Origin of the sequence: Bacillus sp. I-2 (assembly GCF_001974945.1) — a bacterium.
GTDB classification, from domain to species: domain Bacteria; phylum Bacillota; class Bacilli; order Bacillales; family Bacillaceae; genus Bacillus; species Bacillus safensis.
In genome coordinates this window covers 1-56,700 of record NZ_LZRW01000045.1, presented here as the reverse complement: position 1 = coordinate 56,700, position 56,700 = coordinate 1, and the positions used below count along the sequence as shown (strand labels likewise).

64 protein-coding genes, 1 tRNA gene and 1 other annotated feature (1 of these 66 only partly in view) are annotated in these 56,700 nt (G+C 41.0%); of the genes, 12 read left to right on the top strand and 53 right to left on the bottom strand.

Annotation, left to right across the window (positions count from 1 at the left end; translation table 11 throughout):
* Window positions 1-462, bottom strand: the 5' portion of a protein-coding gene (locus BAE31_RS16655) for an STAS domain-containing protein (protein ID WP_056767330.1). Its footprint begins 414 nt before the window's first position; the window shows 462 of its 876 coding nt (coding positions 1-462); the start codon lies at window positions 460-462; its stop codon lies off the left edge, out of view.
* Between the two features lie 97 nt (window positions 463-559).
* Here BAE31_RS16655 and BAE31_RS16650 point away from each other — a divergent pair.
* Window positions 560-630, top strand: a tRNA-Gln gene (locus BAE31_RS16650).
* A gap of 55 nt (window positions 631-685) precedes the next feature.
* On the opposite strand, the gene BAE31_RS16645 is transcribed toward BAE31_RS16650, so the two are convergent.
* The gene (locus tag BAE31_RS16645; protein ID WP_007501232.1) at window positions 686-1,066 is read right to left on the bottom strand and encodes a Spx/MgsR family RNA polymerase-binding regulatory protein; all 381 of its coding nucleotides are present in this window, start codon (window positions 1,064-1,066) and stop codon (window positions 686-688) included.
* 212 nt (window positions 1,067-1,278) lie between these two features.
* On the opposite strand from BAE31_RS16645, the gene BAE31_RS16640 reads away from it, so the two are divergent.
* Window positions 1,279-1,521: a DUF2626 domain-containing protein gene (locus BAE31_RS16640; protein WP_003217440.1), complete on the top strand. Its 243-nt coding sequence runs from the start codon at window positions 1,279-1,281 to the stop codon at window positions 1,519-1,521.
* A 46-nt stretch (window positions 1,522-1,567) separates the two neighbouring features.
* Here the strand turns inward: BAE31_RS16640 and BAE31_RS16635 are convergent, their stop codons facing one another.
* Complete coding sequence (locus BAE31_RS16635; RefSeq protein WP_076840972.1) at window positions 1,568-2,206, bottom strand: MBL fold metallo-hydrolase; 639 nt, start codon at window positions 2,204-2,206, stop codon at window positions 1,568-1,570.
* 157 nt (window positions 2,207-2,363) lie between these two features.
* On the opposite strand from BAE31_RS16635, the gene BAE31_RS16630 reads away from it, so the two are divergent.
* Window positions 2,364-2,537, top strand: a complete 174-nt coding sequence (locus tag BAE31_RS16630; protein WP_003217333.1) for a DUF2759 domain-containing protein — start codon at window positions 2,364-2,366, stop codon at window positions 2,535-2,537.
* A gap of 24 nt (window positions 2,538-2,561) precedes the next feature.
* On the opposite strand, the gene BAE31_RS16625 is transcribed toward BAE31_RS16630, so the two are convergent.
* The 11 genes from BAE31_RS16625 to rpmG form a co-directional block, all read right to left on the bottom strand.
* The gene (locus BAE31_RS16625; RefSeq protein WP_076841038.1) at window positions 2,562-2,876 is read right to left on the bottom strand and encodes an MTH1187 family thiamine-binding protein; all 315 of its coding nucleotides are present in this window, start codon (window positions 2,874-2,876) and stop codon (window positions 2,562-2,564) included.
* A 76-nt stretch (window positions 2,877-2,952) separates the two neighbouring features.
* Window positions 2,953-4,206, bottom strand: coding sequence for an MFS transporter (locus BAE31_RS16620; RefSeq protein ID WP_076840971.1), 1,254 nt, complete (start codon window positions 4,204-4,206; stop codon window positions 2,953-2,955).
* 156 nt (window positions 4,207-4,362) lie between these two features.
* Window positions 4,363-5,487, bottom strand: coding sequence for a M14 family metallopeptidase (locus BAE31_RS16615; protein ID WP_076840970.1), 1,125 nt, complete (start codon window positions 5,485-5,487; stop codon window positions 4,363-4,365).
* 85 nt (window positions 5,488-5,572) lie between these two features.
* On the bottom strand, window positions 5,573-7,492 hold the full coding sequence (locus BAE31_RS16610; RefSeq protein WP_075623503.1) for an LTA synthase family protein: 1,920 nt from the start codon (window positions 7,490-7,492) through the stop codon (window positions 5,573-5,575).
* Window positions 7,493-7,706: 214 nt separating this feature from the next.
* Entirely contained in the window at window positions 7,707-8,660 is a 954-nt protein-coding gene (locus BAE31_RS16605; RefSeq protein WP_076840969.1) for an ROK family glucokinase, read from the bottom strand.
* Between the two features lie 13 nt (window positions 8,661-8,673).
* Complete coding sequence (locus BAE31_RS16600; RefSeq protein WP_008342322.1) at window positions 8,674-8,877, bottom strand: YqgQ family protein; 204 nt, start codon at window positions 8,875-8,877, stop codon at window positions 8,674-8,676.
* Window positions 8,878-8,947: 70 nt separating this feature from the next.
* On the bottom strand, window positions 8,948-10,486 hold the full coding sequence (locus tag BAE31_RS16595; RefSeq protein ID WP_076840968.1) for a rhomboid family intramembrane serine protease: 1,539 nt from the start codon (window positions 10,484-10,486) through the stop codon (window positions 8,948-8,950).
* Window positions 10,487-10,572: 86 nt separating this feature from the next.
* Window positions 10,573-10,746 carry a hypothetical protein gene (locus tag BAE31_RS19780; RefSeq protein ID WP_162176177.1) on the bottom strand — a complete coding sequence of 58 codons (174 nt, stop codon included), beginning with the start codon at window positions 10,744-10,746 and terminating at the stop codon, window positions 10,573-10,575.
* Window positions 10,747-11,127: 381 nt separating this feature from the next.
* The gene (locus BAE31_RS19965) at window positions 11,128-11,385 is read right to left on the bottom strand and encodes a hypothetical protein (RefSeq protein WP_241770461.1); all 258 of its coding nucleotides are present in this window, start codon (window positions 11,383-11,385) and stop codon (window positions 11,128-11,130) included.
* A gap of 57 nt (window positions 11,386-11,442) precedes the next feature.
* A complete protein-coding gene (locus BAE31_RS16585; protein WP_041106883.1) occupies window positions 11,443-12,003 on the bottom strand; it encodes a 5-formyltetrahydrofolate cyclo-ligase in 561 nt (186 codons plus the stop codon).
* A gap of 48 nt (window positions 12,004-12,051) precedes the next feature.
* The gene (gene rpmG, locus BAE31_RS16580) at window positions 12,052-12,201 is read right to left on the bottom strand and encodes a 50S ribosomal protein L33 (protein WP_008360061.1); all 150 of its coding nucleotides are present in this window, start codon (window positions 12,199-12,201) and stop codon (window positions 12,052-12,054) included.
* A gap of 413 nt (window positions 12,202-12,614) precedes the next feature.
* Here rpmG and BAE31_RS16575 point away from each other — a divergent pair, with 413 nt between their 5' ends.
* Both BAE31_RS16575 and BAE31_RS16570 read left to right on the top strand, forming a co-directional pair.
* Window positions 12,615-12,962 (top strand): hypothetical protein, encoded by a 348-nt coding sequence (locus tag BAE31_RS16575; protein WP_024422989.1) that lies wholly within the window; start codon window positions 12,615-12,617, stop codon window positions 12,960-12,962.
* Window positions 12,959-13,459 (top strand): endolytic transglycosylase MltG, encoded by a 501-nt coding sequence (locus BAE31_RS16570; RefSeq protein ID WP_024422990.1) that lies wholly within the window; start codon window positions 12,959-12,961, stop codon window positions 13,457-13,459. The genes BAE31_RS16575 and BAE31_RS16570 overlap by 4 nt, the downstream gene beginning before the upstream one ends.
* 43 nt (window positions 13,460-13,502) lie before the next feature.
* Here BAE31_RS16570 and pstB (BAE31_RS16565) read toward each other — a convergent pair whose 3' ends face one another.
* The 9 genes from pstB (BAE31_RS16565) to BAE31_RS16520 all read right to left on the bottom strand — a co-directional run bounded on the left by pstB (BAE31_RS16565) (window position 13,503) and on the right by BAE31_RS16520 (window position 23,101).
* Window positions 13,503-14,285, bottom strand: coding sequence for a phosphate ABC transporter ATP-binding protein PstB (gene pstB / locus BAE31_RS16565; RefSeq protein WP_041106885.1), 783 nt, complete (start codon window positions 14,283-14,285; stop codon window positions 13,503-13,505).
* A gap of 15 nt (window positions 14,286-14,300) precedes the next feature.
* Entirely contained in the window at window positions 14,301-15,113 is an 813-nt protein-coding gene (gene pstB, locus BAE31_RS16560; RefSeq protein ID WP_034280171.1) for a phosphate ABC transporter ATP-binding protein PstB, read from the bottom strand.
* Window positions 15,114-15,136: 23 nt separating this feature from the next.
* The gene (gene pstA, locus BAE31_RS16555) at window positions 15,137-16,021 is read right to left on the bottom strand and encodes a phosphate ABC transporter permease PstA (protein ID WP_025092964.1); all 885 of its coding nucleotides are present in this window, start codon (window positions 16,019-16,021) and stop codon (window positions 15,137-15,139) included.
* Window positions 16,021-16,947: a phosphate ABC transporter permease subunit PstC gene (gene pstC, locus BAE31_RS16550; protein WP_024422994.1), complete on the bottom strand. Its 927-nt coding sequence runs from the start codon at window positions 16,945-16,947 to the stop codon at window positions 16,021-16,023. The genes pstA and pstC overlap by 1 nt, the downstream gene beginning before the upstream one ends.
* Before the next feature lie 79 nt (window positions 16,948-17,026).
* Entirely contained in the window at window positions 17,027-17,944 is a 918-nt protein-coding gene (locus BAE31_RS16545) for a phosphate ABC transporter substrate-binding protein (RefSeq protein WP_075623509.1), read from the bottom strand.
* A gap of 214 nt (window positions 17,945-18,158) precedes the next feature.
* Complete coding sequence (locus BAE31_RS16540) at window positions 18,159-20,294, bottom strand: peptidoglycan D,D-transpeptidase FtsI family protein (protein WP_041106887.1); 2,136 nt, start codon at window positions 20,292-20,294, stop codon at window positions 18,159-18,161.
* 122 nt (window positions 20,295-20,416) lie between these two features.
* A complete protein-coding gene (locus BAE31_RS16535) occupies window positions 20,417-21,703 on the bottom strand; it encodes an MFS transporter (protein ID WP_041106889.1) in 1,287 nt (428 codons plus the stop codon).
* Between the two features lie 122 nt (window positions 21,704-21,825).
* Window positions 21,826-22,434: a superoxide dismutase SodA gene (gene sodA, locus BAE31_RS16530; protein WP_007501264.1), complete on the bottom strand. Its 609-nt coding sequence runs from the start codon at window positions 22,432-22,434 to the stop codon at window positions 21,826-21,828.
* 181 nt (window positions 22,435-22,615) lie between these two features.
* Complete coding sequence (locus BAE31_RS16520) at window positions 22,616-23,101, bottom strand: DUF456 domain-containing protein (RefSeq protein ID WP_024427974.1); 486 nt, start codon at window positions 23,099-23,101, stop codon at window positions 22,616-22,618.
* Window positions 23,102-23,246: 145 nt separating this feature from the next.
* Between BAE31_RS16520 and BAE31_RS16515 the strand changes: the two genes are divergently transcribed.
* On the top strand, window positions 23,247-24,005 hold the full coding sequence (locus BAE31_RS16515) for a DUF1189 domain-containing protein (RefSeq protein WP_025092961.1): 759 nt from the start codon (window positions 23,247-23,249) through the stop codon (window positions 24,003-24,005).
* A 56-nt stretch (window positions 24,006-24,061) separates the two neighbouring features.
* Here BAE31_RS16515 and BAE31_RS16510 read toward each other — a convergent pair whose 3' ends face one another.
* On the bottom strand, window positions 24,062-24,607 hold the full coding sequence (locus BAE31_RS16510; protein WP_056767353.1) for a GNAT family N-acetyltransferase: 546 nt from the start codon (window positions 24,605-24,607) through the stop codon (window positions 24,062-24,064).
* A 197-nt stretch (window positions 24,608-24,804) separates the two neighbouring features.
* Between BAE31_RS16510 and BAE31_RS16505 the strand changes: the two genes are divergently transcribed.
* Both BAE31_RS16505 and ispG read left to right on the top strand, forming a co-directional pair.
* On the top strand, window positions 24,805-25,107 hold the full coding sequence (locus BAE31_RS16505) for a hypothetical protein (RefSeq protein WP_056767356.1): 303 nt from the start codon (window positions 24,805-24,807) through the stop codon (window positions 25,105-25,107).
* 105 nt (window positions 25,108-25,212) lie between these two features.
* Window positions 25,213-26,328 carry a flavodoxin-dependent (E)-4-hydroxy-3-methylbut-2-enyl-diphosphate synthase gene (gene ispG / locus BAE31_RS16500; RefSeq protein WP_024423001.1) on the top strand — a complete coding sequence of 372 codons (1,116 nt, stop codon included), beginning with the start codon at window positions 25,213-25,215 and terminating at the stop codon, window positions 26,326-26,328.
* Window positions 26,329-26,371: 43 nt separating this feature from the next.
* On the opposite strand, the gene BAE31_RS16495 is transcribed toward ispG, so the two are convergent.
* Window positions 26,372-26,734 carry a DUF308 domain-containing protein gene (locus BAE31_RS16495; protein ID WP_025092959.1) on the bottom strand — a complete coding sequence of 121 codons (363 nt, stop codon included), beginning with the start codon at window positions 26,732-26,734 and terminating at the stop codon, window positions 26,372-26,374.
* Window positions 26,735-26,873: 139 nt separating this feature from the next.
* On the opposite strand from BAE31_RS16495, the gene BAE31_RS16490 reads away from it, so the two are divergent.
* Window positions 26,874-27,452, top strand: a complete 579-nt coding sequence (locus BAE31_RS16490) for a 5' nucleotidase, NT5C type (RefSeq protein WP_056767359.1) — start codon at window positions 26,874-26,876, stop codon at window positions 27,450-27,452.
* A 66-nt stretch (window positions 27,453-27,518) separates the two neighbouring features.
* Here the strand turns inward: BAE31_RS16490 and BAE31_RS16485 are convergent, their stop codons facing one another.
* From BAE31_RS16485 to BAE31_RS16465, 5 genes are all read right to left on the bottom strand, one after another.
* Window positions 27,519-28,436, bottom strand: coding sequence for an ROK family protein (locus BAE31_RS16485; protein ID WP_056767362.1), 918 nt, complete (start codon window positions 28,434-28,436; stop codon window positions 27,519-27,521).
* 119 nt (window positions 28,437-28,555) lie between these two features.
* Window positions 28,556-28,984 (bottom strand): zinc uptake transcriptional repressor Zur, encoded by a 429-nt coding sequence (zur, locus tag BAE31_RS16480; RefSeq protein ID WP_003217433.1) that lies wholly within the window; start codon window positions 28,982-28,984, stop codon window positions 28,556-28,558.
* Window positions 28,962-29,822, bottom strand: coding sequence for a metal ABC transporter permease (locus BAE31_RS16475; RefSeq protein ID WP_076840967.1), 861 nt, complete (start codon window positions 29,820-29,822; stop codon window positions 28,962-28,964). The genes zur and BAE31_RS16475 overlap by 23 nt, the downstream gene beginning before the upstream one ends.
* Window positions 29,822-30,598: a metal ABC transporter ATP-binding protein gene (locus tag BAE31_RS16470; RefSeq protein ID WP_076840966.1), complete on the bottom strand. Its 777-nt coding sequence runs from the start codon at window positions 30,596-30,598 to the stop codon at window positions 29,822-29,824. The genes BAE31_RS16475 and BAE31_RS16470 overlap by 1 nt, the downstream gene beginning before the upstream one ends.
* A 135-nt stretch (window positions 30,599-30,733) precedes the next feature.
* Complete coding sequence (locus tag BAE31_RS16465; protein ID WP_024423007.1) at window positions 30,734-31,615, bottom strand: YitT family protein; 882 nt, start codon at window positions 31,613-31,615, stop codon at window positions 30,734-30,736.
* Window positions 31,616-31,755: 140 nt separating this feature from the next.
* On the opposite strand from BAE31_RS16465, the gene BAE31_RS16460 reads away from it, so the two are divergent.
* Window positions 31,756-32,010 (top strand): DUF2624 domain-containing protein, encoded by a 255-nt coding sequence (locus BAE31_RS16460; protein WP_024423008.1) that lies wholly within the window; start codon window positions 31,756-31,758, stop codon window positions 32,008-32,010.
* A 48-nt stretch (window positions 32,011-32,058) separates the two neighbouring features.
* On the opposite strand, the gene BAE31_RS16455 is transcribed toward BAE31_RS16460, so the two are convergent.
* Window positions 32,059-32,952 carry a deoxyribonuclease IV gene (locus tag BAE31_RS16455; protein WP_024427965.1) on the bottom strand — a complete coding sequence of 298 codons (894 nt, stop codon included), beginning with the start codon at window positions 32,950-32,952 and terminating at the stop codon, window positions 32,059-32,061.
* Between the two features lie 9 nt (window positions 32,953-32,961).
* Window positions 32,962-34,281, bottom strand: a complete 1,320-nt coding sequence (locus BAE31_RS16450) for a DEAD/DEAH box helicase (protein WP_076840965.1) — start codon at window positions 34,279-34,281, stop codon at window positions 32,962-32,964.
* A 155-nt stretch (window positions 34,282-34,436) separates the two neighbouring features.
* On the opposite strand from BAE31_RS16450, the gene vrrA reads away from it, so the two are divergent.
* Window positions 34,437-35,141: a VrrA/YqfQ family protein gene (gene vrrA, locus BAE31_RS16445; protein ID WP_076840964.1), complete on the top strand. Its 705-nt coding sequence runs from the start codon at window positions 34,437-34,439 to the stop codon at window positions 35,139-35,141.
* A 157-nt stretch (window positions 35,142-35,298) separates the two neighbouring features.
* Entirely contained in the window at window positions 35,299-36,243 is a 945-nt protein-coding gene (locus BAE31_RS16440; RefSeq protein WP_024423011.1) for a 4-hydroxy-3-methylbut-2-enyl diphosphate reductase, read from the top strand.
* A gap of 37 nt (window positions 36,244-36,280) precedes the next feature.
* On the opposite strand, the gene BAE31_RS16435 is transcribed toward BAE31_RS16440, so the two are convergent.
* The 21 genes from BAE31_RS16435 to BAE31_RS16335 form a co-directional block, all read right to left on the bottom strand.
* Window positions 36,281-37,402 (bottom strand): Nif3-like dinuclear metal center hexameric protein, encoded by a 1,122-nt coding sequence (locus BAE31_RS16435; protein WP_076840963.1) that lies wholly within the window; start codon window positions 37,400-37,402, stop codon window positions 36,281-36,283.
* Window positions 37,395-38,111, bottom strand: a complete 717-nt coding sequence (locus BAE31_RS16430; protein ID WP_076840962.1) for a tRNA (adenine(22)-N(1))-methyltransferase — start codon at window positions 38,109-38,111, stop codon at window positions 37,395-37,397. Before BAE31_RS16430 ends, BAE31_RS16435 begins: the two co-directional genes overlap by 8 nt.
* Before the next feature lie 120 nt (window positions 38,112-38,231).
* Complete coding sequence (cccA, locus tag BAE31_RS16425) at window positions 38,232-38,591, bottom strand: cytochrome c550 (protein WP_024423014.1); 360 nt, start codon at window positions 38,589-38,591, stop codon at window positions 38,232-38,234.
* 301 nt (window positions 38,592-38,892) lie between these two features.
* Window positions 38,893-40,014 (bottom strand): RNA polymerase sigma factor RpoD, encoded by a 1,122-nt coding sequence (gene rpoD / locus BAE31_RS16420; RefSeq protein WP_008342392.1) that lies wholly within the window; start codon window positions 40,012-40,014, stop codon window positions 38,893-38,895.
* A 206-nt stretch (window positions 40,015-40,220) separates the two neighbouring features.
* Complete coding sequence (gene dnaG / locus BAE31_RS16415; protein WP_076840961.1) at window positions 40,221-42,050, bottom strand: DNA primase; 1,830 nt, start codon at window positions 42,048-42,050, stop codon at window positions 40,221-40,223.
* A gap of 33 nt (window positions 42,051-42,083) precedes the next feature.
* Window positions 42,084-42,584 carry a YaiI/YqxD family protein gene (locus BAE31_RS16410; RefSeq protein ID WP_076840960.1) on the bottom strand — a complete coding sequence of 167 codons (501 nt, stop codon included), beginning with the start codon at window positions 42,582-42,584 and terminating at the stop codon, window positions 42,084-42,086.
* Between the two features lie 261 nt (window positions 42,585-42,845).
* A complete protein-coding gene (locus BAE31_RS16405; protein WP_008342399.1) occupies window positions 42,846-43,667 on the bottom strand; it encodes a pyruvate, water dikinase regulatory protein in 822 nt (273 codons plus the stop codon).
* Window positions 43,668-43,692: 25 nt separating this feature from the next.
* On the bottom strand, window positions 43,693-44,331 hold the full coding sequence (gene ccpN, locus BAE31_RS16400; protein ID WP_024423017.1) for a transcriptional regulator CcpN: 639 nt from the start codon (window positions 44,329-44,331) through the stop codon (window positions 43,693-43,695).
* Between the two features lie 167 nt (window positions 44,332-44,498).
* On the bottom strand, window positions 44,499-46,544 hold the full coding sequence (gene glyS / locus BAE31_RS16395) for a glycine--tRNA ligase subunit beta (RefSeq protein WP_076840959.1): 2,046 nt from the start codon (window positions 46,542-46,544) through the stop codon (window positions 44,499-44,501).
* Window positions 46,537-47,424, bottom strand: coding sequence for a glycine--tRNA ligase subunit alpha (gene glyQ / locus BAE31_RS16390; RefSeq protein ID WP_012010611.1), 888 nt, complete (start codon window positions 47,422-47,424; stop codon window positions 46,537-46,539). The genes glyS and glyQ overlap by 8 nt, the downstream gene beginning before the upstream one ends.
* Window positions 47,425-47,535: 111 nt before the next feature.
* Window positions 47,536-47,713, bottom strand: a binding site (T-box leader).
* Window positions 47,714-47,752: 39 nt separating this feature from the next.
* On the bottom strand, window positions 47,753-48,523 hold the full coding sequence (recO, locus tag BAE31_RS16385) for a DNA repair protein RecO (protein WP_076840958.1): 771 nt from the start codon (window positions 48,521-48,523) through the stop codon (window positions 47,753-47,755).
* 35 nt (window positions 48,524-48,558) lie between these two features.
* Window positions 48,559-48,702 carry a YqzL family protein gene (locus BAE31_RS16380; protein ID WP_003217288.1) on the bottom strand — a complete coding sequence of 48 codons (144 nt, stop codon included), beginning with the start codon at window positions 48,700-48,702 and terminating at the stop codon, window positions 48,559-48,561.
* A gap of 147 nt (window positions 48,703-48,849) precedes the next feature.
* Window positions 48,850-49,755 (bottom strand): GTPase Era, encoded by a 906-nt coding sequence (gene era, locus BAE31_RS16375; protein ID WP_007501305.1) that lies wholly within the window; start codon window positions 49,753-49,755, stop codon window positions 48,850-48,852.
* On the bottom strand, window positions 49,748-50,146 hold the full coding sequence (locus tag BAE31_RS16370) for a cytidine deaminase (protein ID WP_008356263.1): 399 nt from the start codon (window positions 50,144-50,146) through the stop codon (window positions 49,748-49,750). Before BAE31_RS16370 ends, era begins: the two co-directional genes overlap by 8 nt.
* 113 nt (window positions 50,147-50,259) lie before the next feature.
* Window positions 50,260-50,646 (bottom strand): diacylglycerol kinase family protein, encoded by a 387-nt coding sequence (locus tag BAE31_RS16365; protein WP_075623736.1) that lies wholly within the window; start codon window positions 50,644-50,646, stop codon window positions 50,260-50,262.
* The gene (gene ybeY, locus BAE31_RS16360; RefSeq protein WP_041106915.1) at window positions 50,624-51,103 is read right to left on the bottom strand and encodes an rRNA maturation RNase YbeY; all 480 of its coding nucleotides are present in this window, start codon (window positions 51,101-51,103) and stop codon (window positions 50,624-50,626) included. Before ybeY ends, BAE31_RS16365 begins: the two co-directional genes overlap by 23 nt.
* The gene (locus tag BAE31_RS16355; RefSeq protein WP_369810472.1) at window positions 51,104-53,215 is read right to left on the bottom strand and encodes an HD family phosphohydrolase; all 2,112 of its coding nucleotides are present in this window, start codon (window positions 53,213-53,215) and stop codon (window positions 51,104-51,106) included.
* Window positions 53,216-53,329: 114 nt separating this feature from the next.
* Entirely contained in the window at window positions 53,330-54,289 is a 960-nt protein-coding gene (locus BAE31_RS16350; RefSeq protein ID WP_076840957.1) for a PhoH family protein, read from the bottom strand.
* Between the two features lie 3 nt (window positions 54,290-54,292).
* A complete protein-coding gene (gene yqfD, locus BAE31_RS16345; RefSeq protein ID WP_024427959.1) occupies window positions 54,293-55,483 on the bottom strand; it encodes a sporulation protein YqfD in 1,191 nt (396 codons plus the stop codon).
* Window positions 55,484-55,501: 18 nt separating this feature from the next.
* On the bottom strand, window positions 55,502-55,783 hold the full coding sequence (yqfC, locus tag BAE31_RS16340; RefSeq protein ID WP_012010618.1) for a sporulation protein YqfC: 282 nt from the start codon (window positions 55,781-55,783) through the stop codon (window positions 55,502-55,504).
* Window positions 55,784-56,059: 276 nt separating this feature from the next.
* A partial coding sequence (locus BAE31_RS16335) for a transposase (protein ID WP_139336400.1) occupies window positions 56,060-56,700 on the bottom strand: 641 nt, incomplete at its 5' end.

Here is a 56,700-nt window from a genome sequence, read left to right as displayed (position 1 = left end):
CTGACTGATTGTCACGCGGTCATATTCTTCTGATAAGCGCTCAATCATGTCATCAAATGTGGCGTGAAAGTGCTGATTCCACTGACACACATCTTGCAGCGTCACTTCAAGCTCTGTTTCTTGGGTGAATGTCTCAATTCTCGAACAGAAAATGTGGCGGAAAATCTTAAATTGTCCAATGATTTCATATAACGGCACCTCGTGCACTGCTCGATCACGTGCAATATCAACAGACCACTTTTTCAAATGGTTTTCTACTTTGTCAGACAGCGTCACAAGCGTGGCTGCAATGGTTTGAATAAACGCTGTGTTCTGTTCCTTCAGCTTCTTTTCCGTTTCCTCTGAAGCATGTTTAGAATATAATGAGCCTTCTTCTGTTCTTGTTTTTAGCCATTCTTCGGTCATGACAGGGGCTTCTTTTAGGATAAATTCGTATAATTGCTTTGATTTTTCATTTTTCATTTATTTCTTTCGCTCCTTTTTCACTAAAACTCGTGACATACAACTTTTATGTATAAATGACCGCAGATGGTGAACAATAACATTACACGTTTGATATTGGGCTATAGCCAAGTGGTAAGGCAATGGACTTTGACTCCGTGATCGTTGGTTCGAACCCAGCTAGCCCAGTTCAGCACAAAAACGAAGACGGCTGAAGCTTGTTTCAGCTGATCTTCGTTTTTTATTAGGAAACTGATTGATGAATCGCTTTCTTTTTTGATATTTTCATGAGTTCTCCTGGATTATAACCTACTACCAATTTATTTCCATCAATAATGATTGGTCTCCGTAGCAGCTTTGGTTTTTCAATGAGAAGCTGTAAGACCTCGTTTACTTTTAAGTCATTAATATTTAAATTTAAGCTTTTAAAAGCCTGACTTCGTGTGGCTAAAATTTCATCCATTCCTTCAGTTGTTAAAGAAAGAATCTTTTTTAATTCATCTAGTGTTGGCGTTTCTCTGAAAAGGTGACGCTCTTTAAAATCAATTTGATTCGCCTTTAACCAATGTTTTGTTTTGCGGCAAGACGTGCAGCTCGGGTATGAATAAAAAGTAATGTCACTCATTAGTCTTCCTCCTTAGGTCGTTAACCTTTTCTCTTATGGAGTAAGTACCCTCATGCTTTTCGGCATAAACACTTTTTCATCATTTTTTCAAAAAAATTTTTTCTACATTCAAAATAAATTGTTCACATGATGTCAAAAATGTAAATGTTTACATAACAAGTGGTGATCAGCTATAATATGAATCAAAGGGGTTTTTAAGGGGAGGGAAAGAAATGAATCGCATGTTCCGCGTGCTTGGCTTTTGGACGGGTATTTTTGCTGTCATGTTCTATTTAGGACATATGAAAGATGCATCGCTGCTGTTCTTCGGTCAAACCGTTCTTTTTGTATTTTTATCCTACTTGAATTTATCCGAAAGAATGTATATTTACATTTTCGGAGCGTACTTGACGATTTTCTTTGCCGGATTTACATATTATTCGATTTTCATCATGGTTCCCGGTACCGGACATTAATTGAAAAAAGCATCTCTTTAGAAGAGATGCTTTTTCATGCCTGCAATTAAAGAGAAAATCCATTAATAAACGGATTTTGCTCCTGCTCCGTCAGCACAGTCGTTTCCCTGCCATGTCCGCTTAAAACAAGAGTTGATTCTGGCAATGACAATAATTTATGATGGATTGATTGTAGCAGCACTTCCTGACTGCCGCCTACTAAATCTGTTCTCCCGATGCCGCCTTCAAATAGCGTGTCACCAGAAATAACAAAGCCCTCTTCCGCCGAATAGTAAGACACACTGCCTGGTGAATGCCCTGGTGTATGGAACATTTCTAATGTAAAAGATCCAATTTGAAGCGTTCCTTCTGACGTAATCAATTTTTCAGCTTCTTTGACCGTAATTCCATTCCCAATCAATCGAGCTGAACCGTTTAATTCAGCATTCGTGAGCCATTCTTTTTCATTTTCGTGTACATACAGCGGCACTCCCCACTCTTCGCGCACCTCATCTGCCGCGCCAATATGATCAAAATGAGCATGTGTCAATAAGACAGCAAGCGGTGTGAGCTGTTTTTCTTTTACATAAGCAATCAGCTTTTGCGCTTCACCGCCTGGATCAAAAATTAAGCACTCTCCCTGCTCGTTTTTCCAAATATATGCGTTCGCTTGTACATAGCCTAGTGGCATTCTTCTCCAATTCATTTTCATCACCTACTTTATTCATTCTTTTTTATTATGAAGGCTATTCAATAAAAATTCAAACAATCGTCAACTGGAATCTACTCGACAAGCTTTATGAAAACGGTTAAAATGAAAAGAAAGGAAATCAAGGGGATTGATGACAAAGGGGGACTTTCACATGATGCTCGTCATTATTTTTGGTCTAGTCACGATTTTAGCTGCGCTCGGCATCTATCGCTCACTAAAAAAAGTGAACGTACTTGCCATCGCTTTTGCAGGCGCTACATTTTTGGTTTTTGGATGGTTCACTGTCATGACCATCATCTATAGCGGTTATCCAACTGCACATTAAAAGCCTGCTTATAGCAGGCTTTTTTTATGGATTTAAATGCTTATTCACGCTTTCTAATTTGCTTGTAAGTGTTGTGGTTTGATCCCGTCTGTCATCGATGCGAATATTGGTCGCTACTCGGTGCAATCCCTTCTCAAAAGGGGCTTCATGAATTCGCTGAATGACCTCAAATAAAACGGATAATTCGCCTTCAATTAACGTATTCATCGGTGTTAATTGATATTTGATTTTCCCTTCTTGTTGAAAGCCTTCTAAAATTCTTTGTACATCTGCTACGTAAGCACTGACACTTGGTGTTTCAGTGCCTATTGGAATGATGGTGACGTCTGCTATAGCCATAATTTTTCCCCTTTCAATTAAATTCTCATGTTTTCTCGTCCTCATTGTAACCTATCCTCATTCAATCATGCCATGCTTACGTTGCGTTTACGGCAGGTTTGTCTCGTTCTATCGTCAAATCTGCTCTCTCTACCTTCCCGATCTTTGTAAACAGAAGCAGGCATATACCTGAAACAGCTTCAATGATGCCGCCGGCCGCAATGACATACCCAGACCCAAACAGGGTTGCCATATAACCGCCAATGAGGGCGCCTAACGGAATCATCAAGTAGGAAATCATGTTGATGATCGCATACACTTGCGGCTGATCCTCTGCCTTTACTGACAATTGAATCATCGTATGTTCGGGTACGTTAACTGCACTAATGGCTGCTCCTAAAGCAAAAGCTGATATAAACACAAGTGGTAACAATGCGTTCATACCTGTGATAAAGAAGGCGATTCCATCAACAATCCCAGCACCTATAAACAGCAATCCATACCGATTCACTTTTATCTTTGTCAAAACAAACCCCATCAAAAATGCCCCTAGTGCGGTTGTGACTTTGATGAATGAATAGACGACCGGTCCACTATGTAAGTCTTCCGTTAAATAAATAACAGACAATGCTTCCCATGGTGCCGCAGCAAAGTTTGAGCAGACACAAAAAATCGCTAATGGAAACAAAATATGGTGGCTTCTAACAAGTGAAAAACCTCGAATTAATCTTTTGCCGTAAGATAACCCTTTTTTGGCTTTATCGATGATGGCTTCTGTTTGATATGAAATCATGAACACCAATAAAGCGGACAAAAGGTAAAGAGGAATGATCACAAGCATTGTATAACCTACACCTACAAATGCAATCATGACACCACAAATCGTGACCGTCACAAGTCTTACTACATGACTTGCTGATTGGATCGTTGCATTCGCTTTTTGTATGAGGTCCTCATGGACAAGCTTTGGAATAATCGATACAGATGCCGGTTCATAGGAGCCTCCTGTCGCCGAATGCAGCAGCATACAGCCAATGATGAGGACTAATGGTGTGAAACCATAAAAGTAACTAACCACGATCACAAGGATAATTGCTGCTCGTGTTAAATCAGCAAAACACATCCAAAATTTCAATTGATGCGGCTTCATCATAGGCGTAATAAATGGTCCAACAATCGCTTGAGGAACAAAGCTGACTGCAATAAAAAAAGCTGTCCCTATGGCCCCTTTCCCTCCTAGTACTAAAAGCCACAAGATGGTGTTGAAAGATAAACTATCAGCCGTAATTTTGCACATTTTAGAAACAAATAAATAAGTAAAATTTCTTTTCCACAGGCTTTGAGCACTCAATAGTCGACATCTCCCTAAATCATATCCTTTTTTTTACATCCATATCTTTCACAATAGCTTACAAGGAGGCCTTCGTCAATTGCTTCAACATTGTTTTTATTGACCATAAGCAATTGATTGTTTCTCAAAATATGAAAAAGCACCAGACAGGTGCTTTTAACACTTACACGCTTCCCACAAAAGCCGCTTTGTTTTTTCATAGATCGAATCAAATTGATCTATGGAAAGAGGATTTTTCCCTAGACCAAGCTCGACTGTATAGCCCTCACTATGAAATTGATAAATAAACCAATCGCGATAGCCTGCATAGCTGTCGAGATATTGGATCGGTTTGTAGCCGCTTACTAGTTCGAATCGTTTGACCGTTTCTTTTGAGATGGCTGGCTCATGGCCAAGAAACCCCCAATAGATCTCTTCTCCTTGTGTATGAAGGGCGATCAGCCGGTCAAATCGTTTTCGCAACGCAAGATTTGCCATCGCTTTCGCTTCTGGTTCTGTTAATGGCTCGCGCCCTGGATAATCCCGGTAGGACGGTGCCTTCGACTGATGACGATAGTACTCGATCTCCCAATAAGCAGGAAATTGATTGTTTAAATCCACCCCTCGAATATTTGCTTTCCATTCCCGGTAATCGGAATATCCATCGTTTAGCAGTGTGAATTCTTCACGATGAAGACCTAGTGACTCCGGTCCATTACGAACCAAATCCACTCCATCTGGATTGACCATTGGCACGATGGATAAAGCGGTGGTCTGCAGGATATGAACCGCTTCATAATGTCTTGCCTGAACGGGATCTGACGCTGCTAAGCAAAGCGATTTCAACCATTTTAATAAAACAGACGTCGTGATCCATTCATTTGCATGAAATGAGGCATTGAGATGAATAGAATGTAAATGCTGAACAGGCTCTGTTCGGATCTCATAAATAGGTGTATCAAGCACTGAATGGCCAATGACGCTAATATGAAGAAAAGGAAATACGGCTTTCAAGCGGCTCAGCTCTTCTTCTAATTGAGCGCTATCATATTCAAATGTTCCATTAATCCAATCATCGGATTGCTGCAGTCTGTAAGGTGCAATAAATCTCTGCACATCACCAATAGAATTAAATACATGGACTCCTTCTGGAAGTCTATATCCCGGCAAAAGAAGGTTATCAGTGCTTGTTTGATTAGATAAATGAAAAGCAGCTTTGCCAATACCAAGCTGCTTTGCCACAGCATCCCTCCCTGCTTCATCCAGCTGCCATTCAATTTTTCCAAACGACGTTGTCTTCATTTACATCCCTCCTCTCATACTATATGAGCCGTCAGACAAAAAAAGAAAACCTCTGCTTCTAAAATAGCAGAGGTTTTTTCATCTATTAGGACGCCTTTTTCAGCTCCGTTTCACCTTCTTTTTTGGATGGTGAATGGTCCGGGCTGTTTCGATCATAAAATCTAAGGAGATCTCCGTAGATGATTTGATCAGAGAATTGAAGCTCCTGCTTCGCTTTCTCTTCATAAGACTGACACACATTTTTATCTTCTGCTGGCTCGCCTGTCTCTTTATTGTAGCAAACACCATCTGTAAAAATGCTGTCCTTCGTTATAAAGCTTCCATCACGGAGTACTGTAAAGTCATTCTTATCTTTTGATAAAAGGTCATGACCAAATTGAATTTGTTTACTTGTATCAATCCCTAGAAGATTGAGTACAGTTGGACGGATATCGACCTGACCGCCTACCGTATCAATTTCTTTTGGATGTTGATCCGTTACCCCTGGAATGTGTACAACAAACGGGACTTTTTGAAGCTGCACTTCTTCAAATGGCGTAATCTCTTTATTTAAGAATTGTCCCATGGCTTCGTTATGGTTTTCAGAAATTCCGTAGTGATCCCCATACAAAACAAAAATGGAGTTATCGTATAACCCAGCTTCCTTCATCTTTTTAAAGAAAAGCTTAAGGGCTTCATCTTGATAACGCACTGTAGGGAAGTACTTGTTCAGTGTTTTGCTTTTTGAATCATATTCATCAATGAGCTTATCTTCTTCATCTAAATCAAAAGGGAAATGGTTCGTTAATGTAATCAATCTCGTATAGAAAGGTTGCGGGATCGATTTCATTAATTCAGCGGACTGCTCAAAGAACGGACCATCTTTCAGTCCCCAACCAACTGAGTTTTCTTCATTCACATCAAATGATTTAATATCAAAGAACTTATCGTAGCCAAAGCTATCGTAGATAAGGTCACGGTTCCAGAAGCTTTTGTTATTCGCATGAATAACAGAAGAGTGGTAGCCCTCATCCTTTAACAGCTCAGGTGTCGCTGTAAACTCATTACTTGGATTTGTGAAGAACACAGCCCCTCTTCCAAGTGGATAAAGAGAGTTATCTACAATAAACTCTGAATCAGATGTTTTCCCTTGACCTGTTTGGTGATAAAAATTAGTAAAGTTATAACTCTTCTTGATCAATTTGTTTAAAAACGGAGTAATTTCTTTCCCGTTTAATTTTTCATTGATCACGAAACTCTGTGTAGATTCAAGTGATACAAGAATGACATTTCGTCCTTTTGCTTGACCAAATGTCTTTTCATTACGGTCCGTTTGATTTGCGCTTACATAGTTTTCAATTTCAGTTAAGCTATTGCTGTCAGCAAGGGCTCGTTGAGCGGACTGCTTCGATTGCAATACCCCGTCATAAATATGGAAGTTATATAAGCTGATATTTTTCACCAGCATCTCACGGTCAAATGAGCGAGTAAGCAGTTCTGGTCTTTCTGTTTCAGCTAAACCAAGGTTAAAGAAAAATGTAGCTGCCACAAATAAGTAATATGCTGCTCGTTCTTTTCGTGAAACTGTGACATCTGTTCTAAAGGAAGGCTGTTTTTTATAGAGCCAAATTAAAATGATAATATCAACAAACATCAGTAAATCGACTGGTTCAATTAAAGAGGTAATACTGGACCCGAGGTCACCCATATTGTTTGTTTGAAATAGGACGGGGATGGTTAGAAAATCACTATAGAATCGATAAAACACAATGTTGGCTAACAAAACGAATGTTAGGATAAAGCTTGTCACGATAATATATCGATTGCGATTTTTTTCTTTGAAAAATAAACCGATACCGAAGATAAACAAGAGAAAGCTAAGCGGATTAATAAACAGGATAAACTCCTGCATGAAATTTTCAATTTTAATATTGAAGCTAGATTTATAGATAACATAGGTTTTGACCCACATCAGCAATGTCGCAATCAGTAAAAATGAAATCGCCTTTAATCTATTCTTTCGCATTGTAACCTCCTTATGCTAAGCGCGCACCCAGGTCTCTAGATATACCCTAATTATTGGTGCTTCTAGAAAAATAACTAAAGTATATCTTATCCTGTATATGATGGAAAATCAATGTCTTTTTCCTCATGACAAACTTATGAATATGCTAAACATCCAATTTCATGCCTATCTATCGCTTTTTTTAATAAAAATGACATCATTATGACTTTTTTGTTCAAGACAGCCATTTGGTTTTTGCCATCCATGCACCGCCGATAACACCCGCATCGTTTCCGAGTGATGCAATTACCACTTCAACATCGTCAGCGCAAGGCGGGAAAGCATGTTGTTTCACAATGCGCTCTACTTTACTGCGAAGAAGCTCACCTGCTTTTGAAACACCGCCGCCAATTACAATTTTTGTTGGGTTTAAAGCACTAGCAAGATTCGCTAGGACAAGTCCAAGATGTGTCGTCACTTCTTCTACGACACGCATTGCAAGATCATCTCCATTTTCTGCCGCTTCAAATACATTCTTTGCCGATAGCGAAGCGAGCTTGCCAAGTGAAGATGTATGATGCTCGGTTTCTAATTTATCCTTTGCAATCCGGACGATGCCAGTTGCAGATGCGATCGTTTCAATACAGCCTGTTCTTCCGCAGTTACACGGTGCTCCTTGAAATGGAACGGCACAAATATGGCCAATTTCTCCGCCAGCACCTGTCTCCCCTTGAACAACTTCACCGTTGACGATGATGCCGCCGCCAACCCCTGTTCCAAGTGTAACCATCAGGATATTTTTTGCGCCATCACCTGCACCCTTCCACATTTCACCGAGTGCAGCAATATTCGCATCATTTTCAATGACAGATGGAAGTCCCGTCTCTGCCTCTAGGTGATCTTTCAAGGGGTAGTTTGTCCAGCCCAGATTCGTTGTTTTATAGACGATGCCAGATACTTTATCTACAGGTCCAGGCGCACCCATTCCGATCCCAATAAGTGCTGATTTCGGCATACTGATCTCAACCAGTTTATGGTCAATTGATTTGGCAATATCGACTGTGATCGTCTGCCCGGATTTATCCGTAGGAATCTCCCACTTATGCTGAATTTCACCATATAGATTAATGAACGCAAGCTTAATTGTCGTACCGCCAAGATCAATACCTACAAACCAATCCCCTGTCATATGCCCTCCACCTTCACATTGTTTTTCGATTTAATTTGGCTAGCTCCATTTGAAGAATCGTCATTGCGTTTGACCATTCGGTCCGGTCAATGATACCCGATGTATACATTTCCTTCAATTCGTCTGCCATAAATTCTAATTCTACTTCACGATCTCCGAAATACACATAATTTCCAAATCTCATGAGCAGCTGCTGTACATCATATAACGTTTTCATTGTTTCCACCATTTCTTTTCATCAACAGATAGGATAAGCGTATTCATAAATGCGATTTCAGTCAAGTCATTCAACGTGTTTGACTATTTTCGATATATTGTTTCAGCTTTAAAAATTGATCATTTTGAGGATCTTGTTTTAACGCTTTCGCTAATAGATCCTCTGCTTTCGCTGTCTCTCCTTTTTCTACGTATAAAAGCGATAAATGATACAGTTTATTTGGATCATCTGGATCTTTTTCAAGCGACTTTTGTAAATATTGAATAGCCTTATCAAGTTGGCCCTGCTGCGCTTCCGATAGTGCATAGATATGAAGTGCCTCAGCTGATGCATCTTTATCGTGCACATATTCCTCTAGTCGTTCACTTGCTTCGCTATACTTTTTCTCATCAAATAAACTTGCTGCCTCACTTGTTGCCGCTGCTTCCTTTTGATCGTCAGAATGAAACCCTGTATACAATCCAAAACCGCCAATAAAGAGCAAAGCAGCACTCGCAAGAAGCATTTTGACAGGCTGGATCTGTTTAGGCAGACGGACAGCTAATGCCGTGAAAAAACCACCAACCAAGCCGCCAAGATGCCCTGCATTATCAATACCTGATACAGTGAAGCCTATTCCTAGGTTGATGAGGATAATGACAATAATATTTGTCCCCATCGTCCGAAAGAAAAGCTTTCGGTTTGAGATGGCTAAATATAACAGTGCGCCTAAGCAGCCAAAGATCGCGCCAGATGCGCCGGCTGCAATTGCCGTATTAAACACAAAGCTCGCTATAGAACCAAATATGCCGGAAATGAAATAGATGAGCAAAAATCTTCCCGACCCATAAATTCTCTCAACAGCCGCTCCAACGGACCAAAGAGCAAAAGTATTAAAGAGTAAGTGCGTCAAGCCAATATGTAAAAACATTGGTGTAATCAGGCGCCACCATTCACCCTCTAAAATCAGCACATTATTTTTAGCACCAAATGCTGTTAAAGTTGCGGTATTGGTACTTCCGCCTGACAGCTCAAGTAAAAGAAACATCACCACTTGGACAGCGATCAGCAAGTAGGTAAAAATGGGTCTGCCATTTTGAAACACGGCCCGTTCTCGTTCTCGCTGTTTTTCCTGATCATCAAATGCCTGAAGCACGTTCCTTTTCAGCTGCATTGCATCCTCAGCTGTGTCTCTCTTCGCTTCTTCTACATTTACTGCAAGCGATGTATTCAGCCATTTTTGCAGTTCGTTTACATCGTTTTGAAGCGTGTCTGCATTGAGTAATACAGGAGTAACTGTCACCTTATTCTCTTTTTGCGGCTGACCGTTTAGGTCTTCCCAATCATCTACTGGAACATCAGTTGTAAATTGCAGCTGCAGGAGATGAAGAGATCGTTTACGCATAGCTTCTCTCAGCTGATTGATCCGATATGTTTGCTCCTCGATATCTCGAACGATCTCCTGCCTGAAATTCACATCTTTTCTATATAGACGGATGAGATCATAACCTGAGTTTCGTGGTGCTTCAAAAAATATTTCATCTTCTGGGTACGGACTTTGAATCATCTCGTATCCTTTTTGTCTTAGTTCATCAACAACTCGCCAAAATAAACTATCTATGACATTCATACATTCGCGCTCCATTTTTTACATTATTATAGCAAGAATCGTTCTTATCCGCATTTCTAAACAAAAAAATCCCGGCTTTTGCGGGATTAGAATGCTTGGCGAATAAATTTCGTCCGAAAATATGGGATTTTCATCAGCCATTTAATCAAAAAGTGTCGGACTTGATTTTGCCCTAAAACCAAATTCATGAGCCGATAACGATTTTGCACGAGAACGAATGCAAACAGTGTGAACACAATGCTCCAAATCATTTTATTCATCATATTCCCTCCTATGTTCGTATCGTGGCTTAAATAGGATTTGTTTATGCATGAACCATCGTTTTTATCGCTTAAAAGGTTCCTTTCATAAGCAGGCCTTCACAATCTAATCCCTTGTTCTTTTGATTGAATATAATAGACCTCTCCGCACTCTGATTGATCATAAGAAACATCAAATTGATGAAGGTCGATTAAATCCTTGAAAGTATGAGGCAGCTTACAATTCCGCTCTAACTCCTCCACCTTATGCGGGAAGTAACTGTCGTATGGATTTGGTGTATGAACATATACAGCGTCTTAACCAGGGTCATGTTCGTGAATACACATCCAAGTTTGGTATGGCTTTTCAAAGCTTTCAAGCTGTTTTAGCAGCCTATGATATCAAGCGATATGAGCTTTGATATGCTCTCTTCTTATTTTTAAACTATTTTCCCCGACTCCAAAAAAATCAAGGTGCGTATGCCAAAAATAAAACCATGAATCACGATCAAGTTTTAAGTCACAAGTATTTACTTCCTCCCACATATGACGGAAGTATCTTTTCTTTCCACGACATTTTTTCAAAACATATCCTCCGTCAGCTAAAATGCCTTTTAATGAAGACTGTTGATCGCTATCGTTCATGTGACTTTTGATCATAAGCAAGCACCTTCGCTCAACACAAAAAGCCCGTTCTTACGTATAAGCAGCGGACTTTTATTTTGGATATATGGTACCTTTCTCACTGACCATGATTGAGACTGGGATGTCGTGCGTTTCAGCCGGAATATGCTCGGTTTGCTGTACTGTCAAGCAAAGGGCAAGCGTTTCGCCGTGATAGTCAGCTAAGTAGCGGTCATAATAGCCGCCCCCATATCCGATACGGTAGCCTTTTCGATCGAAGCACACACCAGGCACAATGATCAAATCGATTGATTCTTTAGATGCAGCGGCCGACGTCAGAGGGTCTGGCTCTATTAGCCCAAAGTAGCGGGAGATCATTTTCGTTTCCGGTGTATATTCATAAAACGTCATCTCTTTTGTTTCCGGAAAACAGGTGGGTACACATACTGTTTTCCCCTCCTGCCAGGCTTTTTCAATGAGAGGCATTGTCGGTACCTCTTTTCCTCTAGACATGGTGAGTGCAATCGTATTCGCTTGTTTCCATGATGACAGTTGAAACAAGTGCTCATGAAGTAAAGCGGTGCTTCGCTTGAATTCCTCAGCACTCATCTGGTCCAGCTTGGCTAATGTTTGAAGACGAAGCTCTTTTTTCACACAGATCATCTCCCATCATAAAAAAACAGCAGGAAAATTCCCTGCTGCTTACTTTGTTTCACGATGTAAAGTTTGTTTTTTATCACGTGAGCAATACTTTTTGAATTCAACGCGATCTGGATTGTTTCGCTTATTCTTTTTAGTAATATAGTTACGCTCACCGCATTCAGTGCAAGCTAGAGTAATATTTACGCGCATGTTTTTCCCTCCAAACTAAAATCAATTCACATTCAGACCTAACTATAATACCACTTCTAGCTTAGGAATGCTAGAATGTTTTTTCACCAATTTGAATTTCAGTCAATCCCGTCCGCGTTCTGATCCATATCACACCGTCATTTCATGAAAAATGGCCTGCTCCCCTATAAAACCTCAATCTTTGTCGTACTGTATACATGAGGAACCCTCTTTTATTTTGACAGCGAGCAAGATTTTCATACTCGTTTTTCATATAAAAAGAAAAAAGATGAAAAAAAGGTGATTTTTTCAGCAATTCCTTTTGAAACTAGCTTTTTTATGGTATAAAAAAGAAGGGTCGAAAACTGTCTGAAACGATCATGAAAGCCTTTTATGGCTTTCAGCATTAAAATATGAATAAAAGGTGATGAAACATGGAAATTGCAATTATCGGATTGCTTGTTGTCAGTATCGTACTGATCGCATTCTCATATTTTCAAAGAGAGCCGATTAAAGAAGTCGAGCAGGAACTTGAAACGCTTCAACTATCTGCAATGCAAGAAATCTATAAACTGAAAAAGAAAATGAAGGTTCTTGAAGAAGAATTGCTTGAAACAAACATTGTCGTCCGCAAACATTCAGAAATTGATCCATCTATCGCAAGACAAATCATTTCAAAGCATCAAAATGGCATGTCTCCTGAGGCCATTGCGCGCGCTGAGCATGTATCTGTAGATGAGGTCAACATGATCATTAAAGACAATGAGAAGGTGCTTGTATGACGAAAAAAAGCATCCAAACGTTTGCGGCAGGTATGATTCTTGCAACTGGTGTTCTGGCGATCGTTTTTTTCCTCACTGGAAAAGATGAAGCGGCGGCTGATACAACCACAAAAGAAACGCTCGCAGCGAAAGTAACAGACACCGACGTGAAAAACTATTTAGACTCTAAAAAAGAAGTCTCTGTCAGCCGTGAAACATATCAGCAGCTTCTTGATTATAAAGAAAAAGCACTGAAGGCAAATGAAGACGGCGATTCGAAAAATGATAAAGAAACATCAGACAAGCCTAAAGGCAAATCGGTCAAATTTGTTATTAAAAACGGGATGAGCACAAGTGATGTTTCAGACATGCTTGAAAAGGACGGAATCATCAACTCGTCTAAAGATTTTAATGATTACGTGATTGACGCCGGCTACCATAAAGAAATTCGTGCAGGCAAGTTCAATTTAAAAACAGGGATGACGTTTAAACAAATCGTCAAAGCCTTAACAAAATAACAACAAAAACCCCCTGGCGGCGCTGACCTCCAGGGGGTTTTTATTAACCAAATCGACCAGATATATAATCATTTGTTCTTTGATCATTTGGCTCAGAGAACATCACATTCGTATCATTGACCTCAACAAGCTCTCCCATTAAAAAGAAGGCTGTTCTATCTGATACCCTCGCCGCTTGCTGCATGTTATGCGTCACAATGGCAATCGTGTATTTCTCTTTTAATTTCATAATCAATTCTTCAATCTTTAATGTTGAGACAGGATCAAGCGCTGATGTTGGTTCATCCATTAGTAAAATGTCTGGGCTTGTGGCAATAGCTCTTGCGATACAAAGACGCTGCTGCTGACCGCCGGAAAGACCTAATGCAGGTGCACTTAATCGATCTTTCACTTCATCCCAAAGGGCAACATCACGAAGCGCTTTTTCAGCGATTTCTTTCAATTGCTGCTTGCTCTTCACGCCGTGAATTCTTGGTCCGTAGACGACATTATCAAAGATAGACTGAGGGAATGGGTTTCCTTTTTGAAAGACCATCCCGACGTTTTTACGCAGTTCCACTAGATCAACGCGGCCTTTTAAAATATTGTCGCCGTTATACATCATATCTCCGGTGATTTTCACACCTGGCACTGTTTTGACCATAAGATTTAAGGTCTTAATAAACGTTGACTTTCCGCAGCCGGACGGACCGATAATTGCTGTGACTTCATGCTCTCTAATGTCTAAATCAATATGCTTCAGTGCGTGATGCTGTCCGTACCAAAGGTTCATATCATTCACACGAAACACTTCTTTTTTTGCTGTTTCAGTTGCTACTGCATTCATCAAAATCCACCCGCCTTATCCAAATCGACCATTGATATAGTCTTCTGTTTTTTGCTGCGCAGGACGTGTAAAGATACGTTCAGTGGCATCATATTCTACTAGATCACCGTTCAGGAAAAAGGCCGTATGATCAGATACACGTAACGCTTGCTGCATGTTGTGTGTCACAATGACGATCGAATAATCATTTTTCAATTCTGATAATAGCTCTTCAATTTTTGCATTTGAGATCGGGTCTAGGGCAGAAGCGGGTTCATCTAACAAAAGAACGCTGGGCTTCATCGCAAGCGTACGCGCAATACAAAGGCGCTGCTGCTGACCGCCGGATAATGACAAAGCCGAGCGGTGCAGACGATCTTTGACTTCATCCCACAGCGCCGCTTTTGTTAAGCTTTCCTCTACCGCATCATCAAGCACTGATTTTCTTTTTTCACCCGCATACTTTAACGCATGGGTAATGTTATTGTAGATCGATTTAGGAAATGGGTTTGGTTTTTGGAAAACCATGCCGATTTCTCTTCGTAAATTCACCACATTAATGCGGTCATCCAAAATATTGAGCCCTTCGTACATGATCGCACCTTCACTTCTCGCACCTGGGATCAAGTCGTTCATGCGGTTAATGCTGCGTAAAAAGGTTGATTTCCCGCACCCAGATGGGCCGATTAATGCGGTAATTGCGTTCTTCTCAATTTCAAATGAAATGTGATTGACCGCTCTTTTTTCACCATAATAAATGCTTAAATCCTGCACCTGTAAAATCTGTTCCGCTTGAAGTGGAGCCTTTTTTGCTGCAATCTCTTTTTTTTCTGCTAGCATTTGAACCATATCCCCTTCACACCTCTCTCGCATTATTTTGACGTAAGCTTTTTATGAATAAATGAACCAAGCCATCTAGCTGCTAAGTTGAATACTAAAACTGAAAGCACAAGTACGGCTGATGCACCATTTGCAATGGCCTCTGCATCTGGAATGATTCCTTGTGTATTGACGTTCCATATATGAACGGCTAATGTTTCTGCCGGTCTAAAAATATTCAGCGGTGACGTATCAGAAAATGGACTCCAGTTTGTAAAGTCAAGACGCGGTGTGGTGAGACCTGCTGTGAAAAGAAGCGCTGCTGCCTCCCCAAAGACTCTTCCTGATGCTAAAATCGCACCGGTAATAATAGAAGGAATCGCACCAGGAATCAGGACTGTCTTCACTGTATGCCATTTCGTCACACCGAGCGCAAGTGATGCTTCCTTTTGATCCTTCGGTACAGAGCGAAGCGCGTCTTCTGTCACCCTGACCATGACTGGCAGGTTAAACACCGTGAGCGCAAGAGCTCCTCCGATGATCGTATAGCCCCAGCCTGTTAAATTGACAAACATGAGTAAACCAAACATACCAATGACAATAGAAGGAAGTGAAGACAGCACTTCAATACATGTGCGAATAAAATCAGTGACTTTGTTTTGAGGCGCATATTCAGCCATGTACACTCCGCCGCCGACACCAAGTGGTACTGTGATCAGCATTGTTATAAACAAAATGTAAAACGAGTTAAACAGCTGATCCCTAATACCGCCGCCAGAGCCAATTGCACTTGAGCGGGTTGTCAAAAAGTCAAAATTTAATTCTTTTGCACCGTTGAAGATGATATAAGAAAACAAACCAACTAGGATCGCCGTAATAATGGCGGCACATAATCCAAAAACAAACGTGGCAAAACGATCGGTCATTTTGCTATTCATTAAATCTTCCTCCTAGACGACAAGTATCTGATAATGAGTATGAACATAAACGATACAACTAGAAGGACAAGCCCCATTGACCAAAGTGTATTGTTTTCAACACTTCCATACGTTGTGTGACCCATGTTTAACGTAATAATGGTTGTTAATGTACCAGCTGTATCCATAATGCTCTCTGGTAAATTACGCGTGTTTCCAATGACCATCTGAACGGCAAGGGCTTCACCAAATGCTCTTGCCATTCCAAGAACGACTGCTGTCATTAATGTTGGAAGAGCTGCCGGTACAAGCACACGTCTAATCGTTTGCCATCTTGTAGCGCCAAGTGCATAGGATCCCTCACGTAAGCTTTTTGGAAGGGAAGCCATTGCATCAGTTGCAATAGAAGTAACGGTTGGCAGAATCATAATAGAAAGGACAATCGTTCCTGCTAACACGCTGTGCCCTGAGCCGCTTGACTTGAAATGTCCGATAAACGGCACCAATACTGTAAGACCTATGAATCCGTAAACAACGGATGGAATCCCTACAAGCAATTCGATGACTGGCTGGAGAATTTTCCGGCCCCATGCAGGTGCAATTTCTGTCATAAAGATCGCTCCTGCGATGCCTAGCGGCGCTGCAATAAGTGCCGATAGAAGCGTGACGGCGATCGATCCAAAGATAAAAGGAAATGCACCGTACTCCGGGTTTTCTGCTGTTGGGTTCCAATTGATACTGGTTAAGAACTCAATTGGGCTTACACCATTTACGATGAAAGATTGTAAACCCTTAATGCCAAGGAATATTGTGATGGCGATGGATACTGCAATCATTAAGAATGCGCAGAATTTCACCAAAATACTTCCTCTTACTTCATCCATTTGCCTATTTTTCTTCGAGCTGATCAGCCGATCGCTCGCTTCTGTATGTTCTATCTGCTTCATCTTTTTCTACACTCCTATGAATGTCATAAAAGGAAAAGTGAAATGCTCCACTTTTCCTTCATCAGCAATTCAAGACCTCTTACTTATCCGATTGTTTGCCTGTTGCGTCTCTTTCTACTTTCATATTAGAGACTGAGATGTAGCCTTGGTCTTTGACGATTTCTTTTTGTACTTCGTCACTCATAAGGTAATCTAAGAATTGTTTTGCTAGACCTTCCGGCTCACCTTTTGTATAAGAGTGCTCGTATGCCCAAATTGTATATTTCCCGCTTTCTACATTGCTTTCTTCTGGTTTCACACCATCAATGCTAAGCGGTGTAATTTTGTCATCTGTTAAATAAGAGAATGCTAGGTATCCAATCGCACCTGGTGTTTCTGCAATCAGCTTTTTCACTGTGTTTGAAGAATCTTCTGTGATTCCTTCTGCAGGTGTTGCACCATCAAGTGCATATTTCACAAATGTTGCACGTGTTCCTGAAGAATCAGGTCTGTTGACAAGCGTGATTTTTTGGTCCTTCCCGCCAAGCTCTTTCCAGTTTTTGATTTTACCAGTGAAGATTTTTTTCAATTCGTCCTTTGTGATGTCTTTGACACCCACTTCAGGGTTTACAGCTGCGGCCATTCCAACAACTGCTACTTTGTGGTCTTTTAAAGCTTTTGCGTCGATTCCGTCTTTCTCTTCAGCGAATACATCTGAGTTTCCAATTTGTACAGATCCTTCTGAAACTTGAGAAAGTCCTGTTCCTGAACCGCCGGCTTGTACTTGAATATCGGCTTTTGGATGTTTATCCATGAATTTTTCTGCTGCCGCAAGAACTAAAGGCTGCATCGCAGATGATCCTGAGATGGTAATGGAACCTGATGCCTCATCTTTGTTTGAAGCATTTCCTTTACTGTCTTTTGAATCTCCGCTTGAGCTGCTGTTTCCGCATGCTGTGACGAATGCTAACAATGCGATAGTAAGGAAAGTAAGCAGCCATAATTTGTTCTTTTTCATTTCAAGAATACCCCCTGAATAATTTGTCCTACGAGTAATACATTAAAGGTTCTTTATTAATTTCGTTTAAATGGAATGTTAAGGTTTTGTAAATGTCGAAGTTTTGTAGAGAAATTGCGGCGTTTTTTATGAATTTTGTCAATTTATATCGGAATTTTTGAAGAAAACGTAAAAAAACGCCCACAAAAAGTGAGCGTTTTTACCTATGAAAGGTCTAGTTATTTGTTTCTGCTTCATTTTCAATTTTGTTTTTGTTTTTCGCCTGTGTATCATTGCTTTCCTGTTTTGATTTCAGTTCAAAGTACTTATCTAATACTTGTTCACCAATATCATTTGTAATTGGATAGCGCTGGTTGTAGTCTTGATACACCCATGGCACGACAACGGAAATAGCCACTTCTGGATTATCAGCTGGCGCATACGCAACAAGAGTTGTGTTATACGTCGATGTACCGCGCTTGCTTTTAATTGGACCGTCATAGAATGATTGAGCGGTTCCTGTTTTGCCAGCTGGATTATACTTTTTGTTGCCAAAGTTTGAATAGGCTGTCCCTCTTGGGTTCTGCATGACAAGCTTGAAGCCTTGCTGAACGCGTTTGATCTCATCACTTGTCATGTCTAGCTTATTCAATACATCCGGTTTGACGGATTCCGTCACAGCTCCAATGCCTCGCTGCGGGTCTGACTCTCTCACTTCTTTGACAAGCTGAGGACGTAAACGATACCCGCCATTTGCAATGGTTGAAACGTATTGCGCCATTTGCAGCGGTGTAAACGTATCATACTGTCCAATCGCATAGTCAAGTAAGAGCCCCGATTGTGTAGACGTTCCTCTGTAGCCCGTTGCTTCGTTTGGCAGGTCAATACCGGTTTTGACGCCAAGGCCAAATTTACTGAAATTGTAGCGGAACGTATCAAATGCTTTCGGATCAATTGGGAGCGGCTGCTTTTTACGATATTCGCTTTTCCCAATGGCGATCGCTGTTTTGAACATATATACGTTTGATGAACGCTCTAGTGCTGTTAAATCATTAATAAGTCCCATATTTTGATAGGATTTCTTCGGCGGTGAATTGGCGATATAGAGAGGTTCATCGTATTGGGTACTTCCAATATGAATAGCGCCTGTTTTATATCCAGTCAGTACCGTTGCCCCTTTTACGGCTGATCCCATCGCATATGAGGATGTCATCGTTCCTAATGCGTAGTCATCGAATTTGTATTTTCCGTTTTTGTTTGAAATCTGCTTACCCGCAACAGAGAGAACCTCTCCATTTCTCGGATCCATCATGACAACAAATGCGCGGTCAAGAAGCTCAGTTCCCCCTCTTTGTTTCGCACTTTTCAAGTTCTTTTCAATAATTTTTTCAACCGCTTTTTGCAGCTGAATATCAATGGTAAGCACAAGGTCTTTCCCGCTCTTACCTTCTGTTAAGACTTTAGAGCTTGTGACATTGCCCTGTTTATCAGTTGTACTCTGTTCTTTTTCCTTTTGGCCCTGCAGGACATCTTCATATTGATATTCGAGATAGCTTTTTCCTACACGGTCATTTCGGCTGTAGCCGAGTGATAGATAATGCTCAAGAAGTGACTGCGGAAGACCTTCATCACTCGAAGACACACTGCCGAGCATACTGCGGAGCAGTCCTTTATACGGATAGCTGCGTGACCAGTCTGTCGTCACATCAACACCTGGCAGCTCGTCCAAATGCTCAGAGACGTAAGCAATTTCGCTTGGCTTTACATCTTCATTTTTAATAAATTGAGGCGTAAGTGCATAGCCTCCATCCATCTGCCTTTTAATGGCAAGCACTTGTAAATCTTTTTTCGTCAGTTGATTTAATTCCTTGTCTGTGATGCGTTTTAGCTGAAGCTCATATAGTTTATCATCAGAGACCTTATCGTCACCCTTTAATTCTGATTCCTTTTGAACAAGCTTTTTCGCTTCATTCGGATGCGTTAAGATCCAGAAATCTTTTTTGTCACGATCTGTGATTTTTTTCGTACTCACATGAATCATATCCGCTAATTTCGATGCCACTTTGAGCCGCTCTTCTTGTGAAGTCGTCGAGGTTCTCGTATATGTAATGGCATTCAGCGCTTTATTGCTGACAATCGTATTGTAGTTTCGATCATAAATTTTTCCGCGCGGAGCAGATGAGCTGACATTCACATCCTCTTGTTTTTCTGCCTGCTTTTTATAATCTTCTCCATTGACAATTTGCACAAATCCGAGCCTAACGACAACGCCGGTAAAAATAATAAAGGCAGCTAAAAATAATAAATTCAGCCGGATCGGAAGTGTTTTGCGCCCTTCCTTCGCGTCTTTTTTGTTTTTCTTGTTTCTCATCACATCACCTTTTCTATCAAGAAAGAAATGGCACCCCTTTTTGTGTATAAAAGGTGCCATCATCATTTTAGCGGTTTTTCTATCATTTATCTAGAAATTTGATGTTCCATAGGTAAGAAATTTTACCTTTCTCCCTTAATAAGGTTCGTTTGAGAAACTGGCTTTTGACCGTCAGCCTCTTTCATATCAGCTGTTTTTTCTTTCAAATGAATATCTTTTACAAAGTAATAAATAAGAGTGTGTCCCGCTCCGAGCACAACAAGTGATGCAGGGATTCCGAGCTCATCACCTAGTAAGGTGACAGACAGCAGGAACAAAACAATCGAACAAATACGGCCGGCATTTAAAAATAGCTCTCTGACCACAATATATTCAATTCGGGCCTTTCTGGCGTACCTTGCATGGCCAATGACATCATATGTTAAGGATACATAAGGAACAAGCAGGAGCGGATATCCTATTGCAATGGCTACCGCATACATCAGAAGTGATACATAGGACAAGTGGAAAACGATTAAAAACAAGGCGCCGTATAAAATCAGCCCGCCAAGCATGATGGCCTTCTTCCGCCACTTTTTCTTAATCAAACGTGTAGCGAAGAAATAAGCAAAAAAGGCAACACCTGAATTCACTAAACCAAACGTCCCGAGAGCAAGCTCACTGTTTGTTGCAATAAACACAAAGACACTGATTAAGAAGACAAAGACCCCTTCACGAAGCCCTTGAAAAAAGTGAGCTGTTGTAATCCTACGCCAATTCTCGTCTGCATGACGTTCTTTCCAAATTTGTTTGATCATAAATTTGCCTTTAGACTGCCTTCTTTTGAGGAAAAAGCTCATCACAACCGCTAGTGAAAACAAAAAAAGCGATAATGTGAAAATGACTGTGTAGCCTGTATCATCCTTTAACTGAGAAATGACAATCCCCGCAATGAGAGGACCGATCATGCCGGCAGTTGAGGAAAGCACACCGAGAAATCCATTAAAGAAGTCTCTTGTTTCAGGCTCGGTGATCTCAAAGGTGAGTACGTTAAAAGCAAGCCAGTAAAAACCATAGCCGATCCCAAGGACACTTCCCAACAAAACAAGCCGTGCGGCCGCTTGTTCTCCTGCCATTAAGACAATTAAATAAAAAGCGGCTAAAAAGATGACACCGAAACGAAGGACAAACGCCCGGTCTATTTTTTTTGCGAGCCGGCCAGCGAATAAAAACGTAATGGGCTGAAGCACCACAATGGCCAAGTTATAAATCGCAAGATCCGTGAATTTCCCAGACTGTTTCCATAAGTACACATTTACAAACGTATTCGAAAGCGCAATGGCAAGTGCGTATAACCCGCCAATCGTGAGGAGGAGCAATAAATCTTTTGTAACATCCATGTCCCCGAACATTTTCTTTAATCTGCTCATACCATTCATTCTCCTTTTCTACACAATAGTCTGTCTCATCAAAAGGCAGATATGTAAAAAAAGGAGGGAAAATATAAAAAGACCTGCTTCTCTAAAGAGCAGGTCTTTTCAAATCAAATGATTTATTTAGCTTCGCTGTAAAGGCGAGCTACTTCATCCCAGTTCACAACATTCCAGAATGCTGAAATGTAATCAGGACGACGGTTTTGGTAGTTTAGGTAGTAAGCATGCTCCCAAACGTCTAGTCCTAGAATTGGCGTTTTTCCTTCAGTTAAAGGAGAATCTTGGTTTGGCGTGCTTGTGATTTCAAGTTTTCCGTTGTTCACAACAAGCCATGCCCAACCAGAACCAAAGCGTCCTGCAGCTGCTGCAGCGAAATCAGATTTGAATTTTTCAAATCCGCCTAATTCTTTTTCGATTGCATCTGCAAGTTCACCAGTTGGTGCGCCGCCACCGTTTGGTGAAAGAAGCGTCCAGAATAATGAGTGGTTCGCATGTCCTCCGCCATTGTTACGTACAGCTGTACGAATGTTTTCAGGCACTGAGTTTAAGTTAGCCACTAGCTCTTCAATTGATTGATCTTCAAGAGCTGATACACCTTCGATTGCTTTGTTTAAGTTTGTTACATATGTGTTGTGGTGTTTTGTGTGGTGAATCGTCATTGTTTCCTTGTCGATATGTGGTTCTAATGCATCGTAAGCATATGGTAATTCTGGAAGTTTAAAAGCCATGGTTAAATTCCTCCTTAAAATGTATGTACTGAAATGCTTCCTCTGTAAGTCAGCAATTCACCCTACTCAAAGAGTATCAAAAGAAACAGCTTGTTTCAACGTTATTGCTCATGTTCTGAAACATTTCAGTGTTTATTTTGTATTTAGCCCTTTTGAAAAAGTTTTAAACACCCTTTTTCACTTAGCGAAGGACATAAAATAAAAAGATCCCCAGCATCAGCGCTTGAATCAATCCTTTTGCAAAAACACCTGATACAAAACCAATTAATGAGCCTAATCCGACTTTCACACTCGTTTTCAGATCTTTTTGATGAACAAGTAGCTCTGCAATGACACTCCCAAGAAATGGACCAATAATAATTCCTGCAATGGGTATCACAAAAGGACCAGCTAATAACCCAATGGTGCTTCCCCAAATAGCTGCCTTGCTGCCGCCAAAGCGCTTTACCCCAATAAGGTTTGAGACATAATCTGCCGCAAATAAGACGGCAGTAAACATGGCTTGAATGAGCCAGAACGTCAGGGTAAGCGGCTCGAAGCTAAAGAAGAAGCCATATAGAATAAATCCGAGAACCATAAAGACCACACTCGGGATAATTGGATAAACCAGTCCAACAAACGCAATGATAAATGCACAGCCAATCAGTATCCAATACAGAATGTCCAAGACCCTGCCGCCTCCTTTTTATATGCTGTATACATTATGCCTCATTCCCTCTATCTTAACCAGTAATGAAGGCCATACTTGTACTTGATGGATAGACATTGATACAATATGAGAAATAGAAAAGAATGTAGGAAGTGAATAGGTATTGAACGTATTTAATCTATTGTTAAAAGGAATTTATTCACCAAAAGATATTGCGAAAGCCCGTTTTACAGGGATCGGTAAAGCCATTTTATTCATTTTTATCCTCTCAATTATCGCAGCAGTTCCTCAGGGGTATCATATGAGCCAAGAGATCTCGAATGCGATGTCAGGATTTCAGCATGTGATCAAAAAAGATTTACCCGACTTTTCAATCGAAAAAGGAAAGCTTCAAGCGGATCAAAGTGAACCAATAGAAAAAGAAGAAAACGGCATCACGATCATCTTTGATCCTGCTGAAAAAATAAAAGCAAGTGAGCTTGAATCAAAGCAAACGGCTATCGCTTTGTTAAAGGAAAAAGCAGTGATTGCCATTGATGGACAAATGACAGATATTCCATACCAGCTCCTTGGTGGAACGCTGACAAAAGATGAACTCGCCCGCGTCACAAATCAGAACCAAGCGATTATCATCCCTGTCATCTGTGTACTGCTATATCTATCAACTGCGGCTCTCATGTTTATCAGCGCAACATTCCTTGCGATGCTTGGTACATTTATTAAACGAATGCAGCAAAAAGAGCTGTCCTTCCAAATGCTTTGGAAGCTCTCTGCTTATTCACTCACATTAACAACGGTCTTTTTCGCCATCATGAGTGCATTAAACACGCCTGTTGCAAACTCATTTTTATTAAATTGGGTCATTAACTTTATCTTTTTATATCTTGTTGTTAAAGAAATTCCTGCAAAAAAAAGCAAATGATCCATCCAACAATGAAAGCTCCCCCGGCTCGGAGGAGCTTTTTATGTATATTCATGCTAGGACTCATCTGGATGGATGATCGCAAACAAATAGTGATCCTCCCACACTCCATTAATCTTTACTTTTTTACGATTTAGTCCCTCATTTTCAAAACCTGTCTTTTCAAGTACACGAATGGAACCTTTATTACTTGGCTTTACTCCAGCCTCAATACGATGGAGATTCAACTCAAAAAAGGCATAGTCAATGATTAAACGAATGGCTTCTGTCATATATCCATTTCCGCCCTGCCTTTGATCGAGTACATACCCAAGCCAAGCACCTTCTATCGGACCTCTTACGACAGAACTTAATGAGATCGTCCCAATTAAAGCATCGGTTTCATTTAAGAAAATACCATGCATGTAAGATTCATCTTGTGCAATTCTTTGCCTACTCCGCTGAATTCGTTCAATTTGACGAGGTAACGTGAAGAAATCATCTTTGACCAAAGGTGTAAATTCCTGAAAATATGAGCGATTCTCAAGCTCTAATGTTAAAAGTGATTCTGCATCATTTTCTGTTAGTGTTCTTACATATATATGCTGACTAACTTTCTTCATTAAATCTCCCCCTTTCTTATTTTATCATAACCGTCATATGAGCTTGCTCTCCTATTTACACCAACGACCCAAGCAGTTTTATTACAAGACATACTAGAACGAACTAGAACCACCCTTTCCAGCTTTTCTCCTCTTTTTGGTTCTATCATTTCAGGACATGCATAGACTGAAGTAAACTCTTAAAAGCGGTGAGTAAAATGCGGCGAATTCTTTTTTTACTAATCAGTTTGTTTGTCCTCTTTATTATCTTTTTTGATTTGAAAAATGGAACTATCCCTGTTGAGGAAAACCCAGCTGTCCCAGCAAGTGCGTTTCAAACAGCTGAGAAAAAGGCTTATAAGAATGTCACTGTTAAACAAGGTGAAACAGTCCTCTCCATCGTACATACAAGCAAGCCACTTGATGATGTCATTAAGGATTTCGAGGAGCTGAATCAAGGTGTTAAAGCGAACGAAATCAGGGCAGGCAGCACGTATAAGTTTCCTGTCTATAAGAGATAAAACGTTAATTCCTTGTCATTCATACAAAGAGACTGTTACAATATGAACTGTAAAACACGACGTACACGGCAAAGAATTGCTTGTACACTAAGGAGCGATTGACAAGTGAGTGAAGTCACACATCGTACTAAAACGCGTCCCGTCAAAGTGGGACCTTTAACTATAGGTGGAAATAATGAGGTTGTCATTCAAAGTATGGCAACAACCAAAACACATGATGTCGAAGCGACAGTCGCTGAAATTAAACGTTTAGAAGAGGCAGGCTGTCAAATCGTGCGTGTCGCATGTCCAGATGAGCGTGCAGCAAATGCAATTGCGGACATTAAAAAACAAATTAACATCCCGCTTGTTGTGGATATTCATTTTGACTACAAGCTTGCACTGAAAGCGATTGAAGCAGGCGCAGACAAAATCCGAATCAATCCAGGAAACATCGGAAGAAGAGAAAAAGTCGAAGCTGTTGTCAAAGCAGCAAAAGAAAAAGGCATTCCAATCCGTATTGGCGTAAACGCTGGTTCATTAGAGAAAAAAATTCTCGATAAATACGGCTATCCAACAGCAGATGGTATGGTCGAAAGTGCACTGCATCACATTAAAATTCTAGAAGACCTAGACTTTCATGACATCATCGTCAGTATGAAAGCATCTGATGTAAACCTTGCAATTGAAGCATACGAAAAAGCGGCTAAAGCCTTTGATTATCCTCTTCACCTTGGGATTACAGAATCAGGTACGTTATTTGCAGGTACAGTCAAAAGTGCAGCTGGACTTGGCGCTATTTTGAATATGGGGATTGGGAACACCCTCCGTATTTCATTAAGTGCTGACCCAGTTGAGGAAGTAAAAGTAGCACGTGAATTGTTGAAATCATTTGGTCTTGCATCAAATGCAGCAACACTGATCTCCTGCCCAACTTGTGGACGAATTGAAATTGACCTCATCAGCATTGCAAATGAAGTCGAAGAATATATTTCTAAAATCAAAGCACCGATTAAAGTAGCAGTTCTCGGCTGCGCTGTTAACGGTCCAGGTGAAGCACGTGAAGCGGACATCGGAATCGCAGGCGCTAGAGGCGAAGGCTTATTGTTCCGTAAAGGTGAAATTGTTCGTAAAGTACCGGAAGAAACAATGGTCGAAGAACTGAAAAAAGAAATCGATAAAATCGCTGAAGAACATTATGCGAAAATGGAAGCTGAAAAAGAAAAACAAGCGAATGCCTAACAAAAAACGCCTGACGTCATAGTCAGGCGTTTTTCTGTTCTTATTAAAAGAACGGGGTGATAAATATGCCTAGGATGACGGAAACAATTCCGATCCCAATTGACCACGCGCCAAGCGCATGTGCTCCTTTTCTTCTTGCAATATAACCAACGACGATTGCCGCTACCCCTAATAGCACCGGCAAGACAAATAATGAGATAATCGCAATCGCGAGTGCTGTATAGCCTATCCCTTTACTGCCTGATTCGTCACCTGCTTGGTCACGTCCTCGTCTATCTTCTCGATCTCTTGAAGCTTGATATGGCTCTGCAATTTCAGCAGCTGTTTCCTCTAAATAGCCATCATCATTACTAAAGTGTGTGTCGATTTCACGATCATTTCTTCTGAAATCCTCGTCTCTTTCCATGATCAATTCCCCCTTTTGGTTAATAGAAAGGAGCTTTTTTAGTATGAGCAAAAATGTCTGTTTCATGATTGCTAAAACTTGCTGGAATTGTGAATTGATTATGTTACACTTTAAGAGTATAAAAATGAGGAGTGTGGGCATGTTACGTTTAGGAATTGATATTGATGGTACAGTGACGGCACAGGACACCTTTGTTCCCTACTTAAATGAGTCGTTCCAATGTGCCATGACACTAGATGATATGACAGAGTATGATTTGACGAAGCTTTTAAAAATTTCTCAAGAAGAATTTTGGGGCTGGATGGATCAGCACGAGCCTCTTATTTATAAACAGGCAAAGCCTGCTGAGGGTGCAAAAGAGATCCTCGACGAAATGAAGCAGCAGCACAGACTGATTTATATTACCGCAAGAAGGCAGCAGCATTCGGATATCACCTACAAGTGGTTTCAAGAACATGATGTGCACTATGATGCTATTGAGCTGGTTGGCGGTCATCATAAGCTGGAAGCCGTTCAAAAGCACAAAATTGATGTATTTTTTGAAGACCATCATGGCAATGCCACAATGATTGCAAAAGAGGCTGACATCCCGGTTATACTTTTTAACTCCCCTTATAACCAGATGCCAATTGACGACAGAATTATACGCGTAAACAACTGGCAGGAAGCATCTAAGTGGATCAAACAATATGAGCAGCATCTGCAAACTGCTTATTAATGTAACTGAGCGAGCACCGAAGCGGAACAAACACGAGGATTTGTCTACACGCTGAAGCCGATACATTTAATGTATCGGCTTTTTTGATGGAGCAAGCTGCCCTTCTTTCATGAGGAAATGGTAAAGTGCCCCCTTCATGCCTGCCTGATTTAAGTAGTAGCAAGTTTCCAGCTTCACCTGAATGTTCTTCCACGCATGCAGTGTATGTAAATGTTTTTCAATATTTTGTAATAAATTTGGTCTTGCACTTACGCCTCCGCCAATGAGGATTTTCTCCGGGTTAAGAACAGTCGCTACATTGTAAACGCCAATGGCTATTCGCTTGTACCATTGATCTACCAGCTTCTCAATGGCCGGATCATGCTTCGCCTTTTCAAAAATTTCTTGACCGTCTATTTGAGTACTTTGCGGTATTCCTTGCTTTTCTTTATAGCTCCGAATTAATCCAGCCGTTGAAGCGCTGCTGTTAAGAGTTGTAAACTGGCCATTTTCCGTCTCTGTCAGCATCATGCCGAATTCACCACCGCGGAAGGATGCACCGCGCACAAGCTGACCATTAGCAAAAATACCTCCGCCGACACCAGTGCCAATTGTCATACAAATAAAGCTGTCACAATCTTTCGCATGACCGCTGTATTTTTCTGCGAGAGCTGCACAGTTCGCATCATTTTCCACTTCTACACGAAGAGACGTTTTCTCTTCTAAAAGTGTTTTTACATTTTGACCATTTAAGGCGATGATGGCGCCTGCAAATTCTGTATAACCTGATTCACTGTCCACAAAGCCTGGTAGACTGATGGCGATACCGCTGACATTCGTCACCCTTTGATATTCCTTGACCACATCTGCCATGGCTTTTAAAAACGGTTCAAGCTGCCGGCAGTTCGTCTGATAGTCACCGCTAGAGACCAGCTTTCCATCCTGATCCATTAATCCATGTTTCGTTCTCGTCCCGCCTACATCAAACACGACGTAATAGGCCACTTTTACCCCTCCCTTTACTTCAAAATGTAGTACCTTGATCTCATTTTAATGAAACAGCCTCCCTTTGTAAAACGTTTTCAAAAGAGAAAACAAAAAAGCCAGCTCCATGGCTGGCTTTTTTATGAGTGAACTTCCTTCGGTTCGCAGGAAGGACACGTTCCATATATTTCAAATTTATGTCCGCTAATATGATAATCCTCTAAATCGGCGTCGAGCTTGTCCATAGGGCAGGCATCGATCTCTTTTGTTTTCCCGCATGTAAGACAAATAAAGTGATGGTGATGATGGGAAAATGAACATTTAAAACGGAATAGTTTCTCCCCTGACAATTCCGTTGTTTCTAATATACCAAGGTCTTCATATAGTGACAAGTTTCGATAAATCGTATCAAAGCTGAGACCCGGGTAGTCTTCACTTAGTGCCGTCAGCACATTTTTAGCGGTCAAGTATTTATCAGAATCAGAAAACAATTGAAGCATGTCTTCACGTTTGCTTGTATATTTGTAACCTTTTTCCTTTAATAAATCAAGCGCTTCTTGTACGTTCATGTTGATTCCCCCTTCTGAATTTCCCAATACTAATACACCCGATTAAAATCAAGATCGACAGCATCACAATGGTTCCGCCTGGCGCTAAATCAAGATAATAGCTTAAAATCAATCCGGCCAATACAGACAATTCACCAAATAAGATCGAAAGGAAAATCGCCTGTTTGAATCCTTTGGCAATGCGGATACTTGCCGCAACAGGAAGCGTCATGAGCGCCGACACAAGCAGTGTACCGACGATACGCATCGATGCCGCAATGACAAGTGCAACGACTAAGATAAAAATAAAATGAATCCATTTTGCTGAAATACCAGAAGCCTTTGCATGCTCTTCATCAAAAGAAAGCAGAAACAATTCTTTATATAAAAGCACAACAACTAACACAACAACGAGTGAGATTCCTACAATAATCCAAAGATCAAGTCTTGAAACCGCACTAACACTTCCGAATAAATAACTAAACAAATCTGTATTAAAACCATTCGATAGTGAAATGAAAATGACGGAGATCCCAATACCCCCTGATAAAATAATGGGAATGGCAAGCTCCTGATAATGTTTATACACGGAGCGCAGGCGTTCAATAAACAATGAACCTGCAACAGAAAAAGCCATCCCTAAGTAGAGCGGGCTTACCCCTGTCAAAAGGCCAAACTTTTTATCAAGAAATAGACTTGCGGCAATACCGGCAAGTGATACGTGACTGAGGGCATCTGCAATAAGCGAGAGCCTTCTTACGACAATAAATACACCAAGTAAGGGCGCAATAAAACCAATCAGTATACCTGCGATAAACGCATTTTGTAAAAATTCATAATGAAAAAATGGAAATAGCATTATTCATGTCCCCCATGATGGTGATGGTCGTGATGAATCACTTGAATGTCATGCCCGTAAAATTGGGATAGCGCCTGATCATCCATTGAATCAAACGCTTCTGCATCCCCGTGGAAATGCAGTGTCTGATTTAAACAAGCCACATGGGTGACTTTATCAGAAACGGTGCCAACGTCGTGTGTGACGATAATTAAAGACATTCCTTTTTCTTTGTTCAATGTTTCGAGCAGCTGATAAAAGCCTTCTACTGTCCGCTGGTCGACCCCAACCGTAGGCTCATCCAAAATGAGCAGCTTCGGCTGACTGACAAGCGCACGGGCAATAAATGCACGCTGCTGCTGCCCGCCAGAAAGCTCACCGATGTTTTGATGCTTTAAATCCTGTATGCCAACTGAGCGAATGGCATCTTCCACTTGCCATTTATCCTGTTTGCTCATTCGTTTAAACAAACCAATTTTTGCGGTCAGTCCGCTTGCGACGACCTCATATACAGAAGCAGGGAAACCTGTATTAAAGCTATTCGCCTTTTGAGAAACAAATCCAATTTGATCCCAGTCTCTAAATTTTGAGACAGGCGTGCCAAATAGCTTTAATTCACCCTGCTGCGGTTTAATGAGCCCAAGCAGACATTTTAATAAGGTTGTTTTACCAGAACCATTCGGTCCAACAAGTGCTAGAAAGTTTCCTTCCTCTACTGTTAAATGAATGTGATCAATGACATTTCGCTGTCCATACGAGTACGAAATGTCCTTCATTTCAATAATTGGCTTTGCCATGAATCTTTCCACCTTTAATCAATATAAAAAGAATGATTACGATTTATACAACAAAAAGAAAATGGCTTCTGCCATTTTCTCTGTCCATACATGCATTTCATTATATAAAAGAAAGATAAAAAAGTAAAATAAAAGCTAATGAATGGCTGTTTTGAACTTACCGCCTTTTGTTTCATGCGTATCCATAATCGTGATAAATGCTTGGTCATCAATTTCAAATACAATGGATTTCAGCTTTGTAATTTCAAGCCTTGTGACAACAGCGTAGATAACATCTTTTTCTTCGTCTGTATAGCCGCCTTTTCCTCTCAGCTTTGTCGTTCCCCTGCCGAGTCGATGCAGAATCGCATCTGAAATTTCATCATAATAGTCTGATACGATAATCACAGCTTTTGTTTCATCAAGCCCTTGAATGACAGCATCAATTGTTTTCATTGCCAAATAATATGTCATGACAGAATACATAGCCTGCTCTGGTCCGAAAACAAAGCCCGCCCAAATAAAAATGAACACATTGACGATCATGACAAACTCACCGACGGAGAAAGGAATTTTTTTCGTCAGAAGAATTCCCAAGATCTCTGTTCCATCCATTGAACCTCCATTACGGATGACAAGTCCAACACCAAATCCAAGTAATAGCCCGCCAAATACAGTGGCTAAGATCGGCTGTGTTGTAAATGCCTCCACATGATGAAGTGAAGATTCAATGACGGCTAAGCTGACAATCCCAATCACAGTGGAAATGAGAAAGGTTTTCCCAATATGCTTGTATCCTGATATCATAAATGGAATATTTAAAATGACAACAATCGTCGCAAAATTAATAAACGGGTTATCTGTAAAGAGATAATCCAAAATAAGCGAAATGCCGATGATGCCCCCATCAATAATATTGTTTGGCACTAAAAATAATTCAATGCTGACTGCTGCACATGCAGCTCCTACTAGAATCAGAAAAATTCTCAAAATAAAATGAGGCACTGATTCCTTTTTGTGCTGTTTACTATTTGCCATACGTTCTCCCTTCTACACATGTTAAATTTTCAATGAACATTTTATCCACTTTACTATTTTATCATTTCACAGAATAAAATAAAATTTTTTGCACATTTTCCGTTTTCGCCCATACATTGTTACAGAGGGGAGGAATGGCATTGATTTTAATTCAAAAAATTGTCCTGCAGCGGCTCAATCAGATCACAGCAAATGATCTGTTAAGGTATGCGAAACAGTATGGCGTCAGTTTAACGTCTCATCAAGCTGCTGAGGTGGCCAAACTCATGAACGGGAAAAACATCAATATTTTTAATGACTCAGAGCGTAACCGGCTTCTTAAGCAAGTGGAAGCGATTACTTCTAAACAGACAGCACAGACTGTGAATGATTTGTTTAACCAGTTTACAAGTTAAGCAAAAAAGGGCCGCATTTAGCGGCACCTCAACATGTTGCATCCTTTTTTACTGACCCGTAATTTTATCTAGTAAGCCTTCATCAAATTGCTTTTCTTTCAGCATGGCAATTTCGAATTTGTAAGGTGGTTTTTTGTTCTTTTTATCTTCACCTACATAAGGCGTTTCTAGAATTTTCGGCACATCTTGAAGCTGCGGATGATGCACAATATAGCTCAGTGCATCGAAACCAATTTCACCAAAACCGATATTTTCATGTCGGTCTTTTCTTGCGCCTTGTACGTTTTTACTGTCATTAATATGAAGAACTTTGATTCGGTCAATACCAACAATTCGATCAAATTCTTCTAATACACCATCAAAGTCACTCACAATCGGGTAACCAGCATCGTGCGTGTGACACGTATCAAAGCAGACAGAAAGAGCTTCGTTATGTGTCACTCCGTCGATAATTTGGGCAAGCTCTTCAAAGCTTCTTCCGCACTCTGATCCTTTTCCCGCCATTGTTTCAAGTGCAATTTGAACCTCTTGACCTTTCACAATGACTTCGTTTAAACCTTCAATGATTTTTTGAATCCCTGCCTCTGCCCCTGCTCCTACATGCGCACCCGGGTGGAGAACAATTTGTCTTGCTCCCAGCGCTTCCGTACGCTCAATCTCAGAGCGAAGGAAGTCTACACCAAGCTCAAATGTCGCTGGATTCACTGTATTTCCAATATTGATAATATACGGAGCATGCACGACGATATCCGTCATGCCATGCTCTTTCATATGCGCTTGTCCAGCTTCAATATTGAGGTCTTCAATTTTTTTACGGCGCGTATTTTGCGGTGCACCTGTATAAATCATAAACGTATTCGAACCATAAGAGGCAGCTTCCTCACTCGCTGCAAGAAGCATATGTTTTCCGCTCATGGATACATGTGAACCAATCTTTAACAATGTTTCCCCCTACTTTCCACTACGCTTTGACTTTCTACGTTCCTGTCTTTTGATTTTATCCATCTCACGTGTCATTTTCTTTTTATATCCAGGTTTGACGGCTTTCGGTTTTCTCACAAGACGTTTTGCTTTTTCTTCAATTTCATTTGGTGCTTTTTTACGTCTTTGACGCTTCAGACGGTCATCTGCATCTCGCCATTCGCCATGAACAATGGTTTTGTTTTCAAACACAACGCCCATTTTCTCAATTTGAATGAGTGCATCCTCATCAGCCAGCTCATAAATGGTCATGGCAATTCCAGATGAACCAGCACGAGCTGTTCTTCCAACACGGTGCACATAAAAATCAAGATCAGATGGAAGTTCATAGTTAATCACGTGGCTGACGCCTTTAATGTCAATCCCGCGAGCTGCAAGATCAGATGCCACAATATAAGTGAACTCCAAATCTTCAATTTGTTTCATGACTTTTTTACGTTCGCGCGGCGTCAACCCGCCATGGAGCACACCGATTTTCATTCCTTTTTCTTGTAAGAATGCTGCGATTTCATCAACAGTTGTTTTTGTATTGGCAAAAATGATCCCTAAATATGGCTGTACATTCGTCACCATTTCATGGAGCAATTTTAATTTATCACGCTGTTTAGAAGGAACTAAAATGTGCTGAATGTTTTCAGCTGTAATCCGTTTTGGTTCAACATGCGCATACTTTGGATTGTCCATATATTTTTTCAGGAAAGGCTTTAGTTTTTCTGGAATGGTTGCAGAGAACACAAGCATTTGCAGCTGTTCTGGCATTTGTGCACCAATACGGTCCACATCTTCTAAAAATCCCATATCCAGCATTAAATCCGCTTCATCAATAACAAGAGAGGTCGCTTTATAAACATTCAGCGCCTGCTCATGAATGAGGTCAGCAATACGTCCAGGTGTACCGACCACCAAATGCGGCTGGTTTTTTAGCTTTTGAATTGATTTCTGCTTGTCCGTTCCGCCAATGTAAAGCTTTGCTTTGATCTCTTCTTCTGGAGAAGCATTCTTTAAAATCGTTTGAGCTTCTTTGAAAATTTGATTGGCTAATTCTCTTGTAGGTGCAGTAATCACTACTTGTACCTGTTCTTTGCTTGGATCAATTGAATGAATCAGCGGCAGTAAGTACGCATGAGTTTTTCCTGTTCCGGTTTGTGACTGGCCAATCACGCTTTCTCCTTTTAAAACAGCAGGGATGATTCTTTTTTGAATATCAGTTGGCTCATAAAAGCCTAGTTCATGAATAGCATCTATAATAAAAGGCTTTAATTCATATGTCGTAAATTTCGTTTCTTTCATGTTTTCACTCCTTAAGGCAATGCCTTTTTGCTCATCTCCTCATTATAGCTGATTTTCAGTAAAAAAACCATGTCCGCTTTTCCTACAGGAAACCAATTGGTGCTTCCTTGCATAACCTATGAAGAGAAAGAGAATGCAGTAAGGGAGGTACAAGTATGTTAGGGCAAAGGCCTATGGGCGATTTTCAGCCGCGCCGTCCCTCACGCCGGCACCTTGGAAATGGCGGACAGCCCGGAATGTTTCAAAGAAGGCAGCAGCCTCCTATCCAACAGCCTTTTCAAGGGCAGGGCAATCCATTTCAGCAAATGATGCCTCGCTCCCCGTCTGTACAGGGAGGCGGTTTACCCGGGATGGGCGGAATTCCAGGAGGTGAGAGCCGTGCACTAGGCGGCGGAGCAGGAATTAAAGGCATGCTCTCTAAATTTCTTCCTGGCACAGGAGGAGCTGGAGTCTCTGGAGGTGGTGCGGGATTACAAGGAATCCAGAGCTTCACAAATCCTGCGACCCTCTCAAGCATGTTAGGAAATGTTCAAAAAGTGCTCGGGATGGCGCAGCAATTTACGCCAATGATTCAGCAATACGGTCCTTTAGTGAGAAATTTGCCTGCGATGATTAAACTGTACAGCCAGCTTGGCAGTGCGGATGATGATGAAGAAAGTGCAAATGATGCTGATGCAGAATCAACGGAGACTAGCGCGGAAACAGAAGTGCACGAGGAAGAAGCACAAACTGACGAAATAGAAAAAAATAAAGAACCAGAAGACATCCTCGTCAAAAAAACAGCACCTCACACATCACCTGCTCCTGAAGCAAAACCGAAAAAAAGATCTGGCAGCTCTGTCCCAAAACTATATGTCTAGTGATCTTTTAACGGCGAAGTGTTCACTGCGTATAACAATCTTTGATATATACGCTTACTTTGGCTATAATGGAAGCAAGAGAATGATAAAAAGCCGTTTTTTACGGCTTTTTATATTGTTCTTCTCTAGCAGCACTTCCCTACAGGAGGACGAATAAATGAATGTAATTAAAATATCGCCGCGTGGCTATTGCTATGGCGTTGTGGATGCAATGGTCATTGCTAAAAATGCCGCACTTGATAAGAACTTGCCACGCCCAATTTATATATTAGGTATGATTGTGCACAACAAACATGTCACTGATGCCTTCGAAGAAGACGGTATTTACACACTGGACGGACCAAACCGCTTAGACATTTTAAAGCAGGTTGAAAGTGGAACAGTCATTTTCACAGCTCACGGCGTTTCTCCTGAGGTTCGTCAAATCGCAGAAGAAAAAGGCCTTGTCGCCATTGATGCGACCTGTCCCGATGTAACGAAAACTCACGAACTCATTTCAGAGAAAACAGCCGATGGCTATGACATTATTTATATTGGGAAAAAGGGTCATCCCGAGCCAGAAGGAGCTGTCGGAGTAGCCCCTGACAAGGTACATCTTGTCGAAACAGAAGCTGACATTGAGGCACTCGATTTAACATCAGAAAAACTGCTCATCACGAACCAAACGACGATGTCTCAATGGGATGTCCACGACCTGATGGAGCTGATTAAAGAGAAATACCCTCACGTCGAGTACCATCAAGAAATTTGCCTTGCGACACAGGTGCGTCAGGAAGCTGTATCGCAGCAAGCTGGCCAAGCCGATTTAACCATTGTTGTCGGCGATCCAAAAAGTAATAACTCTAACCGTCTCGCACAAGTGTCAATGGAGATTGCCGGAACGCAGGCTTACCGTATTGGCGACTTAAGTGAACTCAAGCTGGAATGGCTGCAGGGCGTCAAAACCGTTGCCGTTACTGCTGGTGCTTCAACACCAACACCTATTACAAAGGAAGTCATTCGTTTCTTAGAAAACTATGAACCAGATGATGAAACAACTTGGAAGATTGAACGAACCGTTCCTCTTTCTAAAATTTTACCTCGCGTCAAAACAAAGAAATAAGAAAACGTCAGAGCGGATATGCTCTGACGTTTTTTGTTTACATAAATTGAAATGGGTTTGTGTTTGATTCAGAAACAAAGAGCTGTACGTCATACTTTTTATCCGCACATAGCGATTGGAGCTTCGCCTTTACGCCCTCTTTCATAATCTTTTCAGCATAATGTCCTGGGTCCACAACGTTCAGCCCTAGCATCATGGCATCGTGCGCAACATGGAAATAAAGGTCTCCTGTCACATACACATCGGCACCCATTCTTTTCGCTTGATGGATATATTTATTTCCGTCTCCGCCAAGCACCGCCACTTTTTTCACAACAGCATCTTGGGCTCCTACAAAACGAGCACCATTCACATCCAGCTTCGTTTTCACAAATTGCGTGAAATCTCTCAGTGTCATTGGCTCATTTAGCTCTCCAATACGGCCAAGCCCTTTTTGAATAGGAGGAATATCTGTCGTGTGTACACTATAGGCGACTTCTTCATAAGGATGTGCTTTAATCATTTCGCGAATCACTTGTTTTTCTATACTTGCTGGGAAAATGGTTTCAATCCGCACTTCTTTCACAAATTCTAATTGACCCGACTCACCAATAAACGGCTCAGCTTCTTCTGATGGCAAAAAGCTGCCTGTCCCTTCATTTGAAAACGCACAATGGCTGTAGTTGCCGATATGGCCGGCGCCCGCATTTCCTAAAGCTGTCCGGATGGCCTCTTCAAATTCCTCTGGGACATACAGAGCAAGCTGTTTGATTGGATCTTCGTATGTCGGCACTAACACTCTTGTTTCTTCAAGCTCTAAGGCCTCAGCAAGCAAGTCATTGACTCCGCCATCAGCTACGTCTAAATTCGTATGTGCCACATATACTGCAATATCATGTTTGATGCATTTTTCAATGATACGTCCAGCCGGCTGATCCGTCACTACATGTTTTAATGGTCGAAAAATCGGCGGATGGTGAGCAATAATAAGATCCACTTTTCGCTCGATCGCCTCATCTACTACATTCTCTAATACATCCAAGGTGATCATCACATTGGTTACTTTTTTATTTAATGTCCCAATCTGAAGACCAATTTTATCCCCTTCCATGGCGTATGCCTTTGGTGAAAATTGTTCAAACAATTGGATGATTTCATGCCCGTTTACTGTTTTAGCCAACAGTCAAAACCTCCTTTAGCATCTTTATTTTCGCATTCAGCTCTTCAAGGCGTTCTTTATTTTCTTCTGTCCGCGCCGCCTGCTGAATTTGACTTTCTATCTTCTCCATATGCTGTAGCTCTTGCATCCACTTGCGCTGGAAAACGTCATTTTGCTCTTTCGCAAGAAACGGGCCAACTAGCATGCCTGCTTCAAGTGACATTCCTTCATAAGCTTTATCTTTATCACCTTTTTCTGCGATGATGATTTCGTATATTTTGCCGTCCTCTTCTAAAATGACTTCATCTATCAATTCATACCTCTCTTGATAAAGCCATAAACGAATATGGTGGGCATGGATATTCGGCTGAAGAATGAGCCGCTCATGGCCTGCGAGCTTATACCTTCCTTCATTTAGTATGCTTGCGATGAGTGCCCCGCCCATACCTGCAATCGTCACTGCATTCACTTCGCCTTTTTCAATGACTTCAAGGCCATTTCCTTTTCTGACCGATATCTGTTCATCTAATTCAAGTCTATGTACTTGCTGCTGCGCCGATTGAAGCGGTCCATCGGTAATTTCACCAGCAATGGCTTTCACTGCTTTTTGATGCAGAATCGCATAGCATGGCAAATAGGCATGGTCTGAGCCGATATCAGCGAAGACTGCCTCATCTGGTAAAAAGTCTGCGACTTTTTTTAATCTTTTGGATAAATTCATTTCATTCATACGTATCACTACTTTTCTTTAATGTTCATACTTGTCTATCTTATATAAATTATGGACTTTTTAAAAGTCGTTTTCAAATGAAAAAAGCTCTTCTTTTGAAAAAGAGCTTTTTGTATAAAATTATTTAATTTTAGACACCCATTCCGCCATTTCATCGAGCTTTTCATTTGGAATCAGCCCGCCTGGCATCCCGTTGCCGCCTTCTTGAATTTTCTTCTTGATGTCAGCTACTTCAAGCTTGTCTCCAACACCTTTTAATGCAGGACCTGCACCGCCTTCATAGTTTTCCCCGTGACAGCTTATGCAGTTCTGCTTATACAATTCTTCCGGCGTTGCATTTGCTGTCTCTTCTTGCTTTTGCTCTTTACCCCCTGAGGCAATTTTTTCTTCATCTTTCAGCCCCTTCATTGATAAGAAAAAAGTGAGTCCAATACCTAAAATGGCAATCAATAAAAATGGTATAAGTGGATTCCGTTTCATTTCTTTCATCCTCCCCTTTGTGAAAACCCCTTTGAGACTATGCAAACAATTCTAATTCTACTTTAATTTTACAAAAAGTAAACGAATTATGATACAAAACTTTGGTCAAGTTCACAGATTAGACAAAAATGATTCAAGATGAGAAATGAAGCCTTCAGCACATTTAGATGTATTTTTTATACATCTTTTCTCTAAGAACGTTGCAAATTCATTTGTTATTCAGTAAAATATAATCAGATTGAAAAAAGCGTTTTCATTTTTGATAAGAAAGAACGGATCTCTTTCAAGATCCGTCCGGTTTCTACTCTAAGAAGTCTTTTAATCGTTTACTTCTGCTTGGGTGTCTCAATTTACGAAGAGCTTTCGCTTCAATTTGTCTGATACGCTCTCTTGTTACGCCGAACACCTTACCAACCTCTTCTAACGTGCGAGTTCTTCCGTCGTCTAGTCCGAAACGTAGTCTTAGCACATTTTCTTCACGGTCCGTCAGCGTGTCTAATACATCTTCAAGCTGCTCTTTTAAGAGTTCGTACGCAGCGTGGTCAGATGGAGATGTCGCCTCTTGGTCTTCGATAAAATCACCAAGATGCGAGTCATCTTCTTCACCAATAGGTGTTTCTAAAGATACAGGCTCTTGCGCAATTTTAAGAATCTCTCTTACCTTTTCTGGAGTTAAATCCATGTCTTCAGCAATTTCCTCAGGCGTTGGTTCTCTGCCTAGGTCTTGCAGAAGCTGTCTTTGAACACGGATCAATTTATTAATCGTTTCCACCATATGAACCGGGATCCGGATTGTTCTCGCCTGATCGGCAATCGCACGTGTGATCGCCTGTCTAATCCACCAAGTCGCATATGTTGAGAATTTATATCCTTTGCGGTAATCAAACTTCTCAACCGCCTTCATCAGACCCATGTTTCCTTCTTGAATCAAGTCAAGGAACAGCATACCACGACCGACATAGCGTTTCGCAATGCTGACAACGAGACGAAGGTTCGCTTCCGCTAATCTTCTTTTTGATTCCTCATCGCCCTCTTCGATCTTTTGAGCATACGTAATTTCTTCTTTAGCAGATAACAAATTGACGCGTCCGATTTCTTTTAAGTACATACGAACAGGATCATTGATTTTGACACCTGGTGGTACGCTTAAATCATTCAGGTCAAATTCTTCTTCTGCTTTAGCCAGCTGCTGAACATTTGGGTCTTCTGTCTCTTCGTTTTCACTAATGAGCTCTACACCCTGTTCGCCTAAGTATTCATAGTATTCATCCATTTGGTCTGATTCAATTTCAAAGCTAGACATACGCTCTGCAATTTCTTCGTATGTTAAAACGCCCCGTTTTTTACCCGTTTCAGTGAGCTTATCTCTCACCTGTTCAAAGGTTAATTCAGTTTCGGTTTCGTGGGCTTGTTTATCAGCCATTATGGATCCCTCCTTCCAAAGCTTGCAACGAATTCTAAAGTAACTTGCGATTTACTTCCGCCCTGCTTTTCTCTCTCTATCAAACAGATGACGAAGCAAATAGGAAATAAAATAAATAATGATGAAGGCAAGATGCTTGCGGTCTTATGCTCCTCCCGTAAAGGATTCATTGCCAGCCGTAAGTCCTGTCATTAATAATAGACGTATTACTTCAGCGAACGGTTCAACTGAATAATTTCTTTTGCAAGTGTTGCCGCTTTGAAGAAATCTTTTTGCCTCTCCGCTTCTGCACGTTCTAGTTCTTTTTCCTTTATCATTGACAAATTCCGATGATTCAACACTTTTTTTACATAATCACTTAATTCAGCTTCACTTAGTTCGTCTCCGACTTGAATCATCAATATATCCGTCAACAGCTGATTCATGACATCATCTTCTATCCGGTTCATCAGGTGCTGCGGCGTTGGTTCTTTGCCTTCTTCATACAAGGCATAAATGTACGTTGCCAGCGCCCTGTGCGACTCTATATTAAATTCAATCCCGATTCTGTCAAGTACTTTGCGGATCACGTCATCGCTTTTTAACATATGAGCAAGCAGCATTCGCTCTGCATTTTCATATGCCGGCCGCAGACGCTTTCTTCTCACTTGTGTTGACAGATGTGCACGCCGTTTTTCAAGCCCGTTTTCTTCCTGCGTGCTTTTGGTTTCTTGCCGCTGCTGTTTTTCAAACAGCTCCAGTTGTTCTTTTAATGAATCAAGTGAGATCGAAAACTCCCCAGCAAGCTGTTTCATGTAAATCTCTTGCTCCAAAGAGCCGTTTAACCGGCTGATTTCTCGGAGAACCTGCTTCATGTAAGTAAGACGGTCTCCTTCGTCTGATAAGTTTTTTCCTCTTCGGAAAAAATTCATCTTAAACGTCATTAATGTCACACTTGCATCTATGATGTCATTCCTAAATTTCTCGCCGCCATATTTACGAATGTAATCATCTGGATCAAGTCCATCTGGTATCATGGCAACGCGAACTTTACATCCTCTTTTTCCAAGCAAATCTGATGCTTTCATGGTCGCTTCGTACCCGGCCGTATCAGAGTCATAGCAAAGGATGACCTCTTCTACGTTCCGCCTGAGAAGCTTTACGTGCTCTTCTGTAAGAGACGTACCCATTGTTGCAACACTTTCACCGACACCTGATGTAACAGCTGAGATGACGTCTGCAAATCCTTCAAAAAGAACCGCCCGTTCGCGTTTGCGAATATGCATACGTGCGTCATGAAAGTGATAAAGCAGCTTACTTTTATGAAAAAGCGGCGTTTCAGGACTATTCATATATTTAGGCTGCTGATCACCAAGCGATCTTCCGGAAAAAGCGATGACCGTTCCATGATGATCATGAATGGGAAACATGACACGATCTCTAAAGCGGTCAAAAAAGCCTGTGCCGTTTTCACGTTGAATCAAAAGACCAGCCTTCTCCATCATCACAGGATCAAATCCTCGTTTTTCTAAAAACTTGGTCACGAAATCCCAAGAATCAAGAGCATACCCGATCTCAAACTTGGCAATGGTTTCATCCGTAAAGCCTCTGGACCGTAAATAATCGAGTGCGTTTTGACCTTCCTTTGTATTTACCAGCAAATGGTGGTAAAATTTCTTAAGAAGCTCATGGGCCTCAATCATTTTATGATCTGCAGTGTCCTCTTGCTGAGAGGAACTCATCTGAGCATTCGCCACCTGCTCAGGCAGATCAATATGGTACTTATCAGCCACATGTGAAACGGCTTCAATAAATGAGTAGCCCTCCATTTGTCTGAGGAAAGAAAACACATTGCCTCCTGCACCACAGCCAAAACAATGGAAGATTTGCTTATCTGCTGAAACAGAGAATGAAGGAGTATTTTCACCATGGAATGGACAAAGACCGAAGTAATTTCGACCTTGCTTTCTAAGCTGTACGTATTCTCCAATCACTTCGACAATGTCTGCGTTTTTTTGGATCTGCTCCAAAAGTTCATCTGGTATACGTTTGCTCATCCTAATAACACTCCGTCGTACATTATTCGCCTTTTAATTTAAAAATCCTTCATGATTCGACAGGATTTTTTGTAGTTGCGCCATAAATCGCTTCTTATCCTCTTCTAAAAGCTTTTTGGGACCTTTTCCGTATACACCTTTTCTTCGCTGTTTGCTGGAAACATGCCTGCGTTCCAAATCAAAATCAATTGTTTCGTTTGTGTACATTCGTCCTCTCTCAGACAGAACAATGACCTGTCTCGGAAGCAGTAAGGAGGCAAGACCAATATCTTGGGTGACGACAATATCTTGTGCAGCAGCTGAGTTTGCAATGACTAAATCCGCTGCTTCCTTATGTGTATCTACAAACCGCCAATCTTCAAGTGGAGATCTTTTGGTTTGAAAATGCTCATATGAAGCAATGAACGTCACTGGTACTTGAAATTGAGATGCGACAGAAAGGATTTCGTCTTTTACAGGACAAGCATCTGCATCGACATAAATCGTCCTCTCTTTTTTACGTTCATTCAGGTGACTAATTCTCCATCCCTCCACCTTATTCCTGCTTTAGAGAAGCAAAAAGACCATACTTTTCCCCTATAAAGCAATCAACAGTAAAACTCATTTTGTCGAAAAGTTATGTTCAGAATCACTTGACTTCTGCCAATATTAGTTTATTCGTTCTTGACTTAACTTAAACCTAAAATCAATCATTTTATCACAATTTTTTATTATAATACAAATGCAGCAAATATGCCATTGTTTTTGTTTACCCGTTTCCCACCATAGGAAAAACCCAGGAGGAGCATCCTGAGTTTATTCGGAACCTCTTTTGGTCAGCATTTGATGAATGACATTTGCCGTTTCCTCAACTGCTTTATTCGATACATCAACGACTTGACAGTTAATGCGGTCAACCACTTTTTCAAAATACTCTAGTTCCTCTTTAATCCGCTCAATGTTCGCATAAATAGCGCGATCATTTAAACCAAGAGATTTTAAACGCTCTTTGCGAATATGATTTAGTTTGTCTGGACTAATTTTCAAACCGATACATTTCTTCGGATCAACTGAAAATAACTCTTCTGGCGGATCAACTTCAGGTACAATTGGAACGTTCGCTACCTTCAGCCGTTTATGTGCCAAATATTGAGATAATGGTGTCTTAGACGTGCGTGATACACCAATGAGTACAATATCAGCCTTTAGAATACCTCTAGGGTCTCTGCCGTCATCGTATTTCACAGCGAACTCGATCGCTTCTACCTTTTTAAAATAGTCCTCATCTAATTGACGTACACGACCCGGCTCATGTTTCGCTTCATTTCCATATGCCGTCTCCATTTTATCAATGAGTGGACCGATGATGTCATAATAAACGACACCATTTGCTTCTGCTTCCTCGATTAAGAATTGGCGCATTTCTGGCACTACAAGAGTAAAGCAGACGATCCCATTATCTGCTTTCGCCAGTGAAATGACTTCTTTAATCGTACCAACATCCTCTACATACGGGATTCTTCTAATATTTGAATGGTCTGATGAGCCGCCATCAAATTGGCTAAGTGCCGCTTTGACCACGAGCTCTGCCGTTTCTCCAACTGAATCTGATACCACAAAAATTACGCGATTACTCATAACATCCCCTCGCAGTCTTCTGTCATTAGATTATTTCGTTCTCCGATAAGCTGACAAGTATTTTCGTCATGTTTGTTTTCGTAATTCTTCCGACCACTTCAAAGCCTTTATCCGTATCTTTTATCACAGGAAGTGCATCTATTTGCTTTTCAATCAAGTGCTTCGCCACATCCATAATGAAATCTTCCTTGCGGCAAACGGTGATGTTCGGCATTCTTGTCATAATAATATGGACAGGGATAGATGGAAGCTCCTGTTTCCCTATACTTGCGCGAAGGAGGTCTTTTCTTGATAACACGCCTGTTAAAATAGAGTGATCGTCCACAACGAATAATGTGCCCACATCCTCTAAAAACATCGTACAAATCGCATCATAAACCGAAACATTCTCATGTATCACCACTGGAATGGATTGAAAGTCTTTCACTTGAAGTTTTTTCAGCTTATCTGCGAGAAGCTGCGTGCCTGTTTTTCCTGTGAAAAAGTAGCCGACCCTTGGTCTTGCTTCTAAGAAGCCTGACATTGTTAAAATGGCTAAATCTGGTCTGAGGGTCGCCCTTGTTAAGTTCAGCCGATCGGCGATATGCTCTCCAGTGATCGGACCATTCTCTTTGACAATCTGTAAAATCTGCTCTTGCCGTTTATTTAACTCGATTGTACTCACCACCTTTAAATAGAGAGAGCGAAATCTTTATTTTATGTATATCATTTTCATAACTCATCATATTATAGCGCATCTTTGTCCGAATGAAACAAAAATCCACTCAAAAACCGTGAATTAAATGAGTAAAAAACGATTGCCCTTCGGAAAAGGCAACCGTTCTTAGGTATTTATTTTACAATTAAATTGTTCATATTCGCAAATGATTGAATGACTTTGGCTAGTTTGACCATTTGTGCCAAACGATTTCGCTTCATTTTTTCATCATCCGCATGAACCATTGTATGATCGAAATAATGAACAATCGGTGTTTTTAACGTATCTAGCGCCTCAAGTGCCAGGCTGTATTGTCCTGCTGCTACATGTTCCTTTACAGCTTTCTCTACTTGCTGATACGCCTCAAACAGCTTTTGCTCATGTTCATTTTCAAACAGTTCAGGCTGAATCTCTGCGTCTTCCCCTTTTTTACTGATTGAAATGACGCGTCCCAATGCTTCAGCCGTTTCTTTGAAGCTTTCTTGTTTCACACTCTCTTCAAGAACAGCTGCTTTTTTGACGACTGCATATGGCTCAATATTTTCAACATCCAGCACTGCATCAACAACATCATGGCGAATATGCTCTGCTTGAAGAACATATTTTAAACGATGCGTTAAAAATTCAATCAGAGCAGCTTCATGTTCTGCCTTTACTTGAGCAAGTGCTAACAGCTCTTTAAATGAAATATTCCAATGACGGTCGAGCAGGATTTGAACGATACCGCTCGCTTGTCTTCTAAGTCCATAAGGGTCTTGAGAACCCGTTGGGATTACATCAATTGAGAAGAATGAACAAATAGAATCGAGCTTATCTGCTACTGCCACAATCGCACCAATCAAAGTGGATGGCGCCTCGTCACCAGCAAAGCGCGGCATATAGTGCTCGTTGATGCTTCTTGCCACTTCTTCATGTTCACCAAGAGCTCTTGCATATTTCTCACCCATGATTCCTTGTAATTCTGGGAATTCATAGACCATTTGAGTCACAAGATCAAACTTGGAAATACTTGCTGCTCTCGCCACACGTTTAGTGGTTTCGTCATCTGCTCCGACATGCGCCGCTAGACGAGTTGCAATGTCAGTCACTCTCTTCAGCTTGTCGCCGATTGTTCCAAGTTTCTCATGGAATACCACTTTATCAAGCTTTTTAATATTGTCTTCAATCACTAGTTTTTCGTCTTCTTTATAGAAGAATGCAGCATCTGATAAACGCGCACGAAGTACTTTTTCATTCCCTCTTGCGACATTTTCCAGCGCCTCACTGTTTCCATTTCTGACTGTAATAAAGTGCGGCAATAATTCCCCTTGCTCATTTTTCACAGGGAAGTAGCGCTGATGCTCTTTCATTGTCGTCACCAATACTTCTTCCGGCAATGCAAGAAACTCTTCTTCAAAGGAACCAGACAGCACAGTTGGATATTCTACAAGGTCGTTCACTTCTTCTAAAAGTTCAGGATCAACAGGAATGACCCAGCCTTTTTCTGTAGATAGTGCATCTAGCTGTTCAGTAATGAATTGTTTTCTTTTATCTGAGTCTGCAATCACAAATTGATCGCGCAATGTTTGTTCATAGGAAGCAGGTGTGTCAATGCTGGCTGTCGTTCCAAGGAAACGGTGTCCTCTAGTCTCACGGCCGCTTTTCACCCCAGCAATTTCAACAGGTACAATCTCTTCTCCAAATAAACAAACAATCCATTTAATCGGACGGATATAGCGTAAATCCTCGCTTCCCCATCTCATGTTCTTTGGAAAGCTTAATGAAGCAGCGATTTCACCTAACGCTGGCAGAAGGTCTTTGACTTGCTTTCCTTCTTGAAATTTTTGGATATGGACATAATCCACTCCTTTGATCTCTTTGAAATAGAGATCATCTGTTGAAGCACCTTGTCCTCTCGCAAAGCCTTCAGCTGCTTTTGTCCAATTGCCTTCAGCATCTTGGGCAATTTTTTTAGCCGGCCCTTTTGCTTCTTCTTTGATGTCTTCTTGTTTTTCTGCGACACCTTTCACAAGTACAGCAAGACGTCTAGGTGAGTTAAATAAAGCAGTCTCTTCAAATGAAATATTTTGCGTTTCAAACCATGCTTTTACTTTTTCACCTAGCTGCTTTGTGCTCTCTGGCATGAAACGAGCCGGCATCTCTTCTAAGCCGATTTCAAGTAATACATCTTGTTTATTCATGAGAAGCCGCCTCCTCTTTTAGCATAGGGAATCCCAGTTTTTCGCGTTCTTCATAATAGGTTTTGGCTACTTTTCTTGCTAACTGACGCACTCTTCCGATATAGCCAGTTCGCTCAGTCACAGAAATAGCACCCTTTGCATCGAGCAGGTTAAACGTATGAGAGCATTTGAGGACATAATCGTATGCCGGGTGAACAAGCCCTTTGTCCATTTGGCTATGTGCTTCTTTCTCATAGGTTGTAAATAGCTCGAACAGCATGTCAGTATTAGATGTTTCAAATGTATAAACAGAGTGCTCGTATTCAGCCATTAAGAATAAATCTCTGACCGTAAATCCGTCTGTCCATTCAAGATCGAAGACATTTTCTTTGTCCTGGATGTAAGAAGCAAGACGTTCAATACCGTATGTGATTTCAACAGAAACGGGCTTACATTCTAAGCCGCCGACCTGTTGGAAATACGTGAACTGCGTAATTTCCATGCCATCAAGCCATACTTCCCAGCCAAGTCCTGCACAGCCAAGAGATGGATTTTCCCAGTTGTCTTCCACAAAACGAATATCATGTTTCAGCGGGTCAATGCCAAGTGCCTTCAATGATTCAAGATATAGCTCTTGAATATTGTCAGGTGATGGCTTAATGATCACTTGAAATTGATGATGCTGATACAATCTATTTGGGTTTTCTCCATATCTGCCATCAGCCGGGCGTCTTGAAGGCTCTACATATGCTACCTTCCACGGCTCTGGGCCGATGCTTCTGAGGAACGTGTATGGACTCATCGTTCCGGCACCTTTTTCTGTGTCATACGCCTGCATTAATACGCAGCCTTCATTTGACCAATGCTTTTGCAGCGTCAAAATCATGTCTTGAATATTCAATGATCGCACCTCCATCTTTTCTACACCAACCGCTATGTATGGCGGGTGGGATTAGAACCTTGTAAGAGAACACAAAAACTCCCGTCTCTATGCTCGCAAGGTTCTTGCAAACATAGGGACGAGAGTTTTTCCCGCGGTTCCACCCTATTTGCTGGTGTCGTAGCACCCAGCCGCTTTGTTTTACGTTGCTCAAGAATGCCTTTCGTTACGCCTCCATCCTTAGCTCACACCGCCCTAAGGTCGCTTTTATGGATTTTACGTAAGTACTTCTTTCTGTCAATGCAACATATTTTATCTTAGATGATCTTACAAAAAGTCATGGGAGATGTCAACTTTTGTTTTCCCCGCCCATTAGCTTTTTCATGGATTCCATCTGATTCATGAATTTTTTTGATTTTAAATAGAGGCCGGAATATTCGTCATAGTAGTGATCAAGCACTTGACGAATTTCTTGTTTCGTCTGCGGCTTCACATCAACCTGACCAAGCCTTGATAAATCAAAATAATGAAACAAACGGAGCAGCCTTGCAGCTGCGGGGGATAAGGGCAGTTTATATGGATCTTTCGAAAAACAATTTTGGCAAATGAAGCCGTTATCTTTTATTGAGAAATGGAACTGCCCTTCTTTTTGACCACAGTGGACACATTGATCAAGTTCAGGCTTCATCCCCATCACTGATAACATTTTGACCTCTACGATAAATAAAATAATATCAGCATCTGTACCTTCGTTGAGATGACGCAGAGATTGAAGCAGAAGCTCAAACAAATAAGGGTTTGGCTTTTTTTCTTCTGTCCCTTTATCCATCAATTCCGTCATATATGCGGCATATGCGGTCAGAAATAAGTCTTCCCGAATGGCCCGCATACTTTCAATCATTTCGCCTTGCTGGAGCGTTCCAAGTCCTGTTGATGATTGGATGAGAAAGGTGCCGTATAAAAACGGCTGGCTTATAGCTGACAGGCGGCTGTTTGATTTTTTAGCGCCTCTTGCCATCACGCCAATTTTTCCATGTTCTCTAGTGAGCAGCGTGACAATTTTGTTTGTTTCGCCATAATCTGTTGTTCTAAGGACGATTCCTTCACTTTTAATGAGCATTTGTCTACACTCCGAGCGCTGGAGAGGGTCAAGAATTATAAGATTGGAAAATCAAATCGTGCTATTTCTTCTTCAAGTACATCGGGTCTTTCCAGGTTCTCCTTTTCTAACTCTTTGAAAAGCAGATACGTGTCAACGCTTCCTGTTTGTGAAAATACGTTCCATGTAAAATTCAACATAAAAACCCCACCTTTCTTTATTAGAAGCAGCAACGCTACATCCAACATATTAATTTTATCTTGACCAGGCTACCTCCATTTCATGATAAACAATTTTTACTAATCGAACCGCACCATTGTCAGATTTGCTGACAAATGCAGCGATTTTTAATATTCGTCTTCTCTAAATCCGAAGTCACGCAGGTGAGTGGATTTATTACGCCAGTCCTTCTGAACTTTGACCCAAAGCTCTAAATACACTTTTGAGCCTAGAAGTGCTTCAATATCTCTGCGCGCTTTTTGTCCCACTTCTTTTAACAAGCTGCCTCGTTTACCAATGACGATCCCTTTTTGCGAATCACGTTCTACGACAATGGTCGCCGCGACATGGATCTTGCCGTTTTCATCTGGCTTAATCGATTCAATCGCAACCGCAATACTGTGCGGAATCTCTTCTCTCGTTAAATGCAGCACTTTTTCACGAATTAATTCAGAAATAATAAACCGTTCTGGATGATCTGTTACCTGATCTGCCGGATAAAATTGAGGGCCCTCTGGAAGATAACCTTCAATCTGCTGAAGAAGCGTGTCGATATTGTTTCCTTCAAGAGCTGAAATGGGCACAATTTCCTTGAATGGGTAACGTGTGCGGTATTCATCAATTAAAAGGAACAGTTCATCTGGATGAATTTGGTCAATTTTATTAACGACTAGGAACACCGGTGTAGATGTTTGCTTTAGTCGTTCAATGATGAATTCATCACCTTTGCCATAGCCTTCCTGTGCGTTGATCATAAACAAGATCAGGTCGACTTCCTTCAGTGTATTTTGAGCCACCCTCATCATAAAATCACCAAGCTTATGCTTAGGTTTATGAATCCCCGGTGTATCGATAAAGATCGTTTGTGATGTGTTTGTTGTCAGAACACCTTGCACTTTGTTTCGCGTCGTTTGGGGCTTATCGCTCATGATGGCGATCTTTTGTCCAATGACACGATTAAGAAAGGTTGATTTCCCTACATTTGGTCTTCCAATAATTGATACAAATCCTGATTTGAAACTTTCGTTAGTCATTTAAATCCTCCGGTGAAAATGCGCCTGGCAATAGTTCATTTACTGTTGTTTCGTATATATGTCCTTTTAAGTTCGTTAGAATCACTGGCATATCAGGTGCACATAGCTCTGAAATGACCTGTCTGCATGCGCCGCACGGCGAAACAGGACGGTCTGTATCAGCCACCACTGCTAACATTTGAAAAGATGTAATGCCTTCTGAATAGGCTTTAAAAAGTGCTGTTCTTTCCGCACAATTACACATACCATATGCTGCATTTTCAATGTTGCAGCCGCCATACACTTTTCCATCATTCGACAGTAATGCTGCACCGACTTTGAATTTAGAATAGGGTACATATGCAAAATCTCTTGCTTTGATTGCTTCTGAAATCAACTCTTGTTTGTTCATTCCTAGTTCCCACTTTCAGAAGAAATGGTACCACTGTCACATTTATATTTTACATAATTCACGTGACATTTTCACGCCCATTTCTAAAAATGTTAATAAATAGTAATATTGTTCTATTGCATGATCTTCGGTAAGAAGATGATCAACCCAATCATAACCGAAATCGCGGCGTAAACGCAAACAGCGCCTGCCGCAGCGTCCTTCGCTCTCTCTGCAAGCGGGTGCCTTTCTTCTGTCATCAGATCCACTGTATGTTCAATGGCTGTATTGACAAGCTCAAGCGCAAACATTCCCCCGCAAAGAAGAAGAATGATCAGCCATTCAAATGGGTCTATGCGGAACCAAAAGCCGCAGATCACCACGATGATGGCTGCGACTGTGTGAAATCGAAAATTCCGTTCATTCAAGAAAGTTCGCCATATTCCTCTAAATGCATAGTAAAAACTCCGAAAAAAACGGGCGAGCGGCCTTCTTTTCTTACGATGATCTCGAAAGACCATAATCATCCAAGATTTTTGTCTGTTTGGCGAACATTTCTTTTTCCTCTTCCTCTGTCATATGATCATACCCAAGCAAATGGAGGAAGCCATGAATCGTTAAGAATCCAAGCTCTCTCATAAAGGAATGTCCATATTCCTCTGCCTGCTCTTTCGTTCGATCCACACTAATGATAATGTCACCAAGTACAGGCGGGATATCATCCGCTCCAATGATTTCAATCTCCCCTTCTCCTTCTTCCTCAAGTGCAAAGGAGATCACATCTGTTGGTGCGTCTTTTCCGCGGTATTCTTTATTGATTTGATGAATCTCTTCATTCGAAACGATCGTCACTGATACTTCCGCTTGATCCTTGACCTCAAGTTCATCTGCAGCAAACTGAAGAAGCTTTTCCACTTCTTCAAGCTGCTCTTTTGATACTTGTCCTGTTTCATCTATTAAATCGATTAACAATGTCATTTACTTCACCTTCTGCTTCGGGGCATCTGGATATTCAATCCGAGAATGGAAAATCCCCTTTAATGTTGTACAAATCGTTTGGCTGATAATATTTAATTCTTTAAATGTGAGGTCACACTCACTAAATTGCCCGTCCTGCATTTTATCTGAAATAATGCCTTTGACAAGCTTTTCAATCCGCTCTGGATTTGGATTATGCATCGAACGAACCGCCGCTTCAACGCTGTCAGCCACAGAAATAATCGCTGCTTCTTTTGACTGCGGCTTTGGACCAGGGTAACGGAATTCTTCTTCTGTCACCTGATCATCACGCTCTTTCGCCTTATAGTAAAAGAACTTTAAAAGAGACTTCCCGTGATGCTGTTCGGCAATATCGACAAGTTCTTCAGGAAACTTCTTTTCTCTCAGCATATCAGCGCCATCTGTCGTATGGGCAATAATAATATTTTTACTCAGCTGAGGAGAAAGCTTGTCATGCGGATTATCAATGTTCATTTGGTTTTCGATAAAGTACTGCGGTCTTTTCGTTTTCCCAATGTCATGATAATAAGCACCGACTCTTGCTAAAAGACCATTTGCGCCGACTGCTTCACATGCAGCATCCGCTAAATTCGCCACCATGACACTATGATGATATGTACCTGGTGTCTCGGTTAAAATCTTTTTGAGTAGCGGATGATTTGGATTGGATAATTCAATCAGTTTCATTGTGGAAAGAATACCAAACATGCTCTCAAAAACAGGCATTAACCCAATGACCAAGATAGATGATGCAAACCCTGACACAATCGCCATCATGAGGTTCACACCGATTTCAAGCCCTGATGGTGAAGAGTTTTGGATGAGTGTAATGGATAAAACCACAAGTACATTCACCAAAGCCACCAAAAGCCCAGCCTGCAATATTTTAGATCTTGCATTATGTTTTCTTAAAAATAAAATACCCGCCATCCCGCTCATCAGATAATAAGCGCAGATCACATAGTTAAAGACGCCGGTTACTCCTTGATTAAACATCATACTGCCGCAAAGAGCAAATACAAGTCCGGAGAAGATCGCTAACCGCTCATTAATGAGCAATTTGATCAGCATCGTGCCAAGTGCCACTGGCACGACATAGCCTATCGTCGTATACTTCGTTTCCTGGAAGAGGCTGAACACTTCCATGATAATTAATATAATCGTGAAAATAAGCGAGTAAAGCAGTAACGACTTATTCTTATGGACAAGCGATTTTTTCCTCGATTCAAGGGAATGAACAATCGCTGCTAAGAAAAGTCCAATTAATATGAGAAGACCACTTACAGGCTTAAATAAATTTGAGCTGTTTAACAGACCCGTGAGTTCTAATTTGCGATAAACTTCCCGGTCAATGAGCTCTCCTTCTTCAACTAAGATTTGTCCTTGCTTAATTTGCACAGGCTGAATATTGTCAGCCGCTTCCTGTCTTTTCTTCTCTGTTGCCACTGGGTCAAATACATAGTTTGGAATGATCGCAAATTCACCGATTTCTTTCGCCGCATTTAAGTATTTTGATGGAATCGAATTGTTTTTAAGCTCTGTTTTGACTTGTTTTTTCTCATCTTGTAATTTCGCTGCTGTGATTTCTTTACTCATCAGTGAATTCACCACTGTGATGATGGAATCCTTAGTAAATGAGAGATTTTCATCACTTGCCTGGAGTAGTGCTTTGATGGATTGATCCGAAACAGCCTCCTGCATATCTGTTGTGAGCTTTTCTTTGACACGCTTGACCATTTCTTGATCTGATGGCGCGTTCTCTTTATCATCAGCTGCTTTCTTCTCTTCTTTAATGGCTTCAAAGAGGGATGAGATGAGGTCTACGCGATTATCAGAATACGCTTTTTTGAGCGTATATTGATCTTCTACTTGATCTGTTGCTTCTTGTTTCTTTTCTTCTGTCGCTTCTTGATCATCAACGGTTGACGGAGAATAGATGGTCTGTTCGCTCACTGAAAATAAATCTAAGTCGAGCGATTCAGGCTTTACATGGAAGAAGAGCACCACGAATAAAATGGCTGCTAAACCAGCGTACAGCAAAACATTTAAATAACGTGAGCGCTCCATTTTCTGAGGTTCTTTTTTAGACAGCATTCTTTTGCGCTTACTGCCTTTTTGATTCTTTCTCAAGGAAAGTACCTCCTTTTTTACTTTAAACCACGATCGAAACAAAATGACCCGATGAAGACGATCGGGTCACTCAGTTCATTTTTGCTTTTCGTATGCGCCAATGATCTTCGCCACAAGCGGGTGTCTGACCACATCTGTCTGGTCTAATTCAATAAATGAGATGCCCTTGATCTCTGCAAGCATGTCCTTTGCAGCCGCAAGACCTGACTGCATGCCCTTTGGCAGATCAATCTGTGTAATATCTCCTGTAATGACCATTTTAGAGCCAAACCCAAGTCTCGTCAAAAACATTTTCATTTGGGCAGGTGTTGTATTCTGCGCTTCATCTAAAATCACAAATGCATCATCAAGCGTCCGGCCTCTCATATAGGCAAGAGGCGCTATTTCAATCACGCCGCGCTCGATTAAACGTTCCGTATGATCACTGCCAAGCACATCATGCAGGGCATCATATAGTGGTCTTAAATAAGGATCTACTTTTTCCTTTAGATCACCTGGTAAAAAGCCAAGGCTCTCTCCTGCTTCAACAGCTGGTCTTGTCAGGATAATCCGTTTCACATGTCCATTTTTCAGTGAATGTACCGCATTGACAACTGCCAAATACGTCTTCCCTGTACCAGCGGGTCCAATTCCAAAGACCAGGTCATCTTTTTTCATCGCCGCAGCATATTCCCGCTGGCCGATTGTTTTCACCCTGATCGATTTTCCTTTGGCATTTTTCGTAATTTCATCTTCATACATATTTTCAAAATAATTCAGCTTGTTTTTTTGCGCCATTTTAATGGCATAGACGACATCCCGTTCAGATATCACAATTCCTTTACGGATGAGATGTAAAAGAGATGTGATCAAACGGCTTACTGTATCTCTTGATGCTTCCTCACCAGAAACATACACTTTTTCTCCACGCGTAATAATGGAGACGTTCAGCTCGTTTTCCATTAGTTTCAGATAAGCATCTTGATTGCCAAATAAAGCAATCGCTTCGTTTGGGCTATCCAATTTTTGTTGAATCTCAAGTAAATGTTCTGTCATTCTCTAGTCTCCCTGAACAATAGGTGTTGGTTGAACAATATCTTCTATTACTTGGTAAAGGATGATTAACTTAACTTTACCATTCCCTGTTGTCTCGTGCAAAACTTTTTCACTTTTCACCTCTCCTGTTTGACCTAGCTTCTCTTCTAATTCTTTTTTACCCATTTTAATCCCTGCTTGAACCGCTTCTTTATTTGTGTATTCTCGATTTATTTTCTCACTTTCTCTTGTAATTTCCTTTTCATAAGAGAATGGGAGCTGCATGTTTAAGAAATGAAGCGGATGAACTTCTGTTTCTGTTTTTGGCTGCTTAAAATCATCCTTTTTAAAAGAAAAGCCCCAAAATGGCAGTGAGCCTCCAAATGCGGAGAGCTTGTGCTTTGTCTTCATTTTACCCGTAAAGACGTCAAAAGATGTTCGAAGAGGGACAGAAACTTCAGAACGATACCACGTTTCACCATAGATTTTCGCTTTGGCTCCTACCGTTTTTTGCTGATCTTCGCTGCCAATGAGTCCAGAGACAAGCATCTGTCCTTTCTTTACATGTTCATCAACCGCGGCAAGCGGCTCCCCTTTTTCTACATACATTCTCGTGATGACAGCCTTTTTCTTGGCGACGATATGCTGAGGACTCGTGTATTTCTCTTTTTCGGGTTCATTTTTTTCCACAACCTTCATTTGAAAGGTTGTGCCGTTTAGTTCTACGCCGACCCATGTGATGCTTGGAATATTGGTTGTAAGGGATTTTTGAATTTTTTCAGGTGTTCCCATTAGAAACTGAAAACGTCCTTTTTGCACCCCAATGTCGTCTAAATGCTTTCTCATTTGATGTTCAGTTTCTGGATTGGCTCCTTTAATATCAATTTTCCATACCATGTTTGAAAGCGCCAATATCGTCACTAGAAAGCACACAATCCCAAGGGTAAATCCGATATTCTTCCTTGACCATAGGAGTAGAAATGGAAAGCCCTTTTTTTGATGAAATGAACATGTCACGTCATGATGTCTGCGTACCTTTCTGAAGGCATGTACATCTGATAAGCGAATAAATAAGCGCACGCTGTCTTGACGGCGGCTCACTTGAAACATTGTGATCCCCTGCCTCGTGCACTCATTAATGAGCCGCTCAATACCGTTTCCTTTGATCTCCACTTCCACTCTGCCAATAAAATAGGCGAACCATTTATTCTTCACGCTTCTCCCCTCCGTCAGTTAAGAATCAATATAACGGACCTCATCGATTTTCCCTTCCAATAAAATCTCTTCTGGCAAAATCGTTTTAATCACAAAATCTTTCCCTGAAATAATGCATTGTCCCTGTTTGAGCATCAGCCTTACCTCTTGATCACTGAAAAGCAAAAGCCCTTTATGGTTCTCTATGTAAATGTGGAGTCTGCCAACCATCGTAATACGGGGAAGATCCATCATCACGTCTGGAGGGATTTCAAGTGTTCTTGTCAGCCATGCTTTAAGTCGATTTTTTCTTTTTCCCATTCAATAAGAACCCCTTCCCACCTCATGTGTATGAGATCAAACTGAAAGATGGTGAGACTGATGAGAAAGCCTCTATATCATCCTATTCCTCAGGGGTTCATATCATGCTAATGAATCCCGTAAAATAGCCTTTTCAGCATTTTCTTCAAGAAAAATCGTCATCAGGCAAAAAAAGCCCCCTTTATGAAAAAGGGGGCTCAGACCGTAGACAAACCCCACCTTTATTTCAAGTAAAAGTGGGGTTTTCACTTATTTTGATAAAATTGATAAGTTACTTTACGCTGGGCATGGCTCTTTCCATGTCCAGTTTGCTAATTTCTTAAGATTCATGGCAGCGAAAGTAAGCATCGCCTGCATCGAAACTTTTTTCAGTCCTCGAAGTTTCGTCCATCGCATTCCATGCTTTTCTTTTGCATCCGCAAAAACGCGTTCGATCGTTTCTTTCCGTTTTGCATAGATGTTCTTATTCATTTTAGTGAGTCTCAGATGGTCTGCTTCGTCTAGGTAGTCCTGCCAAATATGTCGGTGAATCTGTTTGATGTGATTTTGACTTTGTGTACAGTTATCTAAAAACGAGCAGGATTTACATACCTCTGAATCAGACGCATATTGCTTATATCCCTCTCTAGTTGTTGTACGATAAGAGAGAATTTGCCCGTTGGGGCAAATGTAACAATCAAAATGTGCGTCATATACGTATTCATTCTTTTTCAAGTAACCAACTTTTGTTTTCGGGCGAGTGTAAGGCATGACAGGTCTTATCTTTTGATCCATTAAAAACTTGGCGATATAAGGTGTTTTATATCCAGCATCTACTGCGACTACATTGGGTTTTCCGACTTTCTTTGTCACCTTTGATACGAGTGAATCTAACATACGACTATCATGAACATTTCCACCAGTGACCAGTGTTCCTA

What these genes read in the sequence shown, in the direction of transcription:
- BAE31_RS16470 (WP_076840966.1), bottom strand. Translation starts at nt 30,598, where the DNA reads ATGGCAAAGCCAATTATTGAAATGAAGGACATTTCGTACTCGTATGGA.
- glyS (WP_076840959.1), bottom strand. Translation starts at nt 46,544, where the DNA reads ATGAATAAACAAGATGTATTACTTGAAATCGGCTTAGAAGAGATGCCG.
- BAE31_RS16615 (WP_076840970.1), bottom strand. Translation starts at nt 5,487, where the DNA reads ATGAAGACAACGTCGTTTGGAAAAATTGAATGGCAGCTGGATGAAGCA.
- BAE31_RS16505 (WP_056767356.1), top strand. Translation starts at nt 24,805, where the DNA reads ATGCGGCGAATTCTTTTTTTACTAATCAGTTTGTTTGTCCTCTTTATT.
- BAE31_RS16570 (WP_024422990.1), top strand. Translation starts at nt 12,959, where the DNA reads ATGACGAAAAAAAGCATCCAAACGTTTGCGGCAGGTATGATTCTTGCA.
- BAE31_RS16450 (WP_076840965.1), bottom strand. Translation starts at nt 34,281, where the DNA reads ATGAAAGAAACGAAATTTACGACATATGAATTAAAGCCTTTTATTATA.
- sodA (WP_007501264.1), bottom strand. Translation starts at nt 22,434, where the DNA reads ATGGCTTTTAAACTTCCAGAATTACCATATGCTTACGATGCATTAGAA.
- BAE31_RS16545 (WP_075623509.1), bottom strand. Translation starts at nt 17,944, where the DNA reads ATGAAAAAGAACAAATTATGGCTGCTTACTTTCCTTACTATCGCATTG.
- BAE31_RS19780 (WP_162176177.1), bottom strand. Translation starts at nt 10,746, where the DNA reads ATGAATAAAATGATTTGGAGCATTGTGTTCACACTGTTTGCATTCGTT.
- BAE31_RS16595 (WP_076840968.1), bottom strand. Translation starts at nt 10,486, where the DNA reads ATGAATGTCATAGATAGTTTATTTTGGCGAGTTGTTGATGAACTAAGA.
- BAE31_RS19965 (WP_241770461.1), bottom strand. Translation starts at nt 11,385, where the DNA reads ATGATCAAAAGTCACATGAACGATAGCGATCAACAGTCTTCATTAAAA.
- BAE31_RS16535 (WP_041106889.1), bottom strand. Translation starts at nt 21,703, where the DNA reads ATGAGCAGATTAAAGAAAATGTTCGGGGACATGGATGTTACAAAAGAT.
- pstB (WP_034280171.1), bottom strand. Translation starts at nt 15,113, where the DNA reads ATGGTTCAAATGCTAGCAGAAAAAAAAGAGATTGCAGCAAAAAAGGCT.
- BAE31_RS16625 (WP_076841038.1), bottom strand. Translation starts at nt 2,876, where the DNA reads ATGGCTATAGCAGACGTCACCATCATTCCAATAGGCACTGAAACACCA.
- BAE31_RS16350 (WP_076840957.1), bottom strand. Translation starts at nt 54,289, where the DNA reads ATGACAGAACATTTACTTGAGATTCAACAAAAATTGGATAGCCCAAAC.
- BAE31_RS16540 (WP_041106887.1), bottom strand. Translation starts at nt 20,294, where the DNA reads ATGAGAAACAAGAAAAACAAAAAAGACGCGAAGGAAGGGCGCAAAACA.
- BAE31_RS16380 (WP_003217288.1), bottom strand. Translation starts at nt 48,702, where the DNA reads ATGTTGAATTTTACATGGAACGTATTTTCACAAACAGGAAGCGTTGAC.
- recO (WP_076840958.1), bottom strand. Translation starts at nt 48,523, where the DNA reads ATGCTCATTAAAAGTGAAGGAATCGTCCTTAGAACAACAGATTATGGC.
- vrrA (WP_076840964.1), top strand. Translation starts at nt 34,437, where the DNA reads ATGTTAGGGCAAAGGCCTATGGGCGATTTTCAGCCGCGCCGTCCCTCA.
- ybeY (WP_041106915.1), bottom strand. Translation starts at nt 51,103, where the DNA reads ATGACATTGTTAATCGATTTAATAGATGAAACAGGACAAGTATCAAAA.
- BAE31_RS16440 (WP_024423011.1), top strand. Translation starts at nt 35,299, where the DNA reads ATGAATGTAATTAAAATATCGCCGCGTGGCTATTGCTATGGCGTTGTG.
- pstA (WP_025092964.1), bottom strand. Translation starts at nt 16,021, where the DNA reads ATGAATAGCAAAATGACCGATCGTTTTGCCACGTTTGTTTTTGGATTA.
- BAE31_RS16430 (WP_076840962.1), bottom strand. Translation starts at nt 38,111, where the DNA reads ATGAATGAAATGAATTTATCCAAAAGATTAAAAAAAGTCGCAGACTTT.
- rpoD (WP_008342392.1), bottom strand. Translation starts at nt 40,014, where the DNA reads ATGGCTGATAAACAAGCCCACGAAACCGAAACTGAATTAACCTTTGAA.
- BAE31_RS16635 (WP_076840972.1), bottom strand. Translation starts at nt 2,206, where the DNA reads ATGAATTGGAGAAGAATGCCACTAGGCTATGTACAAGCGAACGCATAT.
- BAE31_RS16465 (WP_024423007.1), bottom strand. Translation starts at nt 31,615, where the DNA reads ATGGCAAATAGTAAACAGCACAAAAAGGAATCAGTGCCTCATTTTATT.
- BAE31_RS16495 (WP_025092959.1), bottom strand. Translation starts at nt 26,734, where the DNA reads ATGGAAAGAGACGAGGATTTCAGAAGAAATGATCGTGAAATCGACACA.
- BAE31_RS16405 (WP_008342399.1), bottom strand. Translation starts at nt 43,667, where the DNA reads ATGAGTAATCGCGTAATTTTTGTGGTATCAGATTCAGTTGGAGAAACG.
- BAE31_RS16575 (WP_024422989.1), top strand. Translation starts at nt 12,615, where the DNA reads ATGGAAATTGCAATTATCGGATTGCTTGTTGTCAGTATCGTACTGATC.
- BAE31_RS16600 (WP_008342322.1), bottom strand. Translation starts at nt 8,877, where the DNA reads ATGAAAACGTTATATGATGTACAGCAGCTGCTCATGAGATTTGGAAAT.
- pstB (WP_041106885.1), bottom strand. Translation starts at nt 14,285, where the DNA reads ATGAATGCAGTAGCAACTGAAACAGCAAAAAAAGAAGTGTTTCGTGTG.
- BAE31_RS16365 (WP_075623736.1), bottom strand. Translation starts at nt 50,646, where the DNA reads ATGGTCTTTCGAGATCATCGTAAGAAAAGAAGGCCGCTCGCCCGTTTT.
- BAE31_RS16490 (WP_056767359.1), top strand. Translation starts at nt 26,874, where the DNA reads ATGTTACGTTTAGGAATTGATATTGATGGTACAGTGACGGCACAGGAC.
- dnaG (WP_076840961.1), bottom strand. Translation starts at nt 42,050, where the DNA reads ATGAGCAAACGTATACCAGATGAACTTTTGGAGCAGATCCAAAAAAAC.
- BAE31_RS16605 (WP_076840969.1), bottom strand. Translation starts at nt 8,660, where the DNA reads ATGACAGGGGATTGGTTTGTAGGTATTGATCTTGGCGGTACGACAATT.
- BAE31_RS16370 (WP_008356263.1), bottom strand. Translation starts at nt 50,146, where the DNA reads ATGAACAAACAAGAGTTGATTTCAGAAGCAATCAAAGCAAGAGATTTT.
- BAE31_RS16630 (WP_003217333.1), top strand. Translation starts at nt 2,364, where the DNA reads ATGATGCTCGTCATTATTTTTGGTCTAGTCACGATTTTAGCTGCGCTC.
- yqfC (WP_012010618.1), bottom strand. Translation starts at nt 55,783, where the DNA reads ATGGGAAAAAGAAAAAATCGACTTAAAGCATGGCTGACAAGAACACTT.
- rpmG (WP_008360061.1), bottom strand. Translation starts at nt 12,201, where the DNA reads ATGCGCGTAAATATTACTCTAGCTTGCACTGAATGCGGTGAGCGTAAC.
- BAE31_RS16475 (WP_076840967.1), bottom strand. Translation starts at nt 29,822, where the DNA reads ATGCTATTTCCATTTTTTCATTATGAATTTTTACAAAATGCGTTTATC.
- BAE31_RS16645 (WP_007501232.1), bottom strand. Translation starts at nt 1,066, where the DNA reads ATGAGTGACATTACTTTTTATTCATACCCGAGCTGCACGTCTTGCCGC.
- BAE31_RS16610 (WP_075623503.1), bottom strand. Translation starts at nt 7,492, where the DNA reads ATGCGAAAGAATAGATTAAAGGCGATTTCATTTTTACTGATTGCGACA.
- pstC (WP_024422994.1), bottom strand. Translation starts at nt 16,947, where the DNA reads ATGAAGCAGATAGAACATACAGAAGCGAGCGATCGGCTGATCAGCTCG.
- BAE31_RS16510 (WP_056767353.1), bottom strand. Translation starts at nt 24,607, where the DNA reads ATGAAGAAAGTTAGTCAGCATATATATGTAAGAACACTAACAGAAAAT.
- zur (WP_003217433.1), bottom strand. Translation starts at nt 28,984, where the DNA reads ATGAACGTACAAGAAGCGCTTGATTTATTAAAGGAAAAAGGTTACAAA.
- cccA (WP_024423014.1), bottom strand. Translation starts at nt 38,591, where the DNA reads ATGAAACGGAATCCACTTATACCATTTTTATTGATTGCCATTTTAGGT.
- era (WP_007501305.1), bottom strand. Translation starts at nt 49,755, where the DNA reads ATGACTAACGAAAGTTTCAAATCAGGATTTGTATCAATTATTGGAAGA.
- BAE31_RS16640 (WP_003217440.1), top strand. Translation starts at nt 1,279, where the DNA reads ATGAATCGCATGTTCCGCGTGCTTGGCTTTTGGACGGGTATTTTTGCT.